Source organism: Mucilaginibacter sp. RCC_168, from assembly GCF_041355315.1.
In the GTDB taxonomy this organism is placed as follows: domain Bacteria; phylum Bacteroidota; class Bacteroidia; order Sphingobacteriales; family Sphingobacteriaceae; genus Mucilaginibacter.
In genome coordinates this window covers 1-46,584 of record NZ_JBFUPN010000035.1, presented here as the reverse complement: position 1 = coordinate 46,584, position 46,584 = coordinate 1, and the positions used below count along the sequence as shown (strand labels likewise).

Here is a 46,584-nt window from a genome sequence, read left to right as displayed (position 1 = left end):
GGGTACTCGCATATACCCCTAAAGTTAAGGTTATCCATTCGTCTTCCCAACACCTGTGGGCTGGAGCCGAGCGACTGTTTGACGATTTTTTAATGTGTACCCACCCGCCGCCGCTCGGCTCCAGCCGAGTGGCAACTATTACCCGGCCTCCGGCCGATATCAAAAAGCAACCAACATAAAAAAGCCCTGCATAAATAATATGCAGGGCCCATAGTAATATGATAATAGGTCAGTTACGACATTTTAAGTTTCTTTTGAATGTCGGCAACATAACCTTTAAATTTCTTATCGGTATCAATAAGGTCCTCAACGGTTTGGCAGGCGTATATTACGGTAGAGTGGTCGCGGCCGCCAAAGAAGTGACCGATTGATTTTAATGAACTTTTGGTGTGGGCTTTGGCCAGGTACATGGATATTTGACGGGCCTGTACAATTTCGCGTTTGCGGGTTTGTGATTTTACCATTTCAATAGGCACTTCAAAATACTCGCAAACCAGGCTTTGGATATACTCCATCGAAATTTCTTTAGATGAGTTTTTTACAAAGTTCTTGAGCATTTGCTTAGCCAGGTTCAGGTCGATCTCCTTGCGGTTCAGCGTTGACTGAGCCAATAGGGATACCATAGCGCCTTCCAGCTCACGCACATTGTTATCAATGTTATGCGCTACATACTCAATTACATCATTTGAAAGCTCAATGCCATCCTGATAGATCTTGTTTTTGAGGATAGCCATGCGGGTTTCCAGATCAGGGATCTGCAGATCGGCAGACAGGCCCCACTTAAATCTCGATAGCAAACGCTCCTCTAAACCTGCAAGGTCCTTCGGCGCTTTATCTGATGTAATGATCAGTTGCTTACCCGATTGATGTAAATGATTAAAGATGTGGAAGAAGAAATCCTGTGTTTTTTCTTTACCGGCAAAGTTGTGTACATCATCCATGATCAGTACATCAATAGCCTGGTAAAAATTCACAAAATCGTTAATGTTATTGTGTTTAAGCGCGTCAACAAATTGTTGGGTGAATTTTTCGCACGATACATAAAGTACCAGTTTATCGGGCAATGAGCGCTTTATTTCGTTACCAATGGCCTGGGCCAGGTGGGTTTTACCTAAACCAACACCGCCATATATCATTAAAGGATTAAAAGAAGTACCGCCTGGTTTTGCAGCAACGGCATAACCGGCAGAGCGGGCTAAACGGTTGCAATCACCTTCAACAAAGTTTTCAAAGGTGTAATTCCTGTTTAGCTGCGGATCAACATTTAATTTTTTCAAACCTGGGATCACAAAAGGGTTTTTAATGTCCTTATTGATCGAGATTGGGATCGGCATTGACTGATTTTTGGACTCGGCACCATTTCCGTTCGAAGGCATATTAGTGGTGTATGGTTTACTTGATGATTGCTCAACAACTATATTATACTCTAAACGCCCTTCGTCGCCTAATTGTTTTTTGATTGTTTTGCGCAGTAAACCTACATAGTGCTCCTCGAGCCACTCGTAAAAGAATAAACTTGGTACCTGTATCGTCAGAACGCTTCCTTCCATGCGTAAAGCTTTTATTGGCTCAAACCAAGTTTTAAAGCTTTGTGCTGGTATGTTATCTTTGATGATCTGGAGGCAGCTATTCCAAACAGTAGTACAGGTTTTTTCCATATAGATATTAGTAATATATTGATTTCCAACCCCCAGCGAAACAATTTTTGGGCCTGCTACGGAACATCGAATATTGCCAAAAAAAGCTTATAAAAAAATTAAATTTTCACTTTTTTGGCAAATAAATTTCTGGCATGATAATCAGCTTTTTAATGAAAAAAACTCATTAAATATTGATTTTAACAGCAAAAATTGCAATTATATTTCCGTTAGTCCCAATTAATATGAACCGATTAATTTAATAAAAAATCAGGATAATTACCAGGGGGATAATTATTTTTTATACGGTTGCACGCCACAATAGTTGAGCCAATTTAACATTAACGCTACAGTTAAAAAATAATGTTCTGGTATACTGCTAAATAAAATAAGGTACAGGATTTATTTATCAACATTGGGCTATATCGTGTGTCTGTAAAAATTTACACATTGTGTTAATATTCGCCAAAAACGTGGCGCAGAGTGTCAGCAATTTCCCCGAGTGTGGCATAACACTCTACAGCAGTGAGGATAAAGGGCATTAAATTTCCTCTGCCTTGGGCTGCTTCCTTCAATTCCTGTAAACTGGTAGCTACCGCCTGGTTATCTCTGCTGCTTTTTAATGTTGATAATTTTTCCGTTTGCATCTTACGGATACTGTCATCCACCCTGAAAACATTCAGCTCGGCGGCCTCCTGCTGGGTAAAGCGGTTTACACCAACCAATACTTTTTCGCCGCTTTCAATATCGTTTTGATACTGGTAGGCGGATGCGGCTATCTCCTGCTGGATATAATCCTGTTCAATAGCCTTTACAGCGCCGCCCATAGCATCTATCTTGTCAATGTATAATTGTGCAGCGGCTTCTACTTCGTTGGTCAGTGTCTCTATAAAATAAGAGCCAGCCAATGGGTCGACCGTATCGGTAACACCGCTTTCAAAAGCAATGATCTGCTGGGTACGCAACGCTATTTTGGCCGCAGCTTCTGTAGGTAAGGATAGGGCCTCATCGTATCCATTAGTATGTAAGGATTGGGTGCCGCCCAATACCGCAGCCAAAGCCTGGTTGCTAACTCTAATAATATTATTCAAGGGTTGCTGCGCGGTTAAGGTGGATCCGCCTGTTTGGGTGTGGAAGCGTAACTTTTGCGCGCCGGCATCTGTGGCGCCCAGTTGTTTGGTGATATGTGCCCACATACGCCGAGCTGCTCTGAACTTGGCTATCTCCTCAAAAAAATTATTGTGGCAATTAAAAAAGAAAGATAAACGTTTGGCAAATACATTAATATCTAATCCCTTGTCCAGGGCTGCTTTTAAATAGGCTTTGCCATTAGCCAGGGTAAAGGCCAGCTCCTGCACAGCAGTTGAACCGGCTTCGCGGATGTGATAGCCGGATATGGATATGGTGTTCCACTTAGGCACCTCTTTACTGCAGTATTCAAACACGTCGGTAATGAGTCGCATGGATGGCGCGGGTGGGTATATATAGGTACCGCGTGCGGCGTATTCCTTTAATATATCGTTTTGTATAGTTCCGGAGATCTGCTTTAGGTCGGCTCCCTGTTTTTTAGCCAGGGCTATGTACATGGCCAGTAAAATGGGTGCCGTGGCATTGATGGTCATGGAGGTGGTAATATCCTTGAGGGTTATACCATTAAACAGGATCTCAATGTCTTTTAAAGAATCAATGGCTACGCCTACCTTACCCACTTCGCCCTCGGCAAGTTCATGATCAGAGTCGTACCCAATCTGGGTGGGCAGGTCAAACGCTACGGAAAGCCCGGTTGTGCCCTGACCCAGCAGGTAGTGGTATCGTTTGTTTGATTCTTCGGCAGTAGAGAAGCCTGCGTATTGGCGCATGGTCCAGGCCTTGCCCCGATACATGTCTTTTTGTATGCCGCGGGTGAACGGAAACTCACCAGGCAGTTCATCCATTGTGGATGGCTGGGTATAAACTTCCTTAATTTCGATACCCGACGTGGTGGTGAACTTTTTTTCGGCCATGAGGTTAAAATAATTCTTCTATATCCTGCCGTACCAGGCCGGTGGCTATTTCATACGGATCCTGCTCCTGCTTACTTAAATGGATCAATATGGTTTTACTCATCTCGGTACCCGAAGCATCTGCAGGCAGGGCTTTCATGGTATTGTTCATCAGGGTCAGGGTGTCGTCTTTTACCCTTTTCACCACATTCCATACGCGTACGCTTACATAAATCTGTTGCGTAACATTATGCTGAAATTCATTCCTGATCTCAGTAACAACCATCATATGTAATTCGGCCGCCGACAGGCCAGAAGCATTAAGGCGGATAAGCATGCTGGCAGGGTTAATCCTTTCAATAAATAAAATGACACGCTCGTATGCCTGCAAACGCAAAGGCAGCGTTTGGCTGCTAACGGCCCTTTTTAATTCAAGCACCTGTATTTGTTCTGCTTTATCCAGATAAGGTTTAAACAAGTACAACGCCACCCACACTACCCCAATGCCGGCAACGGTATATTTTAAAATATCAAGTAAATAGGGTAGTGTTTGCATGTTTATAAAATGTTAAACTGAGGTCATAAAATACCGGTTGCAACAAAAATCTACATTTTACATTATATTTGTATAGTTAAATAAAAATAAGATGAGTACTGCTGTTGAAATTGCACCGGTAACCTTTACTCCGGGAGCCGTTAAAGAACTTTTTAAATTGAAAGATCAGCAAGAGATAGGCGACGATTTTGGCCTGCGTGTTGGTGTTGAAGGTGGTGGCTGCTCGGGCATGAACTATGTGCTGGGCTTTGATCAGAAAAAGGATGGCGACCAGGAATATGATATTGATGGTATAAGAGTATTTATGCATAAAGCCCATGGCTTGTATCTGGCAGGTATGCAAATTGATTTTCAGGACGGCTTAAATGCCCGCGGATTTACCTTTAATAATCCCAATGCGGCCAGCACCTGTGGCTGTGGTACTTCGTTTTCGGTATAAACTACAGGTTTAAGATATTATAATAAAAGGGCAGCTTATGAGCTGCCCTTTGTGTTTATAGCTTTTTCTTAATATTAAAACACGATTTTATTTATTATAACGGTTGTGTTTGCTGTAACAAAATGATGCGGTGCACAGTCAAACCGCAAAGTTTTTTTATTTTTATACCATGCCGGTAAAAACGTCCTACAAAGAAAATGTCTCTATTGCATTACAATCTATAGCCGGCAACAGGCTGCGTACCTCATTAACCTCGTTAATTATAGCTATAGGTATTATGGCCCTGGTAGGTATTTTAACCGCTATTGAGGGGATACGGCAGTTTACCAATGATGCTTTTGCCGATCTGGGCGCCAATTCATTCACCATCCAAAATCGTGGCCAGGGACTAAACTTTGGCAATGGCGGGAACCATAAAGCTTATCCGGCAGTTACTTACGACCAGGCCGAACGCTTTAAAAAAACGTTTAAATTACCGGTTTTAACCGCCATAAATCTGGATGTTACCGGTACGGCAGTGGCTAAGTATGGCAATCAAAAAACAAATCCTAATATTTCTATTTCAGGATCCAATGAAAATTATCTGATCACTGCTGGCAAAAAACTATCCTTTGGTCGTAATTTTTCATCATCCGAACTGGAGCACGGGGCTAATGTGGTGCTTATCGGGGATGAGATCAAATCAAAACTTTTTAAAAAAGAAGATCCTATTAATAAGTCGCTCTTTATAGGCAATAATAAGTACCGTATAGTTGGCGTAATTGCATCAAAAGGCTCCAGTTCATTTGGGGGCGATAAATTCTGTATTATACCGATATTGAAAGCTAAGCAGATAGATACGGCGCGTAACGTATCCTATACTATCACAATCAAGGTTGCCAGTCCAGGCGCGCTTGATGCATCCATAGGTGAAGCTACCTCGTTATTCCGGAACATCCGGGGGCTCAATATAGCCAATGATACTAATTTTGATATTACGCGGAGCGATTCTATTCAAAAGGAACTCTCAGGCCAGTTAATGGGTATTACTATAGCGGGTTTTGCCATAGGTATTATAACCCTGATTGGGGCGGCCATTGGGCTTATGAACATTATGCTGGTATCAGTTACCGAACGTACACGCGAAATAGGCGTACGTAAGGCTATCGGGGCAACACCTGCCGTTATCCGCAAACAATTTTTAATTGAAGCTATTGTGATATGCCTTATAGGCGGAGCGGTTGGTATATTATTAGGAATGGCAATAGGTAACCTGATAGCTGTTCAAATTAGTGGAACTTTTGTGGTGCCATGGGCATGGCTCTTTTTTGCTGTGCTGTTATGTACCTTTATTGGTTTGATATCGGGCTATTATCCGGCAAAAAAAGCATCCAGGCTTGATCCGGTAGAGGCGTTGAGATATGAATAGATTAATTATGGTTATGGTATCAAGTAGTTAGTATCAAGTATCAAGATTTTAAAAAAATCATGTCTTTGAAAAGTAGTCTCGATACTTGATACTAACTACTTGATACTCCCCTACATCAGCAAAGTATTTTTCAGCGGGTAATCAAAGAGTAGTTTCTCAATGTAAGTAGTATGCAGGGCATCCTTTAGTGCAGCGGCGTGTTTAGGGTGGTGCATGTCGCTTGATATGAAATCAATCAATTCATTATCTATCAGGCTTTCGGCCAATTTTTTTGATTCGCGGCCATAATACCCGGTTAGCGAAATTGTATTCAGCTGAAAATTACAGCCCCAGTCATGCAGGTTTTTAAACTGTTCCAGATCCATATAAGGATATCTTTCAGGGTGGGCCAGGATTGGCTTGTAGCCCCTGTCGTTCATTTTTTGAATAACCGATATGGCATTAGGTGGTTTATTAATGAACGAGAACTCAAATAAGGCATAATTATCGCCCATGGTAAGCAGTCTGTGTTCCTCAACACGGGCTTCAAAGGTTTCGTCAAAATAGTGCTCGGCTGCTGCTTCAACGGGTATATCAATGTTTTCCTTTGCCAGTTCGGTTTTTAATATATGGAGCGCGTTATTAATGGTTTCGGGGGTATTCCTGTAAAAATCAACCATAATATGCGGGGTAGCAATAATTTTTTTTATCCCCAGCTCCATCATCTTACGGACCAGGACAATGGAGTCTTCCGGCGTTTTAGCACCATCATCAATTCCGGGTAATACATGCGAGTGCATATCAACCATGATCGAGTCATAGTTAAAGTTCGTATGTCTCTTTTCTTTTTCCGGCTTCTTTTTAAATAACCCAAACATAATTATGCGCAGTTAATTATTTTTTTGGTGACTATGCGTACGGTATGGTTAGCGATTGGCATATTGTTCGCTATAATATTGCTGATAATGGCCCGATGTAACGTTTTCCAACCACTCTTCATTAGCCAGGTACCAGTCGACAGTTTTTTCCAATCCTTCTTCAAAGGTTATTCCGGGTACCCATCCTAATTCATCTTTAAGTTTGGAGGCATCTATGGCATATCTTAGATCGTGACCGGCCCTGTCTGTTACAAAAGTGATCAGTTTGGCCGATTCTCCTTCAGGCCTGTTCAGCTTTTTGTCGAGTATGGTACATAACAAATTGATCAGGTCAATGTTCTTCCATTCGTTATGGCCGCCAATGTTATAGGTTGATCCGGCTTTTGCTTTATGGAAAATCAAGTCGATGGCGCGGGCATGGTCTTCTACCCAAAGCCAGTCGCGTATGTTTTCGCCTTTGCCGTATACCGGTACAGGTTTACTTTGTTTAATATTATTAATGGCCAGAGGGATCAATTTTTCGGGAAAGTGATAGGATCCATAGTTGTTAGAGCAATTGGATAGTACGGTGTTCATGCCATAAGTATCCTGGTAGGCACGTACAAAGTGATCTGAGCTGGCTTTTGATGCCGAATAAGGCGAATGCGGATCATATGCCGTTTCTTCGGTAAACATACCATCATCGCCCAGGGAGCCATAAACCTCATCGGTTGAAACATGGTAAAAACGGGTTTGGTCATAGCGTCCTTTCCAGTTTTCACGGGCCGCGTTAAGCAGGTTAACGGTACCCACTACATTGGTCATCACAAACTCCAGCGGACTAACAATTGAGCGGTCAACATGCGATTCGGCAGCCAGGTGTATCACTGCATCGGGTTGTTCGGTGGCAAATAACTCGTTAATAAAAGCTATGTCAACAATATCGCCTTTTACAAACCGGTAATTGGGTTCATTTTCAATATCTACCAGGTTAGCCAGGTTACCGGCATAAGTCAGTTTATCTAAATTGATAATGGTATAATCGGGGTAGTTTTTTACAAAACGGCGCACTACATGTGATCCTATAAAACCTGCACCACCTGTAATAATTATTTTTTTCATCGGTAGAATATTAATGGACACTAATTGCACGAATTTAATTGAATTTGACTAATTGGCGCATTTTAAGCAGACAATTTGATTGGCGAAATTCGATTAAATTCGTGCAATTAGTGTTTATTTTGTTTTTATAACGGATTTTGTGATATGTATTTTTCCCATTCCCAGGCCGACAGCATCATGGTATCAATACCCAGTTCGGCCTTCCAGCCCAGCTTATTTGTTGATTTGGTTACATCGCCCCAAACTTTTTCTACATCACCAGGGCGGCGCGGGCCAATCTGGTAATTTAATTTAACACCGGTAGCACGTTCAAACGCGTGTATCACCTCTAATACGGTACTGCCATTGCCGGTACCGATATTAAATACATCATACCCGGTAAAGCTTTCCTTTTCGGCCAGTTTCAAGGCTGCCACATGTGCTTTGGCCAAATCAACTACGTGGATATAATCGCGTACACAGCTGCCATCGGCAGTATCATAATCGTTGCCAAATACGGTTAGTTTTTCACGCTTACCAATAGCGGTTTGGGTAATAAAAGGCACCAGGTTTTGGGGTACGCCAATAGGTAATTCACCTATAAGCGCGGTTTCATGAGCGCCTACCGGGTTGAAATATCTTAATGATATTACTTTGTAGTTACTGCCGGAGGCTACCATGTCGGTCAATATCTCTTCGGCTATTTGCTTGGTGTTGCCATAAGGCGATTCTGCAGGTTTTACCGGCGCGTTCTCGGTAACAGGCAGTATATCCGGCTGCCCGTAAACTGTACAGCTTGATGAAAAAACAAAATTTAGCGGTTTACCGTAATAAGCTTCCAGTAAGTTGATGAGGGAGTAAAAATTATTACGGTAATACTTAAGCGGTTTTTGTACCGATTCGCCTACTGCCTTAAAAGCGGCAAAATGAATAATGCCATCAATATCGGGCTCGTTAACGGCCAGTTCCTTTACGCTTTGTTCATCGCTCAGGTCAAGCTTGTGGAAAACAGGTTTATATCCTATTATCCGGGCTATCTGGTCCAGTATTTTAGGGTCGGAGTTTGATAGGTCGTCAACAATAACAGGTTCATAACCTGCATTTACCAATTCAACAACGGTATGCGATCCAATAAAACCCAAACCGCCGGTTACTAATATCTTCATTTTAATTAGTGTATATTAACGTTTATTATAGTACGCAAAATCCTTGTGGTTTATTTCTTTTTCGGGCAGGGATTTAAAATAATCCAGGGTGATCTTTAAGCCCTCGCTCCGGGATACTTTGGGCTCCCATCCTAAAATAGCTTTAGCCTTGGTAATATCCGGCCGGCGTTGTTTAGGATCATCAACCGGTAAAGGCAGACTGATGAGCTTTTGATCGGTTCCGGTTAGCTTGATGATCTCTTCGCCAAATTGTTTAATGGTGATCTCATCCGGGTTACCAATGTTTACCGGTTGTGCGTAATTACTGTGCAGCAGGCGGTAAATGCCTTCAACCAGGTCGTCTACATAACAAAACGAGCGGGTTTGTGAACCATCGCCAAACATGGTTAATGATTCGCCTCTTAGCGCCTGCCCAATAAAGGCGGGTAATACACGCCCGTCATTTAAGCGCATCCTGGGGCCATAAGTATTAAAGATCCGTACAATGCGGGTCTCCAGGCCATGAAAAGTATGATAAGCCATGGTAATGGCCTCCTGGAAACGTTTGGCCTCGTCATAAACACCTCTTGGACCTACCGGGTTTACATTACCCCAGTATTCTTCGGGTTGGGGGTTTACGTTCGGGTCGCCATAAACTTCCGAGGTTGAAGCGATCAGCATCCGGGAACCTTTGGCCAATGCCAGCCCCAGCAAGTTATGTGTACCCAATGAACCTACCTTTAAGGTCTGGATCGGGATCTTTAAATAATCAATAGGACTTGCCGGTGAAGCAAAGTGCAGTATGTAATGCAGCTCGCCGGGAACATGTACAAATTTGGATACATCATGGTTATAAAACTCAAAATTCTCCAGTTTAAACAAGTGTTCAATATTACGCAGATCGCCGGTGATCAGGTTATCCATGCCAATTACATGGTAGTCTTCTTTGATGAACCTGTCGCACAGGTGCGAACCCAGAAAGCCGGCTGCTCCGGTTATTAATATCCGTTTACGAGTTGACATATTTTATTGTTTGGTTCACTGGTTCATTAGTTCACAGGTTCATTGGTGAACGCGGCAACAGACCATCGATATAAGGCAGGTACCAATAAACTAATGAACCAGTGAGCCAATGAACATTAAACTATTGTTATTACTTTTATGCCCGGCTAAGATAATCATTCATACTTAAATTGATGTTTTTATATAACATTGGGATCAAATTATATTACTTCACTGTATGGTTCGCCTCGTTTTTTAACACCAAAGCCAACTTGTGGATAAATGGGCGCCGGCAACAAAAAATACAGCCATTGAACGGGAGTATCTGGTTCCATTTTGCCTCCCTTGGCGAATTTGAACAAGGTCGGCCAATTCTGGAAGCTATGCGTGAGCAGTATCCCGGCAAAAGTATTGTGGTTACTTTTTTTTCTCCATCGGGCTATGAGATCAGGAAGAATACCCCCCTTGCCAATGCCGTTTACTATCTGCCTTTGGATACCAAAAAAAATGCCCGTCATTTTATTGATACTATAAAGCCGGCTATGGCCATATTTACCAAGTATGAGTACTGGTATCATTATTTTAAGGAGCTAAACAGGCAGAATATTCCGTTATATATTGTCTCTGGTATATTCAGACCTGGACAAGTGTTTTTTAAATGGTATGGCGGTTTGCACCGTAAAATGTTGAGCTTTGTTACGCATTTTTTTTTGCAGGACGAAAGCTCCAAACAACTGCTTAATAACATAGGGATTACTAACGTAACCGTGAGCGGTGATACCCGTTTTGACCGTGTGTGGGCCAATGCGCAAAACCCAAAAGAGATAGCCGGAATAAGTGAATTTAAGAACGGGCAAAAGCTTTTTATAGCTGGCAGCACCTGGCCCGAAGATGAAAAACTACTGGCTACCCTGCCTGTACTATACCCCGACTGGAAATTTATTTTTGCCCCGCACGAAATTGGAGAGGAAAAAATAAACAACCTGATGAACTTATTACCAAAGGGTTCGGCAATAAGATATTCTCAATTAAAAGATACCCAATCGAATCTCAAATCTCAAATCTCAAATCTCAAATCTCTTGTTATAGATAACATCGGTATGCTGTCATCTTTATATGCCTATGGCGATATCGCTTATATTGGTGGTGGGTTTGGGGCAGGTATTCATAATACTCTGGAAGCCGCGGCTTTTGGCCTGCCTGTTATTTTTGGCCCGCATTATTTAAAGTTTAATGAAGCACGGGAGCTGATAGCGCTGAAAGCAGGTTTTAGTATCAGCGATGAAACACAACTAAAGGGTATTGTAGATACTTTGATCACCGACGAAGCTTTTTACAGCACAACCAGCAAAAAGATATACAGTTATGTACAAGAGCATACCGGTGCTACCCAAATGATCATGAGCCCCCTAACCCCTAAAGGGGGAACTTTCTGAAATGCTTCAGGTAATAAAAACATTTGCATATTTGCAGATCAAAGAATTCCCCCTTTAGGGGGTTAGGGGGTTAAATGGGTTTTTTATATCTGCCCGGTTTGGGTAAAGCGCATTTTCATGAATACGGTACCGGCGAAAAACCGCTGCTGGCTTTTCATGGCTATGGCATGACGGGTAAGCAGTTCCATGTGCTCGAGCGCTCTATCCTGCCCAAATACCATATTTACGGATTCGATCATTTTTTTCATGGGGGCAGTAAGCTGGAAGGCTGGACAGAAGAGCAGATCACCGCCGGTATGCCCAAAAATATGGTGTGTATATATATGCAGGAATGGTTTAAAGCCTATGGCGAGCAGCGGTTTTCGGTGATGGGTTACTCCATTGGCGCCAACCTGGCCTTGATACTGTTGGAAGAATATGCTCATTTAATTGACGATGTGATATTAATGGCTCCGGATGGGCTGTCGGTATATAAAGGGTTTCATTTTTTGCTGCACAACCCGATGGGTAAGTTCCTGTTTCGGCGAGTAACCAAAAGCAAGTGGCTGGCTCCCTTTGTACTAAAAACTGTAAAACGGATGGGTTTGATAGATCATAACCTGTACCAGATAGCCTATAATGAAATTGATAGCGAACAAAAGCGACTGGATACTTATTATACCTTAAATTTGATCCGTTTATTGAAACCCGATGTGGAAAAAATAGCCACTCAGATCAATCAGTATAAAATAAATTGCCAGCTGATATTTGGTAAGGACGATAAACTGTTCCCCAAATCTGCAGCGATGCCTTTTATTGAAAAGCTGGATAACGCCGAGGTGCACGAACTGGCCCTGGGTCATTGGTTGGTTATTAAGGCATTGGACGAATATTTAGTACGATAAATTATGTTGCCATCGCGCCAGAATGATACTTTAAGCCGAATGTTTTACCGCTTTATGCGCTGGTGGATGAGCCGTAATTTTAAGGAGATCAACATACAGCCGTTTGAGCCGCGCCCGGGGCACTCCATATTGCTGCTTACTAATCACTTTAGCTGGTGGGATGGTTTTTTTGCCAACTATGCCGCCTTTAATAATTTAAAGCGCCGCCTTTATATCATGATGCAGCATGATCATTTTTTGAAGCACTGGTATTTTAAATACCTGGGCGCTTTTTCTATGAAAAAAGGCTCGCGCGAAATGCTGGAGTCGCTTACCTATTCGGCCGGACTGTTGAACAATCCGGAAAACCTGGTCACTATTTTTCCGCAGGGGGCATTGTACTCCAATCATGAAACCTATATTCATGTAGAAAATGGTATTGAGCGATTGATCAAACAGATCAAAGGTCCCTGCCAGGTAGTTTATCAATGTACATTGATTGATTATTTTGAGGGCCTGAAACCACGGGCCTATATACATCATTTTGACTGTGGTGTTGCCAGCGAGGTGCCGTTTGAGGAGTTGAAACAACGCGTCAATAATTTTCATCAGCAGGCCTTAAAAAAACAGGCCAATATGGAGCACTGATTAAATTTAGGATTTCGGATGTTCGATTTCGGATTTAATTTTGATTTTGAACATGAACTAAACAAAAGTCCGAGTACATTTAAATATATAAATCCAAAATCGGACATCCGAATTCCGAAATCAAAAAAATGGTCTACAACAAGAAGAACATATTTTTTAACCGTGTCATTCATTACTATGTGAAGTGGGCCGTAGGTCGGCATTTTCATGAAATGTTGTTCAATGTTATTGAAGTGGATAAAAGCAAATCGATATTACTGATAGCAAACCACTTTAGTTTTTGGGATGGATTGATTTTGTATTGTTTAAATGAAAAACTGCTGAAAAAAAAGTATCATGTAATGGTGGAGAAAGAAACGGTTCATAAACTCAACTATTTAAAGTTTGTAGGGGCATTTTCTATCACTAAAAAATCAAAAGATATTATTGAGTCGCTTAATTATGCCGCTGAACTTTTAAATGATCCGCAAAATCTGGTACTTATCTTCCCACAGGGGAAACTGTTTTCCAATTATGTGGAGGATGTTCATTTTGATAAAGGCGTATTGCGAATCATGCAAAAAGCGGTTGGCAAGTTCCAGCTGGTTTTTTCTTCAATATTTATTCAATACTTTAAACACAAAAGACCAACTGCTACCGTTTATTTAAAAAGCGAAACCGGAAATTTTACTGATAAAACAATAGTTGAATTAAAAGAAGCATATCAGCAACATTACAGCAATTCAAAACTTCTTCAAACTAAATTTGATATATAAAAGTGATCATTGCCATATCAATAACCTTCTTTTTTATTATTCTGCGTTTTACAGTAACCCTGTTTAATTTTATATCCAATCCCAAACTGCACCGGGTAGCTAAGGCCTATCCGGATAGAGTATCTATCCTCATACCGGCCCGTAATGAGGCAGATAATATCCTTTTGTTGCTACAGTCTATCCATGAGCAGGAGTATCAAAATTATGAAGTGGTTATACTGGATGATGAATCAACGGATAATACTTATGCGGTTTGTGAAGCTTTCGCCGAAAACCATTCGCGTTTCCGGGTAATCAAAGGGAGCAAATTGCCCGATGGCTGGATAGGTAAAAACTACGCCTGCCATCAGTTGGCTCAGCAAGCCGATGGCAAGTATCTGCTTTTCCTTGATGCCGATGAAGAGGTAAAAGAAGGTTTGATCAATAGCGCGGTACACCGGATGCACCTGCATCAGTTAGGCCTATTGAGCCTGTTCACCAATCAGCAAATGGAAAGCCCCGGCGAAAGGGCCGTAGTGCCGCTCATGCATTTTATATTATTAAACTTGTTGCCTGTACGACTCATATACCTGGTGAAAAATGCTTCGGTTGCAGCGGCAAGCGGGCAGTTTATGTTGTTTGATGCTTTTACATATCACCAGCACCAATGGCACAAAGCGGTAAAAAATAAAGTGGTAGAAGATGTTGAGATAATGCGCTTAATTAAGGCCAACGCCTATAACGGCGAGGCCCTGCTGGCCAACGGCATGATCAGATGCCGCATGTATAAAAGTTATAACGAGGCCATAAAGGGCTTTAGTAAAAATTTTCTGGCTGCTTTTAATTACAGCATCATCGGCTTTTTAATTTATATCATACTCATCATCGGTGGACCGATGATCGTGATCATGACACTGAATTTACCCCTGCTGTTGTTTATGCTGGGCTTAATAGCCCTAAGCCGCATCATGATCTCGCTGTTATCAGATCAAAACCCGGTAAGCAATATTATTATGCACCCTGTACAAATGTTCAATATGCTTGTTATAGCAGTTCTATCCATACAAAAATATCTCACCAAAACAACGGTATGGAAAGGGCGCCGGATTTGAAAAATCCACTAAAAGGAGCCACTTCGCGGCCACAGCGCATATCTATTATCATCATTATATTATTTCATGCTGTGGGTTTAATAGGCTGCTCATTGCCGGCAACAGATATATTATTTTTAAAACTGGTGCCCTGGCATTTGCTGTTGATGACCGTTATAATTATATACAACCATGATCAGTTAAGGGGTCGGTTTTTTGTTTTTGGCTTGCTCATCTTCGTTATTGCTTTTGTGGCAGAGCTGATTGGTGTGCATACAGGTTGGCTGTTTGGCAACTATGCTTATGGCGAAACGCTGGGTACCCAACTATTCCGTGTACCGCTCATGATCGGTGTAAACTGGTTCTTGCTCACCTACTCAACCGGGGTACTGTTGCAAAGAAGTCGTATCAAGAGCCGCATTATTCGGATTTTAGTTGGCGCTCTTATCCTGGTGCTGCTTGATGCATCGATAGAACCCATGGCCATGCATTTTGATTACTGGCATTGGACCGATAACCATATCCCCCTAAAAAATTATGTTTGCTGGTTTGGGTTAAGCGCATTGCTGCTTTTTGTTTTTGATCAGTTTAAGTTTAAGCCGCAAAGTAAAGTAGCTTCTGTGTTGCTTATTATGCAGTTTATCTTTTTTATGGGCTTGGAATTGCTGAACTGAGGGCTGCACAAGACTTGCGCTAAAAGCGTATCGTTTTAACAAAAATTAACGAAATCACATAATCATTACCATCAACGTTTTTTTTGCTGTAAATTTGCAACACCATGGGAGAGTATCAGTTAAAGGTTACTATTGATCAGGATTCGGGCTTTTGTTTCGGGGTGGTATATGCTATTGATATGGCTGAGGAAATATTGGCCGAAGATGGCTATCTGTATTGCCTGGGCGATATTGTGCATAACGACGAAGAAGTTGAACGCTTAAAAGCGCTGGGTTTGCGGATTATTGAACATAGTGAACTGGCAAACCTGCGTAACGAAAAGGTACTTATCCGTGCACATGGCGAAGCTCCTGATACATACCGCATCGCTTTAGAAAATAATATTACGCTGATAGATGCCTCCTGCCCCGTGGTTTTAAAACTCCAAAACCGTATCAAAACATCGTACGATGCTAATGAGAAGATCCTGATATTTGGTAAGCACGGACATGCCGAAGTTATTGGCCTGGAAGGGCAAACCAATAATGAGGCCATCGTTTTTCAGGATATTGCAGAATTGGACAATGTAGAGCTTCCTGAAAATATTACCCTGTATACCCAGACCACCAAAAGCATGGAAAAGTTTTATGGTATAAAAGATGAGTTGATTGCCCGGGGATACAACCTTAAAGCCAATGATACTATTTGTCGCCAGGTATCCAACCGGGATAAGGATCTGCCCAAATTTGCCAGCAAGTTTGATAAGATCGTTTTTGTATCGGGCCGTAAATCATCAAACGGAAAGGTATTGTTTGAAGTATGCCGCAAGCATAATCCCAATACATACTTCATATCATCAGCAAGCGAATTGGATAAAACCACCTTTTCGCCAAATGAGACCATTGGTATTGCCGGTGCCACATCAACCCCCATGTGGCTGATGCAGGATGTAAAGGCCGCGCTCGAACAATTTTAACAGCACGCTTTTTGCTGTTGTATAACCATCATGCCAAAAAGCCCTTCAAATACAGGTTTATTTATTGCCATGCTCGTTATTGGCAGCTGGGTGGTCAGCATTATTTTATTAATGCGCTGGCATTTCAGCTTTGCTAATCCCCTGGTTTACCTGTTTGTGCTTATTCAAATGCACCTGTACACGGGTTTGTTCATCACCGCGCATGACGCCATGCATGGAACCGTGTCACCTAATCGGACATTGAATAACCTTACAGGGTACATTTGTACTTTTTTATACGCCTCGTTCTGGTACCCCCAGTTATATACTAAACATCACCAACACCATAACCACGTGCATACCGCCGATGATCCGGATTATCATGAGGGCGGTTTCTGGAGCTGGTATGTAAGGTTTATCCGCAATTATTTATCCGTATGGCAAGTTGTGGTGATGGCTCTTTTGTTCAATATTTTAAAGTTCTGGGTACCGCAGCCAAACCTGATTCTGTTTTGGGTAGTGCCATCGCTGTTAAGCACATTGCAGCTATTTTATTTTGGGACCTATCAGCCACACAAAGGCGAACATAATAATCAATATTTTGCCAGGAGCCAGCGGCGCAATCATGTGCTGGCTTTTTTGAGTTGTTATTTTTTCGGGTATCATTATGAGCACCACGATTCACCGGGGATACCCTGGTGGAAATTATGGAGAGCCGCTCAGTCCTCCGAAAGAGGAGACTTTTGATTAACGGGAAAGGGTCAAAAGCAACGTCAATTACGCATCGGTTTGGCTGTCGTGAATAGCTTGTCGAACTATGATGGGCAAGCCTCTGCGCCCGATCCTTCGAGAAGTTCAGACTGACAGGCCCTTTATCAGTGAAACTAAAGTTTCGCCTTTTTAATGTGCAAGTGAAGTCAAAAATAGCTCTTCTTTTATTGCCGGGATGGTTTGATTGGCCAGCGCGGTATCAAAAAGCAGATTGATGGCTTTCCGGCCTTCTTCGCCCAGGTCAATAGAGTATTTGTTTACGTAAAGCTCGATGTGTTTGTACATTACCTCTTCGCTCATTTCCTGTGCGTGCGAGCGGATAAACTCCAGTCCGGATTTTGGATTGGCGAAAGCAAACTCTACCGATTTGCGCAATACCCGGTTTAATTTATGCTGAACATCAAGGGGTAAGTTGCGATTGGCTACAATGCCGCCTAAAGGTATGGCACACCCGGTTTGTTTTTCCCAGTAATCGCCCAGGTCCAGGATCTTTTTTAGTCCTTTGTCCTGATACGTGAACCGGTTTTCGTGTATGATCAAACCCACATCAACACGACCTTCCAGCACCGCATTTTCAATATCCGAAAACACTAATTCCACCTTATTGGTAGCATTGGGAAATGCGTAGCCTAACAAAAAATTGGCGGTAGTGTATTTGCCAGGAATGCCGATAGTGAGTGGTGAGTGGCGAGTGGTGAGTTGTAAATGGAGCTTTTCAGGATTTTTGTTGCATATCAGCATGGGGCCTACACCGTAACCGAGGGCGCTGCCGGCATCGAGCAATACATATTTATCGGCCACGTAGGCAAAAGCATGATAGCTTAGTTTGGTTACATCCAGTTCACCGCGAAAGGCTTTTTGATTCAGGGTTTCCACATCGTCGTAAAACACCTCAAAGTCAAGGCCTTCGGTATCAATTTTATGATGTATCAGGGCGTCGAAAATAAAAGTATCGTTAGGGCAGGGCGAAAAGCCGAGAGTTAGTTTCATAGTAGGTGTGTTGCGTGGTTCGTGTTGCGTGGTTCGTGTTGCCAGATTAATATGCCCCCGCAACACGTGTCCCGCAACACGAACCTCAATTAATTATTAATGATCCGGGTAACCAGCTCAATGGCAAAGTTATTCAGATTTTTAATGGCAAGCTGTATGTCCCAGTTGTCGCGGTTACGTTTTTCTACATAATTTGACACTGATCTGATCTGCAGGCAAGGTGTGTTGAACTGGCGGCAGGCATAAAAAAATGCGGCGCCTTCCATCGTCTCTATCTGCGGGTTTAATCTCCGTTGTATTTTTTGGATAGATTCTTCGTTGCCATGCACGGTATTCACCGTAATGGCTTTTGCCTTAGCCAGGTAAAGGCTGCTGCAAACCTGCTCCAAAGTGGTAGTAGGTTTAAACATATTTTCGCCAAAGCCCAGTGTGGTAATGGGGATAAATTCCTGGTCATCCTCGGCTCCGGTTTCGGCAAAAGTATCTTCGGTAATTTCAACAACGTAACCCGGGGTAATGCTGCGGTCGAAGCTGCCAGCAATACCCAGATTGATCACCAGATCGTACTTGTGCATATTAAACTGGCGGCCAAGGGCAAAGGCGGTGGGTACCATGCCTGCGCCGGTTATCAACACATCCAGTTTATTTCCAAAACAATTTACTAAAGGTTCAACCTCGAAAGAGGTGGCTGCTACAATTAATATGAGCATATTGGTTTTTTTTATAATACAGGCCTCACCTAAATCCTCTCCAGGGGAGAGGCCTTTAACTTTATTTTTTTGAACCCTCTCCATTGGAGAGGGCAGGGTGAGGCTAAGTATTGGTTTTTTTTGACCGCTAAGATAAAACAACTCAGCTATTTTTGTTTTGTATATTTGCACCCACAAATATTATGATGATACATATTACGCGCAAAGAACATTTTAATGCCGCTCACCGGATGTACCGTGAGGAATGGAGCGCTGAAAAAAACTTTGAGGTATTTGGCAAGTGTGCCAACCCCAACTGGCATGGACATAACTACAACCTGTTTGTAACCGTTAAAGGCGAAGTTACGCACGCTACAGGTTACCTGATAGACCTGAAAGAGCTGAAAACCATCATTAACGATTACGTGATCGAAAAACTTGATCATAAGAACATCAATAAGGATGTGCCTTTTATGGAAGGCAAAATGGCATCGACAGAATTATTATGTATTGAGATATTTAACCAGCTTAAAGAGCCTATTGAAGCTTACGAGGGTGTTTTTTTACACTCGGTTAAATTGTATGAAACCGAAAACAATTCTGCCGAATACTTTGGTGGATAATTTGACAAGATGATAGATAAAGAGCACCTCCCTCATCGCGATGATGATGACGATCTGGATGGATATACCAAGGTTGACCGTTATAACCCTACGCTTATCCAAAACCTATCCAGGAATTACCTCGACGTTTTAAAGCAAATTGGCGAAAACCCTGAGCGCGAAGGTTTGTTAAAAACGCCCGAGCGCATGGCTAAGGCCATGCTGTACCTTACTCATGGCTATGACCTGGATGCTAAGGAAATCCTGAACTCGGCTATGTTTAAAGAAGATTACAGCCAGATGGTGATTGTAAAGGACATTGAAGTATACTCTATGTGCGAACACCATATGCTGCCTTTTTTTGGTAAAGCCCATATTGCTTATATCCCTAACGGATATGTGGTGGGCCTAAGCAAAATACCGCGTATTGTTGATGTTTTTGCCCGTCGCCTGCAGGTACAGGAACGTTTAACTAATGAAATACGCGATTGTATACAGGAAACTCTGAACCCTATTGGTGTAGGGGTTGTTATTGAATGCCGCCATTTGTGCATGAGCATGCGTGGGGTACAAAAACAAAATTCGGTAACTACCACATCGGCATTTACCGGTGAGTTTTTAAAAGAGAAAACCCGTACAGAATTTTTAAATTTGATATCGGCTAAGTTGGGTTAAGCCCGGGATGAGAAGCAAGAGATAAGAATCAAGAACCAAGAGAAAAAAAAACAGGAGATCGGGGACTGGATAAAATAAATCCGAAACGGCGTAGCCCTTTTTAACACCATTATAAACTAACAATAGTTAAAAATCGAACATCCGAAATCCGAAATAAAAAATGAAAGCATATATTTTTCCGGGGCAAGGCTCCCAGTTTCCAGGCATGGGTAAAGATCTGTATGACCAATCAGATAAAGCCCGTGAATTATTTGAAAAAGCTAATGAGATACTGGGTTTCCGTATCACCGAAGTGATGTTTAATGGCACAGCCGAAGACCTGGTGCAAACCAACGTTACCCAGCCGGCCATATTTCTACACTCGGTTATTTTAGCTGCTGTTTTGGGCGATGAATTTAAACCGGAAATGGTTGCGGGTCATTCACTGGGCGAGTTCTCTGCTTTGGTAGCTGCCGGTGCATTATCATTTGAAGATGGATTACGTTTAGTGGCCGCACGTGCCAATGCTATGCAAAAAGCCTGCGAACTGCAGCCATCAACAATGGCGGCTATTTTAGGCCTGGACGATTTTACGGTAGAAGATGTTTGCCAACGTGCAGCTGCTGTAGTGGTGACCGCTAATTATAATTGTCCCGGTCAGTTGGTAATATCAGGAAGTATAGAAGGGATTGACGAGGCCTGCGAAAAGTTGCTGGCAGCGGGCGCCAAAAGGGCGTTGAAACTTAAAGTTGGCGGCGCATTCCACTCCCCGCTGATGGAATCGGCAAGAGTTGAGCTCGAAGCAGCCATTGTTGCTACCGAGATCAAAGAACCTGTTTGCCCGGTATACCAAAACATTGATGCCAAACCTTACACGGATACGGCGTCCATAAAACAAAATTTAATAGCCCAACTTACCGGACCGGTGAGATGGACACAAACTGTAAAACATATGCTGGAAGATGGGGCAACATCATTTACCGAAGTAGGGCCGGGCAAAGTACTGCAAGGACTGGTAAAAAAGGTGGATATGGCGGTGCCCACCAGCAGCGCAATTTTACCACAATAACAGTGCGGAGATAGAGGTGCGGGTGCGGGGATCGAGGTACGCGGATCGGGTTACAAACGCCCGAACCTCGCAACCCGATCCCTGAACCACTATTTAAAACTTTACATATACAGGAAATTTGACTATCTCAGGAAAAATACGCTTGTTGCTTACCTTAATAGGCCTTAGTTTATTAATTACGGCCATTATTGTTCAAAAAGAGTACTCACCTGTAAACAACCTCGTAAAAGCCGGCACTATGCTAGAACATAACCTGCATAAAAAGGAGGCTTATGTAAATGAGCTGATCAATAACAGGCTGAATTTCAGATTACTAAAATATCTGCCAGATAATGAGCAGGATGCCCTTAACGATATTAATGATGTCACGGTTAATAACCGTATATTGTTTATAACACTGAAAAATAATAATTTGCGGTTTTGGAGTGGTATAAGGGCTATTCCGGATAATCCGGGAGCTATAAAAGAGGGCTATTCCTTTATCAGGCAACCCAACGGCTACTACGAAGCCATCAGAAAAACCAAAGGCGATTTTTCGGTTATCTTTTTTATTCCTATAAAGATCAACTACGCGTTTGAAAATCAGTATCTGCAAAACACATTTGATAAGGATCTGGTTAAATATAACAATATTGAAATAGCTGATTATACCGACAGTAACATCTATGAGGTACATAGCAGCAACCATCGTTATTTATTCTCCATAAAACTAAAGGCTAACAGCGTTAATTATGCTTTTGTTTATTATGAGCTGGCGTTTTGGATATTAACCGTGATGGTGTTGTGTGTTCTGATGCACAAAATATGTAGTTATATTGCTTTAAAAGGTTATGCGGTATTATCCATTATATTGCTGGCGGCATTTATCGTATTGTTCAGGTATATTAACCTGCATTATAATCTGCCCGATTTTGCTTATACACTATCGGTATTTAACCCAATATATTATGCTTCCAGTGTAGTATATCCCTCCCTTGGCGATTTTTGTATCAACATTCTGTGTATGTGCTGGTGGATTACTTTTATCTATCTGCAACGGCGGAGGCTATTTACGGTTGTACCCACCAAAACGGTTGGCTATTTTATTGTAATAGCCAGCATATTAATACTTATTGCCAGCTCAACACTGCTGCTAAATTTGTTTTATGGACTCATCATCAATTCAAAAATAAGTTTTAATGTAAATAATGTACTCAGTCTTTCGGGCTTCAGTTTACTTGGCGTAATAATGCTCTGTTTCAGTTTCCTGATATTTTATATTGTTGATGAGATCATCCTTTCTATTTGTCTCCGCCTATTAGTATCCAGGTCACATCAGCTATTCCTGCTGTTGCTGGGGGTAGTTGCAACAACCATGGTTTTCGCCTTGTACCGGGAATATACATCGTTCTATCTTTTGTGGAGCATCATCGTTATTATCCGGGCTTACGGACATTTATTTCACAAGGGGCGGCTTAATGGTACAACACTCCTGGCTATTATACTGATATGCGCCCTTATTTCGGCCATTAAACTTAACCAGTTTGAAAGTGTGAAGGAACGGGAAACACGTAAAGCGCTTGTTCAGAAACTGGAGGTGCCGGATGATGCGACAGCCGATTATATTTTCAAAAAAATAGAAGGACAGATCATTACCGATACCGCTATTATGGCATACTTTACCCCGAATGCTGTACATAATAAGGATTTCCTGAAAACCCGTTTCCAGAAGCTATATTTTGATGGCTATTTGTCGAAATATGAATTTAAAGTACACGAGTATAATGAGCTGGAGCAACCCTTAACAGATGATAATTATGCTTTAAATGTATTTAAGGATCTTGTTTTATATAGTTCATTTAAGGTATCAGATTATTTTTACCGGGAGAATGAATCGTTCGGATTTCAAAATTACTTTGCCATTTTACCCGTTAATTACAGCGGCAAGCAATTAGGTACCCTGGTAATTGAATTAAAATCAAAGCCATTGCAGCCATCTGGCACCTTTCCGGAGCTGCTGGTTGATGGGCATATAAAACCGGAGGATGAGTTTAAGGATTATTCGTACGCGTTTTATATTGATAATAAACTGCTGAGCCAAAAGGGTAATTATGTTTATACATTGGATAATACCGAGTTCAAGGGCGTTATTAAAAAGTATATTATTAAAACCACCCGTAGTAACAACGCCGAGTGGTATGATAGCTTTACAAGCTACAGCCATTTAATATATAAGCCCAGCAAACGTAATTTAATTGTGGTAAGTAAAGAGGAAAATCCATTGTATAACGGGATCACCTCTGTTACCTTCTTTTTTGTAGTACTGTTGGTTTTTAGCACTATTATTTTAACCATCAGGTGGTTAAGAATGCGCACAAGGATCTGGAGCATCCATGATCATAAACTAAAATGGGGCTTTAAAATAAACTTCGACAGGATATTATATCGAACGCGGATCCAGTTCTCAATGGTATTTGCTGTAATGATCACCCTCCTGATGGTTGGTTTTATCACCTTTGTGTCCATCAGCACGCAATACCATACACAGCAGGATAAAATGATCCGCGATAAGATAACCCGTATAGTTACAGCTTTTGAAAGCGGCGCGTTCAACAAATATATATATAATGTTAACGAAGAAAGCCAGGTAAGCTTTAATGAGCTGGCCAATAATTACTCAACCGATCTTACCTTATTTGATACCAACGGGGTGCCGCTGGTAACCACCCAGCCTAAAATTTATGAGTATGGGTTAACTGCCAAAAGAATGAATGCCAAAGCCTTTATTTATCTGAGCAGGCTACAAAAATCTGAGTTTGTAAATGAAGAAAAAATAGGAGGCTTAAGTTATAAGGCGGCCTATGCGCCTATTATCAGTTCAAATAAAACCATAGCGTATATTCAGCTGCCTTATTTTTCGAACGAGGCTGATTACCGGGAGCGTATCAGTTCCTTGCTCAATGTAATGATCAATGTGTATGCGGTGGTGTTTTTGGCTATCGGGTTGTTCGCGGTTATTATAGCCCGGCAAATTACTGCGCCACTAAACTTTATACAGGAAAGTTTAAGTAAAACCATATACGGGAAAAAGAACGAACACATTAAATGGGCACGTAATGACGAGATTGGGGCGTTGATATCTGAGTATAACAAAATGATATCGGCACTGGAGAACAGCGCACACCGCCTGGCCCAGTCCGAGCGGGAGAGCGCCTGGCGCGAAATGGCCAAACAGGTGGCCCATGAAATTAAAAATCCGCTAACACCCTTAAAATTGGGCTTACAGCTACTGGACAAATCATGGAAGGATAAAGATCCTAAGTTTGATCAGAAATTTGAGCGTTTTAGCCGGTCGTTTGTAGAGCAGATCGAAAGCCTTTCGTCCATTGCATCGGAGTTTTCGGCCTTTGCCAAAATGCCCGATACCCGCATTGAACAGATCAATATTTTTGAAATGCTGGGGCAGGCGGTTACTATTTTTAAACAAATGGATAATATTCTGATAGCCTATCAGCCTCCCGAAACCCCATTTATGATCAATGCCGACCGCGATCAGCTACTGCGTTGTTTTAATAACCTGCTCAAAAATGCTATTGAAGCAACCCCGCCGGACAGGCAAGGGGTTATCGATATTAACTACCTGGTCACCAGCAAAAACGTACTGCTCACTATTAAGGATAATGGGAATGGTATCCCCGAAAACATGCGTGAAAAAATATTTGAGCCTAACTTCACCACCAAAAGCTCTGGCACCGGTTTGGGACTTGCCTTTGTTAAAAACTCCATTGAAAACGCTAACGGCAAAATCTGGTTCGAAACAACCATAGGCAGTGGCACCTCTTTTTACCTGAGCTTTCCGGCCGCCATTTAAGCTAAAAGCCTAAGGCAAAAAGCCCAAAACAAAGAACATGGTGATTTTTAATAAACAATTATAAAAGGCTTTCGGCTTTGAGCCTTTCGCTTTCAGCTTTTTGCTTTAAGCCTTCAGCTTTTCGCTTTCAGCTTTCTTCTTGAATTTTTTTACTGTTTCAGTAACATGGGCCAGATGGTGATTGCTGTGCCAGGCATAAAGTCCAAGCCCCTTGATGAGCGAAACCGTATCGCCGGATGCCGGGTGAACAAAGGTGCGCGACCATTCATTTTCTGTAAAACTTTCAAACAGGGCAACAAAATGCTGATGGATACCTTCCAGCATTTTTAAGGATGGTTCAACCGGCAGGCGGTAATCTGGCAGCAGGGCCCAGTCGGCCTCTTCATAGGGCTTTATTACCGGGTTGTTTTCGGTTAAAGCAAGCTTAAAGCGGGTAATAGAGTTCATGTGGCTATCAGCCAGGTGGTGTATCACCTGGCGAAGTGTCCAGCCTCCGGTACGGTAAGGCGTATCCAGTTCCTGGTAGTTTAAGCCGGCAATGGCATGTCTTAATTTACCGGGCAGGGTCCGTATATCCTCTATCCATTCGCGTATATCCTCGTTGGTATATGATGCCGGCGGCGTAAATTTCCCGATCGGGAATTTCATTTGTTCGTCTGTCATGTGCTGTAAAAAAATTTAATTTAGGCATAATTTAAAACTACCACAAGCTTTTGCTATAAATTAGCGTTCTGTACCTATTTAATAAACCGATGGTTAAAAAAATATTATTAGTACTCCTGCTTTTAAATGCCTCATTTTTATATGCACAAACCATCAAAACCGATATACTGGTGATAGGTGGCGGGGCTGCCGGAACCGCGGCCGCTATACAGGGTGCACGCAGTAAACTAAAAACCATATTGGTTGAACCCGGACCATGGCTGGGTGGCAGCATGACCGCCGCCGGCATGTGTGTAGTGGAAGGCAACAGGAACCTGCCAACGGGTATCTGGGGCGAATTCCGCAGGCATGTGCGCGATTTTTATAAGAACAGGCTGGGTTATGATACCACCTATAACGCCACCCTGCGTTTTGAACCATACACTGGTGCGGCTATCCTCAAAAAAATGACCGATACCGTTAAAAATCTCACAGTAAAATTAAATACCCCGTTTACCGACATTGAAAAAGATGGCACGGGCTGGCAGGTAAGTATTACCGAAAATAACCGAACCACCACTATAAAAGCCAGGGTAGTAATTGATGCTACTGAAACCGGCGATGTAGCAGCCAAAGCAGGTGAGGTGCTCCTATCGGGTTTTGACAGTTCGAAGGATACCGGCGAAAGTTTAGCCCCGGCCACAGCTTTGCCACGCATACAGGATATTACCTGGATAGCTATTGTAAAAGACTTTGGGAAAACAGCCGATAAAACGATGCCCAAACCACAGGGTTATGATGCTGCGGAGTACGCCTGTCTGAAAGGAAAAAATATCAGCAAAATGCTGGCTGAGGGCAGATTGCCCAATGATAAATACATGATCAAATGGGCAGGATGCGGTAACCAATACCCAACCACTGCCGATGATCTGAAACCCGCCAACCGGGATGCCTTTTATGCTAAGGCTCGTTTGCACACCCTGGGTCTGATATATTACCTGCAAACGGAACTGAGTTTTAAAAACCTGGGATTGGATGATGAATATCCAACGCCTGATCACCTGCCTTACCTTCCCTACATCAGGGAGGCCGGCCGTGCCAAAGGCTTGGTCCGTATGACACTGGACGATCTGTACCAGCCTTATGATCGCCCGGTAAAACTGTACCGTACGGCTATAGCAGTTGGCGATGCTTCGCCGGGACAACATTATGGAGAAGGCACCGCGCCAAAAACAAACTATCCGCCATTTATGGCTTACAGCATCCCGCTGGGTTCTGTCGTGCTTAAAGATCTGGATAATTTACTGGTTACAGAAAAAGCGCTGTCGGTATCGCATCTGGTGAATGCCAGCACTATGTACCCTTCGGTTCAAATGGCTGTGGGGCAGGGTGCGGGGGCAACGGCTGCTTTTTGCGCTTTCTTTAAAACCACTACCAAAAAATTAAATGTGCGCATAATACAAGGCGAACTGCTTGATTTTAAAGCCTGGCTATTGCCTTTTTCGGATATCAAACCAAACGACCCTTATTTGAGGTCGATGCAGCAGATAGGCGCTACGGGTTTACTTAAAGGGGTACCAAAAATAAACGGCAACAGCGCACAGCTGCTATTTATGCCCGATTCTGTAGTGAGTACTGCGGAAGTGGAACCTTTTTTTAAGGAGATATACGCCCGTGCTTTTTTATGGTTTAATAAAGAAAAACCAGGCGAAAAATTTACACAGGGTAACCTCCTGTCGTTCATTAGCGAGATCACGTTGACCGAGCCTAAAACCCTGCAGATAAGCTTGCAGAAAGCCTGGAAAACACAGTATAAATTCAACTCTGATTTTGATTTGAACCGACCGGTTACCCGGCGGGAATTTGCCGTTTTGGCTAACAAGTTTTTAAACCCCTTCGCCCGTACAGTTGATCTTTCCGGGAGGATGGTGAATTGAAAAAACAGTATGCATCTCTTTTCGCCGCAGGCGAAAAGAGATGCATACTGTTTTTGGGAATTCAGGAAGACGATCTGGTTATTCGGATTTCAAAATGGCGTATAGATGCTTATCCATCACTTCCCCTTTTTTGATCAGCGCATTGCGCATAATACCCTCTTTAATATAGCCTGCCTTTTCCAGTACCCGCATAGATGCGGTATTTTTGCTGAACACACCGGCCTGCACACGGATGATACCTAAATTTTCAAAGGCATAACGGGTAAGCAACTGTACCGCTTCGGTGATAATGCCGCGGCCCCAGTAAGGTTCGGCCAGCCAATAACCTATTTCGGCTTCATTATGGTTGGCATCAACCTTTAAATCCAAGGCAATACCGCCGCAAACCTGGCCGTCAATAGCTATCGCGAAATTGGTTAGCAGCTCTTGTTTCTTCATAAAGGCCACCCAGGTAAAGGCATCATTCAGCGTGTATGGGTACGGAAAGCGATCCAATAAAAAAGCAGATACATTTGGGTTGTCCGCATGTTTTTGCAATGATGCCTCATCGCCATCAAACCATCCCCTTAAAATAAACGCTGAACCCCGAATTTCCATTTTGTAACAATAAAATGCCTAAAATTAACAATGATAACCGAAACTGTTAAATTGCAGACATTTTAAGGCGTTTTGCCATATTGATTTACATGAAAAGACTGATCACTTTACTACTTATAGTTAATACCGCCGCCACGTTCGCTCAGAAACTGGATACCCTAACCATCGAAAAGATCATGCGCGACCCAAAATGGATAGGCGTATCGCCATCCAATATCCGCTGGAGCGACGACAGTAAAAAGATCTATTTTAAATGGAACCCCGGTCATGATGATGCGGATGCCCTGTATGCCATCACTATCGGTAACACAAATCCGCAAAAAGTAAGTATAGCGGAGCAGCGCGGTTTAACGACTGATGGCGAGTGGAATAAAAGCCGTATGCAAAAGGTTTTTGAAAAAAACGGCGATCTGTTTCTGGCTGATATTAAAAGTGGTAAGGTTATTCAACTAACCAATACCGAGCAGCGAGAGGATGACCCCATTTTCAGCGGTGATGAACATGAGATCATATTTAAACAAAACAATAATCTTTTTGCCCTGAAACTTAACGGTGGGCAGTTAAAACAGTTGACCAACTTTGTACGCTCCCCCGAAAAGAAGAAAGATGCCGAAAAGCTGAACGATCAGCAGGCATGGCTCAAAAAGCAACAGTTGGAACTTTTTGATATCATCAAAAAAGAGGCGAAAGAAGATAAATTGGATTCAATCCAAACCGCAGCCCTGGAACCTCAGCAATTAAAAGAACTGGTTACCGGCGGCGATCGTGTGGGCTTGGTAAAAATAAGTCCTGATGGTAAATACATCACCTATCGGTTAACCAAAGCTGCCGATGGCGTAAAAAATGCAATCGTTCCTAATTATGTCACAGCTTCGGGCTTTACAGAGGATATCCCAAACCGCTCTAAGGTTGGCAGGCCATCATCTACCTCAAAAATGCTGGTGTTTGATACCCGTCGCCAGTCCTTTTACCCGGTGCTTACCCAGGATATCCCCGGCATTAAAGATCTGCCCGATTATCTGAAGGATTATCCAACTGAACTGGCAGAGCGTAAAAAAGCGAATGCAGACAGACAGGTAGATATAGAAGGTCCATTCTGGAGTGTGGATGGTAAAAATGCTGTTGTGGTGGCCAGCGCGCAGGATAATAAGGACAGATGGATTATGCGCCTCGACCCGGTAACAGGGAAGCTAAGCCTGCTTGACCGTCAGCATGATGAAGCCTGGATCGGTGGGCCGGGTATTGAAACCGGCGCCGCAGGTAATGTTGGTTTTACCGACAATACTCACTTTTATTTCCAGAGCGAGGCCAGCGGCTATTCGCATATTTACCTGGTTGATGTGTTAAGCGGCGCGAAAAAGCAGCTGACCAGCGGTAAATGGGAGGTACAAACCCTGCAATTATCAAACGATAAAAAAACATTTTACTTTACTGCGAATATAGAACATCCGGGTATTACCCATTTTTACAGCATGCCCGTAAGCGGCGGCAATCCGGTTAAAATAACCGGATTGAAAGGCGGTAATGAGGTAACTCTCTCGCCCGACGAAAAATGGCTGGCTATCCGTTATTCCTACTCCAACAAACCCTGGGAACTGTATCTACAACCCAACAAACCGGGGGCAAAGGCAATACAGGTAACACATTCGGTTTCGGCCGAATTTAATTCGTATCCATGGCGCGATCCGGAGATCATCACCTTTAAAAACCGGTATGGCAATGATGTTTACGCACGCCAGTATCTGCCCAAAAAAGCCGATCCGGCTAAACCCGCAGTTTTATTTGTACATGGCGCCGGTTATTTGCAAGAAGTAACTTATTCCTGGAGCTATTACTTCCGCGAGTTTATGTTCAATAATATGCTGGCTGATAATGGCTATACGGTACTGGATATTGATTATACCGCCAGTGCAGGTTATGGCCGTGATTGGCGCACAGGCATCTATCGCCACATGGGTGGTAAGGATCTGACTGATCAGGTTGACGGGGTAAAATACCTGGTTGAAAAATTTGGTGTTAACCCTAAACATGTGGGTTTGTACGGCGGTTCCTACGGTGGCTTTATAACCCTGATGGGTATGTTTACCGAGCCTGATGTTTTTGCAGCCGGTGGAGCTATCAGATCGGTGACCGATTGGGCGCATTATAACCATGGGTACACCTCCAATATTTTAAATGAGCCCTTTACCGATGAGCAGGCTTATCGTAAAAGTTCGCCTATTTATTTTGCCAATGGCTTAAAAGGCAACCTGCTAATGCTGCATGGTATGATAGACCAGAATGTGAATTACCAGGATATCATCCGTCTTACCCAAAAATTGATTGAGCTGCATAAGGAGAACTGGGAACTGGCATCATACCCGGTAGAAGATCATGGCTTTGAACAAGCCAGCAGTTGGACGGATGAGTACAAGCGCATATTTAAACTATTTGAACAAACGCTAAAAAAGTGACTTAAGGTAAAAGGATCCGGAATTCATCGGTTCCTTCTACTCTTTCCAACTCAGTTCCATAAGGAAGGTTTAGATATGGAATAATAGCTTTATCATAATTTGCGATGGTATTTACGTTGTAGATCATTGTATTGTCCGGATCATCGACATAACCCTGGTCTTCGGTGCCCGAAAAAAAGCGCCAACCGCTATCTTTCTCAAAGTCTGATTTTTCTCGGTACATGTATATCACTTTAAGACCATCAACAGTGATCTTGTCGGTGGCCATACATCCGCCTATTGGAGGGATAAGATTTAAAATCTGATCGGCCCTGAGTTTAAAATTCTTCATGTGTTGTCGTCATAAGTGAGATGATTGACCTATGTTTTTCGCATTTGTGATAGTTTAATTAAAAGGTTTGCTGTAGGATAGCTTCTCCCAATTTCTGTTTAATTTTACAAATTATCAAATCATGTCAAAAAACATTTCCATAAATAAATTATCGATATTGCTCGTTTTTTCCTGCATAAGTTGTAGCAATACGTCCAAGTCGCCCGTAATTCATATCGATAAGATTGATCAGGAACGTTCTATCAAAATAAGTGGTTTAGATGTGGCCGTTATCCAGGACATCGCCCGTGATTCTGCGAGAGCGAACTGGCAGGGCTTGATGCCTGTATATAAAATGCCGGGCGATACGGATATGAAAAATTATCAGCCTATGCAGCCCGGTACATACCATATAGCCGATGGCGCCGTTATTTTTACACCGGATACCCCCTTTGTAAGCCATCGAACCTATTTTGTAAGGTATTATAAATTGGATAGCGATAATCAACTGACAGATTTTATCAGAGGACGCAACCGGCCGGGTAGTTTACACTACATTGATTTAACATTTTAAGTAATAAACCGCCGTGAATTGCTTGAAAATCAAATAATATTATGTATATTTGCACCTAATTAATAAAAGAGGGGGCGATTTGTCCCCTCTTTTATTTTATCAATCAAATTATCAATCATAATACCGGAGGGTAATGAATATTGAAAAAAGAGTAAGAGAGCTGGTTGAAGAGAAGATAGCCGATAAGCCAAATTTGTTTATAGTGGACATCAAAATGCACTCAAACGGAAAGCTGATTGTGCTGGTAGATGGTGATAACGGCCTGGGGATTGATGATTGTGTGCAGATAAGCAGGCACGTTGGCTTCCACCTGGAAGAAGAGAATGTGATAGAAACCGCATACAACCTGGAAGTATCATCGCCGGGGATTGATTTCCCGCTATCGTCAACCAGGCAATACGCCAAAAACATAGGGCGTAACTTAGGCATCAAAATGGCCGACGGGAGCAAAAGAGAAGGCAAGCTGACGGCCATAACAGAAGATGCCGTTATCATTGAAGAAAAAGTAAAAGAAAAAGGGAAAAAAGCCGAAACTGTTGAAAGCGTGATCCCTATTGATAAAATAACAGAGACAAAAGTTTTAATATCATTCAAGTAGAAAATGAGCAATATTAATTTAATTGATTCTTTTCAGGAATTTAAAGATTTCAAGAACATTGACCGCCCAACCATGATGAGCGTTCTGGAAGACGTTTTCAGAAGCATGATCAGGAAAAAGTATGGCACCGATGAAAATTGCGACGTAATTGTAAACACGGACAACGGTGACTTGGAGATCTGGCGCACCCGTAAGGTGATGGAAGATGGCTTTAGTGAGGATGATGACCTGGAAATAGAATTAGCCGAAGCACAATTGATTGATGCTGACCTGGAAGTAGGGGATGATTACATTGAGCAGATCACGTTGGAAAGCTTTGGCCGCCGTGCTATTTTGGCCGCCCGCCAAACACTGGTTTCAAAAATTCTGGAACTGGAAAAAGACGAGATCTTTAAAAAATATAAAGACCGTGTTGGCGAAATTGTTACCGGCGAGGTTTACCAGGTTTGGAAAAAAGAAACCCTGGTACTTGACGATGAAGGCAATGAGTTACTGCTGCCAAAAACCGAGCAAATTCCGGCGGACTACTTTAAAAAGGGCGACAGCGTAAAAGCGGTTGTGCATAAGGTAGACATGCTGAACAGTAACCCTAAGATCATCATTTCACGTACAGCTCCTGAGTTTTTACAGCGTTTGTTTGAGTTGGAAGTACCAGAGATATTCGATGGACTGATCACGATCAAGAAAATTGTACGTGAACCAGGCGAAAGAGCTAAGGTAGCTGTTGAGTCATATGATGATCGTATTGATCCGGTAGGCGCCTGCGTGGGTATGAAAGGATCACGTATACACGGTATCGTTCGCGAATTAAAAAATGAGAATATTGACGTGATCAATTTCACCAATAATGTTCAATTATATATTCAGCGTGCCTTATCACCAGCTAAAATAACTTCTATTAAGCTGGATGATGATAAAAAAACTGCGGCGGTATATTTAAAGCCCGATCAGGTATCACTGGCTATTGGCCGTGGCGGTCATAATATTAAACTTGCTGGTAAGTTAACCGGCTATGAAATAGATGTTTACCGCGAAGCAGATGAGCATGACGAGGATGTGGACATCGAAGAGTTTTCAGATGAAATTGACAGCTGGATCATCGATGAGTTTAAACGTATAGGTTTAGACACCGCGAAATCGGTACTTGCTTTAACAGTAGGCGAATTGGTAAAACGTACGGATCTGGAAGAAGAAACTGTAAAAGAAGTGTTATCAATATTGAGTGCTGAGTTTGAATAAGCATAGAAACCAAAATTAAAATCGTATTTTTGCGATAATAAGCAGAGAAATTATAATAAATGTCAGAAGACAAATCAATAAAATTAATTAAAGCAGTAAAAGAACTCAACATTGGTATGGGTACCATTGTCGATTTTTTGGCTACAAAAGGCTATAAGGTTGAAAAACAACCTATGGCGAAGCTGGATAGCGACATGTACTCCGCATTGTTGAAGGAGTTTGCTGTTGACAAAAGTATTAAGGAGGAAGCCAAGCAGATCAGTATCGGAAAGATCAGAAAAGAAGAGCCTGCTGGGTTTCCGGAAAAGCCGGTTGAGAATCGCCGTTCACGGGATTTTGAGAACGAAGAGATCCTGATCAAGAACGCGGGCAACTATACTTCGCCGCAGGCAGAAAAACCAAAGCCGGTTGAACCTGCCGCTGACAAGTCTGACGAACGTAATGATGTTTTGCCGGGCGTTAAAGTAGTAGGTAAAATTGACCTTAATAATCTGAACGCAAAACCGCAGCCAGCGGCCGAAAAACCTGCAGAGGTAGCAAAACCTGTAGAGGTTGCTAAACAACCGGAAGTTGTGGCTCCTGCGCCCAAGCCGGAACCAAAGGCCGAAGCCCCGGTAGAAAAAGCTCCTGAAGCTCCAAAAACAGAGGAGCCAAAGCAACAGCCTGTTGTTGAAACTCCAAAAGCGGAGGTTCCGAAAGCTCCGGTAACACCACCGGCTATTCCAGCTGTGCAAGCACCGGTTACCGAGGCAACTGCCGATGAAAGCCAGGAACCTGATGTGATCAGGGCAAAAGCCGAAAGACTTACAGGGCCAAATGTGATCGGTAAAATACAATTACCGGTTAACACGCCAAAACGTAATCCGGTGGCATCATCATCAAATGCCAACAGTGCCGATCATAAACGTAAAAGAAAACGTAAGGATAACCAGGGTAACCCGCAACATGGCGGTGGACAACACGGTGGCAATCACCAGCAGCCACAGCAAGGCCAAGGGCATAACAACCCACCTGCTGCAGGCGGAACCATTAATCCAAATCGTCCTGATTTCAGGAACCGTGGTAACGGTGCTCCCGGAAACGGTGGGCCAAGCCAGGGTGGCGGTAATCGTCCTGATTTCAGGAACAGCCGTAACAATCCGCCTCAAAATAGCGGTCCAAAAGAAGAACCATCTGAAAAAGATATACAAGACCAGATCAAGGCTACACTGGCCCGTTTAAGCGGGGCTGGTAAGTCGGGTAAATTTGCACAGAGAGCTAAATTCCGTCGTCAGAAACGTGACGATGTGGCCTCAAGTGCAGAAGAGCTGGCATTGGAGCAGGAATTACAATCCAAAGTATTAAAGGTTACCGAGTTTGTAACAGCAAATGAGCTGGCTTTAATGATGGATGTTTCTGTAACACAGATCATATCTACCTGTATGAGCCTTGGCTTGTTTGTGTCTATTAACCAACGGCTTGATGCCGAAACCCTAAGCATTGTTGCCGATGAGTTTGGTTACCAGATAGAGTTTGTAAAACCACAGGATGAGGAAGCCAATCTGGAACAGGAGGATGATCCTGCTGATCTGGTACCGCGTGCGCCGATAGTGACCATCATGGGCCACGTTGACCACGGTAAGACATCCCTGCTCGACTTTATACGTAAAACAAATGTAATAGGCGGCGAAGCTGGTGGTATTACCCAGCACATTGGTGCTTATGAGGTAACCCTGCCAGGCGATAAAGGGAAAATAACATTCCTGGATACTCCGGGTCACGAGGCGTTTACCGCCATGCGTGCAAGGGGTGCACAGGTAACGGATATTGTAATTATAGTAATTGCCGCAGACGATAGCGTGATGCCGCAAACCCGCGAGGCTATAAACCACGCGCAGGCAGCAGGAGCGCCTATCATTTTCGCTTTCAACAAAATTGATAAGCCAGGCGCTAATGCCGATAAGGTACGTGAACAACTTTCGGCCATGAACATTTTGGTTGAGGAGTGGGGCGGTAAATACCAAACCCAGGAAATATCAGCTAAAACAGGTTTAAATGTTGAGCTGCTTTTAGAAAAAGTATTGCTTGAGGCCGAATTGCTTGAACTGAAAGCCAACCCGAATAAACGTGCCGTAGGTACTGTTATTGAAGCAGCCCTTGATAAAGGCCGTGGTATTGTTACCACCATTCTGGTACAAGCTGGTCGCTTAAAAGTGGGCGATCCGATACTGGCAGGTTGTTACAGCGGTCGTGTTAAAGCATTAACCAACGAGCGTGGCCAAAGGGTTGAATCTGCAGGGCCATCAACACCGGTACAGGTGTTGGGTATGCAGGGTGCGCCTACAGCCGGTGATAAGTTTAACGTATTGGAAAGTGAAGTTGAAGCCCGTGAAATTGCTAATAAGCGCTTGCAACTGCAACGTGAGCAAGGTTTACGTACGCAGAAACACATCACCCTTGATGAGATCGGCCGTCGTTTGGCAGTTGGTAACTTTAAGGAGCTTAACATTATTGTTAAAGGTGACGTGGATGGATCAATCGAAGCGTTATCCGATTCATTACTGAAACTATCAACCGAACAGATACAGGTTAATATCATATCTAAAGCAGTTGGTCAGATCTCTGAATCTGATGTATTGCTGGCTTCCGCGTCTGACGCGATCATTATCGGTTTCCAGGTTCGTCCGTCAGGAAGTGCCCGCAAACTGGCTGAAGCTGAGCAGATCGATATCAGGTTGTACTCTATCATCTACGATGCGATCAATGAGATCAAAGCTGCGATGGAAGGTATGCTTGCACCAACATTTGAAGAGAAGATCGTGGCCAATGTGGAAATACGTGAAACCTTTAAGATCAGCAAAGTAGGTACTATAGCAGGTTGTATGGTATTAGATGGTAAAATTAACCGTAACAGCAAGATCCGTATCATACGCGATGGTGTAGTAATTTACACAGGTGAATTGGCTTCGTTAAAACGCTTTAAAGATGATGTTAAGGAAGTAAACGCCGGTTATGAGTGCGGTTTGAATATCCAAAACTTTAATAACATTGAAGTAGGCGACATCGTTGAAGCTTATGAAAATGTAGAAGTGAAACGTAAGCTGTAATAACAGTTTTCATATATTAAAAATAAAAGGGCCCTTATAAAGGGCCCTTTTATTTTTAAGTGTGTTTTAGTAGAGCAGATAGTATTCTACATAGTGTTGATTGGTCACTATACATGCAAATGTTCTAATTTGGGGATAAAAGCTGTTCTCCGCAGCGCTCAAGAGCATGTTAGCCAAGCAGCATGTATAAGATAAACAGATATATTTATTGTAACATGATTAATACAATAAGTAGGTAGATTTGATTATTCCTCATAACCTTTTGATTTTTAAATAAAAGAAATGTAAATTCCATTTTTATATAACCTTAAATGATAAAAAAACATTTCCTAAGTCTTGTTATAGTCATTTTCATTCTTCTTGCCGAACAAGTTCGTGCTCAGACCGCAACTGCTGATAATACCGGTGAGGACCAGATCAGTATCACCCGACTGGCCGATGCTTACAATAGCGCTATAGGGCAGCAATCCCGTTTATATAACGGACCCGAATACGAACTATATAATCCAGCTATAAAAGGGACCGCGTATTTTCAGGATATCAATAAATTTACTCCAGGTACAGTTACCTATGATGGCTTATTTTTTAAGGATGTGCCGATGATGTACGATCTGAATAAAGACGTTGTAGTAGTGCTCTTATATAATAAATTTTCCATGTATACCCTACTAAATGAGCGGGTTGAGCGTTTTGACCTGCTCAATCATCATTTTGTAAACACCTTATCAGACTCATTACATACCAATAACGGTATCGACCCTGGTTTTTATGATGAGTTATACCATGGTCATGTTGTTGTGCTGGCCAAGTATTCAAAATCAATCCAAACAAACTCTGGTTCAAATGCTATCGAAACCTATTTTTCACAACGTAAAAGTTTTTACCTGAAGAAAGGGAACAATTATTATAGTATTAGCGGGCAGGGAGCCTTACTTGATATTTTAAAAGATAAAAAGAAAGAGCTACAACAATACATTAAAACCAAGAAGATTAAATATAGGAAGGCCCCGGAAGAAGCTATGGTTGCTATAGCCGGCCGGTATGATGAGTTATCCAGGTAGGATGTCTTAAACTTAAGCGGCAAAAATAGTACCCTGGTGATAATGGCGTCATATAATATTTTACCGGTACGGGTAAAAAATAAAATTATAGATGAAAAAAATTTACTTTCTGAGTTTCTGTTTCCTGGTACTTGTTAAGTTGTGTTTTGCTCAGCAAAATACAGCAGTATCAATAAGTGTAAACTTTCATCAGGCTACCATCGGCCAATTTGTTACGGAACTGGAAGCGAAAACCGGATATCACTTTTACTATAATCCCATCCAATTCGATAGTTTAAAAATTTCTGTTGAGGTAAATAATAAGCCCATTGAAACGGTGCTGGATCTGGCTTTTAAGAATACCGATTTTCATTATGCTATTACCTCCCAACACCAGATATTTCTTACCCGCGGGCGCGAGATACAAATCAGATTGCCTGCTGGGTTTTTCGAAAATAAGCCAGGAACAACACCGTCAATAACCAATCAGTCTAAAAGTGTTTCTACTAATGCTGCAGTTGCCGATTTTACTGATGAAAAAGAAAAAAAAGTTCCTGAAGCCACCACAGAAAACAAATTGTATGAAATAGGAATTAAAACAAACACTATTCAACCGGGTAAAGCCACACTATCTGGCTATGTACGTGATGGCAAATCGGGCGAATCGGTGGTAGGCGCCAGTATTTATGTTACCAATACAAAAACGGGTGTAGCCACAGATCAGTTTGGATACTTTACTATTGTGTTGCCAAAAGGGAGGCAAATTTTAAGTGTAAGAGGTATTGGCATGCGTGATACCCGCCGCCAGATAATATTATACTCTGACGGTAAACTGATCATTGAAATGCAGGAGCAGGTGACCAGCTTAAAGGAGGTGAAAATATCTGCCGAAAAGGTGGCCAATGTTCGTAATGTACAATTAGGGGTAAACCGGTTGGATATAAAAAGCATCAAACAGGTACCAACCGTATTTGGCGAAGCTGATGTATTAAGGGTGGTATTAACGTTACCCGGCGTGCAGTCGGTAGGTGAGGCTACAACCGGGTTTAATGTTCGCGGGGGCTCTGCCGATCAGAACCTGATATTGCTTAACGATGCCACCATTTATAACCCGGCACACTTTTTTGGATTCTTCTCTGCATTTAACCCCGACATTGTTAAAGATATTGAACTATACAAAAGCAGTATTCCTGAAAAATTTGGCGGTCGTTTGTCGTCGGTATTGGATATAACAGATCGGGAAGGCAACAAAAAGAAGTTCACAGGCTCGGCGGGTATTGGTTTAATAACCAGCAGGCTCAATGTGGAAGGGCCGATTATTAAGGATAAAACCTCATTTATATTTGGTGGGCGCATTACTTATTCCGATTGGTTGCTCAAACTGTTGCCCGAAGAATATAAACATAGCCAGGCTTCATTCTACGATCTTAATCTGGATATAAGTCACCAGATAGATGATAAAAACAATCTTTACTTAACCAGTTACCTGAGCCACGACCAGTTTAAGCTCAACAGCGACACAGCTTATAGTTACAGCAACAGAAATATCAACATTAAGTGGAAACATAATTTTAATGATAAGCTATTTAGCCTGATAACAACCGGCATCGACAGGTATCAATATAATATTGCAAGTTTTGATAATCCGGTAAATGCCTACAAACTTAATTTTGATATCAATCAAACTAATCTTAAAGCCGATTTTACTTATTACCTCAATCGGAAAAATACGGTTGACTTTGGAGTAAGTACTATTTATTATAAGTTACACCCTGGTAATTTTCAGCCTAATGATGTAAAATCATTAGTAGCGCCAGATGTTGTTCCGGCGCAACAGGCTTTAGAAAGCGCTGCCTATCTTGGTGATAAATATGATATTACAGATGATCTTTCATTAAGCGCGGGTATCAGGTATTCGCTCTACAATTACCTGGGACCACAAACAGTTTATAACTATGCGCCCAATTTGCCAAAAACAAGTTCAAATTTTTTAGATAGTACCACCTATTCCAAAAATAAAGTGATCAAAACCTATTCGGGACCAGAGTTCAGGCTTTCGGCGCGTTACAATTTGGGAGATAATACTTCTGTAAAGGCTGGATATAATACCTTGAGGCAATATATACACCTGCTTTCAAATACTACAGCAATAGCTCCAACGGATGTATGGCAGTTGAGCGATCCTAATATTAAACCACAATATGGCGATCAGGTATCATTAGGCTTGTATCGTAATTTTAAAGAAAATACCATTGAAACCTCGGTTGAGGTTTATTATAAACGATTAAGGGACTACCTGGATTACAGAAGTGGTGCCAATCTGGTGCTCAACCATCACATTGAAAATGATGTACTGGGTACCCAGGGTAAAGCTTATGGTATTGAATTTTTGATCAAAAAAACTACAGGTAAAGCCAATGGATGGATAAGCTATACCTATTCCCGTACGTTTTTGAGGCAGGATAATATCAACGAAGGTGAATTAATTAACGGAGGAGCTTATTATCCGGCTAACTTTGATAAGCCGCATGATTTTAATTTTATTGGCAATTACCGGTTTTCGCACCGGTTTAGCGTGTCGTTAAATGTAACTTATAGTACGGGAAGGCCAATCACGCTGCCAATAGCCAAATATGAATACGGCGGTTCTGAAAGGGTGCTTTATTCTGACAGGAATACTTATCGTATACCAGACTATTTCAGATCAGATTTTTCGATGAATATTGAAGGTAATCATAAAATACATCAACGAACACATAATTCGTTCACTTTAGGGGTTTATAATCTTACAGGAAGGCAAAATGCTTATTCCGCATATTTTACCCAGCAAGCAGGGATAATTAGCGGGTTTAAACTATCCATATTTGCCAAACCAATACCATTTATTAATTATAACATCAGGTTTTAGCAATATAAGGGTTCCGATATCAATATGAATTATGCATATAAAGTTTTGCAAAAATCGAACAAAAACCTATGGGTAGTAAAATGAAAAGCAACATGAGCAAAAGTAAATACATATGGTACTTATTTGTGGTAATAGGGGTTGCAATAAGCTGTAAGAAGCCATATAACCCAGCCATTGTTAGTAGCGATAACCATTACCTGGTTGTGGAAGGGGTGATCAATAGTGGCAATGACTCTACTATAATTAACCTAAGCAGAACGGTAAAGTTGTCAGAAGATGTAAGTACCCAGATAGTAACTAATTACACGGTGGTTATTGAGGGAGAGCAAGGCGGCAATTACGCTTTACAATCCGAAGGGAACGGCCGATATGATATTGGCCCAATGCATCTTGATGCTTCAAAGAAGTATCGCTTGCATATCACAACACCCGAAGGTAAGCAGTACGTGTCAGATTATGTGGAAGTAAAGCAAACACCACCTATAGACAGTATTGGTTTTACTCCTAAAAATAACTACCTGCAGATATATGCAAATACGCACGACGCAACTAACAATACCCGCTACTATAGGTGGGATTATTCGGAGGCTTGGCGCTTCCATACTAAATTTCAATCTAGCTTTATTGTTGATGGTGGTGCGGTAAGAGGCAGACGTGCAGATGAATCAATATATTATTGCTATGCGAGTGACAAATCCAGCAATATAGTGTTAGGCTCATCAGAAAAACTTACCCAGGATGTAATATTTCAGACACCGATTAATACTATTGCCAGTAATTCCGAAAAATTGGAATTGAGATATTCCATTTTACTTAAACAATATGCACTAACTAAGGATGGCTACCAGTTTTGGGAAAATATGAAGAAAAATACCGAACAACTGGGAAGTATATTTGATGCCCAGCCTACTCAACTACAAGGAAATATTCACAATATGAGTGACCCTACAGAACCTGTTATTGGATATGTAAGTGTTACAAATGTGCAATCAAAAAGAATATATATCAATAAAGGGCAATTACCAAATGACTGGATAGAAAAATATCCTTATGACTGTGGTATGGCCGATTCGGCCTTCTTTTCTCATCCGAAAACAGGATCCAATGATGTACTATATTACATTATTCAGGGCGGGGGAATAGCCGTAGATGCAATATATGGCCCTTTTGGCATCCTTGGATACACCTATTCATCCTCCGGGTGCACAGATTGTACCATACGAGGCAAGGTAAAAAAGCCTTCGTTTTGGATAGATAATTAACAGATAAATATATTGCTATATAAAAGTAGAACTAAATACCTGTACCGGTTATGAAAAAAATTAAGGCGATTGCTAAAACTATAGCTTTATTGATTGGAGGATTATTGCAATTGCACACGAATTGCTCGGCACAGGTATTAGATCAAATTAAAAATAGCTTTAATCAGTATGAGCAGGAATCTGTACAGGAAAAAATATTTGTTCATACCGATAAGAGTGCTTATTTGCCTGGTGAGATCATCTGGTTTAAGATTTATAATGTTGATGCCAGCCTCCATAAGCCCATCAACCTAAGTAAAGTTGTGTATATTGATGTGCTTGATCATGAGCAAAATGCCGTACTACAAGCAAAAATTGCCATGAAAAATGGTGCTGGGAGTGGTTCTTTGTATATTCCGGTGTCGTTAAACAGCGGCAATTATAAATTAAGAGGCTACACTAACTGGATGAAAAACTTCAGTGCTGATTATTATTTTGATAAAACCATTCTTATCGTAAATCCACTAAAAACACCAGAGGCGGTAAGTCGGCAGGCACAGGCAGGCTATGATGTTCAGTTTTTTCCGGAAGGAGGAAATTTGATCAGCGGTATTACCAGTAAAATAGCTTTTAAGGTAACAACGCCTAATGGTACAGGGCTCGACGCTTATAAGGGTTTTATTGTTGATGGATATAATGACACAGTAGCCCGGTTTGAGCCGTTGAAATTTGGTATGGGGAGCTTTATATTTACCCCGGGGGCCAACGCTTCTTACAAGGCCGTTATTAAGCCAACCTCAGGAGATGTGATCACAAAAGAGTTACCAACTATCAATAGCCAGGGTTATACCATGCAGTTGAAAGATAATGGAGGATCGCAATTGGAGGTCATTGTAAATGGTGCCGGCATTGGTAGCGGAGAAGTATATCTTTTTGCACATACCAGGCAAATAGTTAAAATAGCTCAAAGTGCCAGTCTTAATTCAGGGACTGCCAGTTTTATAATTGATAAAATAAAACTTGGTGAAGGCGTATCGCACATCACCATCTTTAACAACGCTAAGCAGGCTGTTTGTGAGCGACTTTATTTTAAACGTCCTAAACAAGAATTGCTGATTGATGCATCTTCGGATCAACCGCAATATGGCATACGTAAAAAGGTTAATATAAATATTTCGGCTAAAAACCCCGCAGGTGATCCTTTGTCAGCCAATTTATCCTTGTCGGTCTTCCGGGTGGATACCTTGGAGCACGTAGATAGGGATGATATTATGAGTTACCTATGGCTGAAATCCGATCTGCACGGAAATATCGAATCGCCATCTTACTACTTTAAAAATGTTAATACAGAAACGGATACAGCACTTGATAACTTGATGCTTACACAGGGTTGGAGGAGGTTTCGGTGGAGCAATGTGCTGAGCGATAAACCCGTAACACTCAACTTTTTGCCTGAGTATAATGATCATTTGATTACCGCAAAAGTAGTAAATACAGTTACCGGCCATCCCGCAGAGAACGTATTGGTATACTTAAGCGTTCCTGGAAAAAGAGTTCAGTTGTATACCTCAAAAAGTGATTCATTAGGGCGTTTGGTATTTAATACCAAACAACTGTTTGGCTCCGGCGAGATCATCGCTCAAACAAACTCCGAGCGGGATACAACCTACCGCATAGATGTTTTGAGCCCCTTTTCCGAACAGTATGCGAAGTATAACCTGCCAGGTCTAAATCTGACACCTGGTATACAAAAAACACTGGAAGAACATAGCCTGGCCATGCAGGCACAAAATATATATGCAGGTAATAAAATAAAACAGTTTTATGACCCGGGGGTTGATAGCTCTGGTTTTTTTGGGAAGCCGTATAAAACGTATCTTTTAGATAATTATACCCGTTTTACAACAATGGAAGAGGTTTTACGCGAATATATAAGAGAAGTGAATGTTGTACAGTCGCATAAAAGATATCATATAAAAGTATTAAATGATCGGGGCTTTTTAGATGGCGATCCCCTTGTTATGCTTGATGATGTACCGGTGTTTAATATCGATAAGGTAATAGCTATCGACCCATTGAAAGTGAAAAAACTGGAAGTAATAAGAGAAAGATATTATTATGGACCGTCGGTGCAGGAGGGTATATTAAGTTATACAACCTATAAAGGCGATTTGGGTGGAGCCGAAATGGACCCACATGCGGTAGTGCTTGATTATGAAGGTTTGCAGTTACAGCGGGAATTTTATTCACCTGTTTATGATACGGATGAGGCAATTAAAAGCCGGGTCCCCGATTTTCGCAATCTTTTATTTTGGCAGCCAAATGTTAGTATTAACACAGCTGGCAAAAACCAATTGGCGTTTTATACTTCAGATCAAACCGGGAAATTTATAGGATTAATACAAGGGGTGACCCCAAATGGGGATGCTGGCAGCAGGTATTTTACCTTTGAAGTAAAATAAATTAAAAAATATTTAAAGAGGACCGGAGCAAAAATATCGAAGGTGTTATGGCTGGTTTTGTTTGATAGTGAGTTGGTTATAAAGAGGGGGGATTGTATCTGACTATACTAAATAAGCCATATAAGGAATACTGTATCCACAATAAATAAGTTTTTTTTCAAAACCATTTGCGTAATACAAAAAGCTGCGTATATTTGCAGACCCAAAAACGGAGTGGTAGTTCAGCTGGTTAGAATACATGCCTGTCACGCATGGGGTCGCGGGTTCGAGTCCCGTCCATTCCGCTAAAAAGGTATCAAAACCGTTTATAACCGCTTAAATCATTGATTTAAGCGGTTTTTTTATGTCAATCCCGCTCATTTCATACCACCATTTATGACTCATTCGGTGACCTATTCGGTGACCTGTTTTGATTTGCTAATTTGGTCACCGAATTAGCTTGTAATAAGTTGATTTTAAAGTACTTGTATTGATTTTTTTGAGCTTAAAACAGCTCATATGAACTCAAAATTAATGCGATTAAGTAACTTAAAAATTAATGTGTTATGAAAACAACCCAAAGGTTCTCAGTTCTTATCTGGGCTGACAAACGAAAAACAGATGCAGCAGGCCTGGTGCCGCTCTATGCAAGAATCACTTATTTAGGAAAACGTGCGGAAATTTCGCTTAAAAGAAAAGTGCATCTTGCAAAATGGGATGCCCAAACCGGCTTTCTCAAAGGGACAAGTCCTGAAGTCAGGAGGATCAATGCCGATATTAATGATGCCCTCGATGAAATCGACAAAGCTTTTAAATTCTTAAAACGGACAGACGAATTTATTACCGCTGAAAAAATCAAGTTGCAGTATTCGGGTGAGGAGCCGGACAGAAAAATGCTGCTCGAAGTTTTCGACCAGCATAATGCAGACCTTGCGAAACTGGTAGGGAAAGACTTTGTAAAAGCAACGCTGACAAAGTACAATACAGTCAGAAGCCGTGTTTCAGGATTTATAAAACATAGATTTCAAAAAGAAGATGTGTATCTCGACCAGATAGACTTTGCCTTTGTCTCAGGCTTTGAAATGTATCTGAAGACAGAATGCGAAATTGAGCATAACACTGCCATGCGCTACATCAAAAACCTGAAAAAGATCATTAACCTGGCAGTAAATAACAAATGGTTAATTCACAACCCGTTTAATGCCTTCAAATGTACTTACAGGAAAGTTAATCGGGAGGTACTCGAATGGGAGGAAATTGAATTATTGGCTTCACATGAATTTAAAGTGAAGCGGCTGGACGAGGTAAGAGATACTTTTCTTTTCTGCTGTTTTACAGGGTATGCTTTTGTTGATGTAGAAAAGTTAACACCACAAAACGTCGTAAGCGGTAAGGATGAAGTCTTATGGATAAAGACCACTCGCACAAAAACTGAGATCGAAGCGAATGTCCCCCTTATTCCCCAAGCGATTGAGATCCTAAATAAGTATGAAGGCCATTCATGCCGAGATGTAGAAAACAGGTTGTTGCCTGTTAAGAGCAATCAAAAGATGAATGCCTATTTGAAAGAAATAGCAGACCTTGCTGGCATCGACAAGAACCTTACCACTCACATTGCGAGACACACTTTTGCAACGACGGTAACACTTGATAACGATGTGCCGCTGGAATCTGTCAGCAAAATGCTGGGGCATACCAAACTTACCACAACTCAGATCTATGCGAAAACTAAAGACAGGAAGGTAAACCGTGATATGACCGCGTTAACGAACCGGCTCAAAGAACAAAAAACAATAGCGGAAGGAGAATTGGTATGAACTTAAATGAATCAATTATAACCGATATTCAATCGATAATTAATAATTCAAGGGATCAAGCCGTCCGCGCCGTTGATCAAGAAAGAGTGCTGATGTATTGGCAGATCGGAAAAAGAATTTTTGAAGAGGAACAGGGTGGTGAAGAACGAGCCGAATATGGCTCCCAGCTTCTGAAATTCCTATCAGAAAAGCTTCAGCCAAAATTTGGTACAGGTTTTTCAGCAAGAAACTTGGCTTGGTTCAGGCAATTTTATAAGAGCTTCCCAATTGTGTCCGCACTGCGGACACAATTGAGTTGGTCTCATTACAAGTCTTTACTGAGTTTAAATAGCGACGATAAAGTATCGTTTTACCGAGAAGAAACGATTAAAAACAATTGGACGGCAAGGCAGATGGACAGGCAGATTAGCAGCAATCTCTATGAACGGTTATTGCTTAGTACAGATAAAGATAGTGTTCTGTCAGTAGCAAGAAATGAGAAGCCGCCAACAAGTGCAAAAGATATCATTAAAGTGGGTATACCGCTGAAATTGACCATGTATTCCGGGGCAATGTTGCAATGTGTTCCGCCGATATTTGACCAGGGCGT

General features: G+C 41.9%; 38 protein-coding genes and 1 tRNA gene. 27 read left to right on the top strand and 12 right to left on the bottom strand.

The window, feature by feature from the left end; translation table 11 throughout:
* Positions 1-233 precede the first annotated feature (233 nt).
* From dnaA to AB6735_RS25985, 3 genes are all read right to left on the bottom strand, one after another.
* Entirely contained in the window at positions 234-1,658 is a 1,425-nt protein-coding gene (gene dnaA / locus AB6735_RS25995; RefSeq protein WP_076371801.1) for a chromosomal replication initiator protein DnaA, read from the bottom strand.
* A 434-nt stretch (positions 1,659-2,092) separates the two neighbouring features.
* Positions 2,093-3,640 carry a methylmalonyl-CoA mutase gene (locus tag AB6735_RS25990; RefSeq protein WP_370999114.1) on the bottom strand — a complete coding sequence of 516 codons (1,548 nt, stop codon included), beginning with the start codon at positions 3,638-3,640 and terminating at the stop codon, positions 2,093-2,095.
* 4 nt (positions 3,641-3,644) lie between these two features.
* Complete coding sequence (locus AB6735_RS25985; RefSeq protein WP_370999113.1) at positions 3,645-4,175, bottom strand: hypothetical protein; 531 nt, start codon at positions 4,173-4,175, stop codon at positions 3,645-3,647.
* Between the two features lie 91 nt (positions 4,176-4,266).
* Between AB6735_RS25985 and AB6735_RS25980 the strand changes: the two genes are divergently transcribed.
* Entirely contained in the window at positions 4,267-4,614 is a 348-nt protein-coding gene (locus AB6735_RS25980) for an iron-sulfur cluster assembly accessory protein (protein WP_166092793.1), read from the top strand.
* 169 nt (positions 4,615-4,783) lie between these two features.
* Complete coding sequence (locus AB6735_RS25975; RefSeq protein ID WP_370999112.1) at positions 4,784-6,022, top strand: ABC transporter permease; 1,239 nt, start codon at positions 4,784-4,786, stop codon at positions 6,020-6,022.
* Between the two features lie 110 nt (positions 6,023-6,132).
* On the opposite strand, the gene AB6735_RS25970 is transcribed toward AB6735_RS25975, so the two are convergent.
* From AB6735_RS25970 to AB6735_RS25955, 4 genes are all read right to left on the bottom strand, one after another.
* Positions 6,133-6,879, bottom strand: a complete 747-nt coding sequence (locus tag AB6735_RS25970; protein ID WP_370999111.1) for a tyrosine-protein phosphatase — start codon at positions 6,877-6,879, stop codon at positions 6,133-6,135.
* A 48-nt stretch (positions 6,880-6,927) separates the two neighbouring features.
* Positions 6,928-7,980, bottom strand: coding sequence for a dTDP-glucose 4,6-dehydratase (rfbB, locus tag AB6735_RS25965; RefSeq protein WP_370999110.1), 1,053 nt, complete (start codon positions 7,978-7,980; stop codon positions 6,928-6,930).
* A gap of 125 nt (positions 7,981-8,105) precedes the next feature.
* Positions 8,106-9,125: a UDP-glucose 4-epimerase GalE gene (gene galE / locus AB6735_RS25960; RefSeq protein WP_370999109.1), complete on the bottom strand. Its 1,020-nt coding sequence runs from the start codon at positions 9,123-9,125 to the stop codon at positions 8,106-8,108.
* A 15-nt stretch (positions 9,126-9,140) separates the two neighbouring features.
* On the bottom strand, positions 9,141-10,127 hold the full coding sequence (locus AB6735_RS25955) for a UDP-glucuronic acid decarboxylase family protein (RefSeq protein WP_370999108.1): 987 nt from the start codon (positions 10,125-10,127) through the stop codon (positions 9,141-9,143).
* Positions 10,128-10,300: 173 nt separating this feature from the next.
* On the opposite strand from AB6735_RS25955, the gene AB6735_RS25950 reads away from it, so the two are divergent.
* The 8 genes from AB6735_RS25950 to AB6735_RS25915 all read left to right on the top strand — a co-directional run bounded on the left by AB6735_RS25950 (position 10,301) and on the right by AB6735_RS25915 (position 17,234).
* A complete protein-coding gene (locus AB6735_RS25950; RefSeq protein ID WP_370999107.1) occupies positions 10,301-11,542 on the top strand; it encodes a 3-deoxy-D-manno-octulosonic acid transferase in 1,242 nt (413 codons plus the stop codon).
* A 74-nt stretch (positions 11,543-11,616) separates the two neighbouring features.
* A complete protein-coding gene (locus AB6735_RS25945; RefSeq protein WP_370999106.1) occupies positions 11,617-12,426 on the top strand; it encodes an alpha/beta fold hydrolase in 810 nt (269 codons plus the stop codon).
* A 3-nt stretch (positions 12,427-12,429) separates the two neighbouring features.
* A complete protein-coding gene (locus AB6735_RS25940; protein ID WP_370999105.1) occupies positions 12,430-13,053 on the top strand; it encodes a lysophospholipid acyltransferase family protein in 624 nt (207 codons plus the stop codon).
* A gap of 128 nt (positions 13,054-13,181) precedes the next feature.
* Positions 13,182-13,808, top strand: coding sequence for a 1-acyl-sn-glycerol-3-phosphate acyltransferase (locus AB6735_RS25935; protein ID WP_370999104.1), 627 nt, complete (start codon positions 13,182-13,184; stop codon positions 13,806-13,808).
* A 2-nt stretch (positions 13,809-13,810) separates the two neighbouring features.
* Positions 13,811-14,899 carry a glycosyltransferase family 2 protein gene (locus AB6735_RS25930; protein ID WP_370999103.1) on the top strand — a complete coding sequence of 363 codons (1,089 nt, stop codon included), beginning with the start codon at positions 13,811-13,813 and terminating at the stop codon, positions 14,897-14,899.
* Positions 14,878-15,552 carry a carotenoid biosynthesis protein gene (locus tag AB6735_RS25925; protein WP_370999102.1) on the top strand — a complete coding sequence of 225 codons (675 nt, stop codon included), beginning with the start codon at positions 14,878-14,880 and terminating at the stop codon, positions 15,550-15,552. The genes AB6735_RS25930 and AB6735_RS25925 overlap by 22 nt, the downstream gene beginning before the upstream one ends.
* Before the next feature lie 104 nt (positions 15,553-15,656).
* Positions 15,657-16,508, top strand: coding sequence for a 4-hydroxy-3-methylbut-2-enyl diphosphate reductase (locus AB6735_RS25920; protein WP_370999101.1), 852 nt, complete (start codon positions 15,657-15,659; stop codon positions 16,506-16,508).
* Positions 16,509-16,538: 30 nt separating this feature from the next.
* Positions 16,539-17,234, top strand: coding sequence for a fatty acid desaturase (locus AB6735_RS25915; RefSeq protein WP_370999100.1), 696 nt, complete (start codon positions 16,539-16,541; stop codon positions 17,232-17,234).
* Positions 17,235-17,387: 153 nt separating this feature from the next.
* Here the strand turns inward: AB6735_RS25915 and AB6735_RS25910 are convergent, their stop codons facing one another.
* Positions 17,388-18,248 (bottom strand): menaquinone biosynthesis family protein, encoded by an 861-nt coding sequence (locus AB6735_RS25910; RefSeq protein ID WP_370999099.1) that lies wholly within the window; start codon positions 18,246-18,248, stop codon positions 17,388-17,390.
* An 89-nt stretch (positions 18,249-18,337) separates the two neighbouring features.
* Entirely contained in the window at positions 18,338-18,958 is a 621-nt protein-coding gene (gene mqnB, locus AB6735_RS25905; RefSeq protein ID WP_370999098.1) for a futalosine hydrolase, read from the bottom strand.
* A 185-nt stretch (positions 18,959-19,143) separates the two neighbouring features.
* Between mqnB and AB6735_RS25900 the strand changes: the two genes are divergently transcribed.
* From AB6735_RS25900 to AB6735_RS25885, 4 genes are all read left to right on the top strand, one after another.
* On the top strand, positions 19,144-19,560 hold the full coding sequence (locus AB6735_RS25900; RefSeq protein WP_370999115.1) for a 6-pyruvoyl tetrahydropterin synthase family protein: 417 nt from the start codon (positions 19,144-19,146) through the stop codon (positions 19,558-19,560).
* 9 nt (positions 19,561-19,569) lie between these two features.
* Positions 19,570-20,214, top strand: a complete 645-nt coding sequence (gene folE / locus AB6735_RS25895) for a GTP cyclohydrolase I FolE (protein WP_370999097.1) — start codon at positions 19,570-19,572, stop codon at positions 20,212-20,214.
* Between the two features lie 160 nt (positions 20,215-20,374).
* On the top strand, positions 20,375-21,262 hold the full coding sequence (gene fabD, locus AB6735_RS25890) for an ACP S-malonyltransferase (RefSeq protein WP_370999096.1): 888 nt from the start codon (positions 20,375-20,377) through the stop codon (positions 21,260-21,262).
* Between the two features lie 238 nt (positions 21,263-21,500).
* On the top strand, positions 21,501-25,112 hold the full coding sequence (locus tag AB6735_RS25885) for an ATP-binding protein (protein ID WP_370999095.1): 3,612 nt from the start codon (positions 21,501-21,503) through the stop codon (positions 25,110-25,112).
* A 105-nt stretch (positions 25,113-25,217) separates the two neighbouring features.
* On the opposite strand, the gene AB6735_RS25880 is transcribed toward AB6735_RS25885, so the two are convergent.
* Entirely contained in the window at positions 25,218-25,775 is a 558-nt protein-coding gene (locus AB6735_RS25880) for a YfiT family bacillithiol transferase (protein WP_370999094.1), read from the bottom strand.
* Positions 25,776-25,864: 89 nt separating this feature from the next.
* On the opposite strand from AB6735_RS25880, the gene AB6735_RS25875 reads away from it, so the two are divergent.
* Complete coding sequence (locus tag AB6735_RS25875; RefSeq protein WP_370999093.1) at positions 25,865-27,691, top strand: FAD-dependent oxidoreductase; 1,827 nt, start codon at positions 25,865-25,867, stop codon at positions 27,689-27,691.
* 78 nt (positions 27,692-27,769) lie between these two features.
* Here AB6735_RS25875 and AB6735_RS25870 read toward each other — a convergent pair whose 3' ends face one another.
* Positions 27,770-28,288: a GNAT family N-acetyltransferase gene (locus AB6735_RS25870; protein ID WP_370999092.1), complete on the bottom strand. Its 519-nt coding sequence runs from the start codon at positions 28,286-28,288 to the stop codon at positions 27,770-27,772.
* Positions 28,289-28,377: 89 nt separating this feature from the next.
* Between AB6735_RS25870 and AB6735_RS25865 the strand changes: the two genes are divergently transcribed.
* Positions 28,378-30,741, top strand: a complete 2,364-nt coding sequence (locus AB6735_RS25865; RefSeq protein ID WP_370999091.1) for a prolyl oligopeptidase family serine peptidase — start codon at positions 28,378-28,380, stop codon at positions 30,739-30,741.
* Between the two features lies 1 nt (position 30,742).
* Here AB6735_RS25865 and AB6735_RS25860 read toward each other — a convergent pair whose 3' ends face one another.
* Positions 30,743-31,072, bottom strand: coding sequence for a DUF2185 domain-containing protein (locus AB6735_RS25860; RefSeq protein WP_370999090.1), 330 nt, complete (start codon positions 31,070-31,072; stop codon positions 30,743-30,745).
* Between the two features lie 121 nt (positions 31,073-31,193).
* On the opposite strand from AB6735_RS25860, the gene AB6735_RS25855 reads away from it, so the two are divergent.
* The 11 genes from AB6735_RS25855 to AB6735_RS25805 form a co-directional block, all read left to right on the top strand.
* Positions 31,194-31,625: a hypothetical protein gene (locus AB6735_RS25855; protein ID WP_370999089.1), complete on the top strand. Its 432-nt coding sequence runs from the start codon at positions 31,194-31,196 to the stop codon at positions 31,623-31,625.
* Between the two features lie 133 nt (positions 31,626-31,758).
* Positions 31,759-32,223, top strand: coding sequence for a ribosome assembly cofactor RimP (rimP, locus tag AB6735_RS25850; protein WP_370999088.1), 465 nt, complete (start codon positions 31,759-31,761; stop codon positions 32,221-32,223).
* A gap of 3 nt (positions 32,224-32,226) precedes the next feature.
* Complete coding sequence (gene nusA / locus AB6735_RS25845) at positions 32,227-33,462, top strand: transcription termination factor NusA (protein WP_370999087.1); 1,236 nt, start codon at positions 32,227-32,229, stop codon at positions 33,460-33,462.
* Positions 33,463-33,521: 59 nt separating this feature from the next.
* Positions 33,522-36,548: a translation initiation factor IF-2 gene (infB, locus tag AB6735_RS25840; protein ID WP_370999086.1), complete on the top strand. Its 3,027-nt coding sequence runs from the start codon at positions 33,522-33,524 to the stop codon at positions 36,546-36,548.
* Positions 36,549-36,859: 311 nt separating this feature from the next.
* Positions 36,860-37,609: a hypothetical protein gene (locus AB6735_RS25835; RefSeq protein ID WP_370999085.1), complete on the top strand. Its 750-nt coding sequence runs from the start codon at positions 36,860-36,862 to the stop codon at positions 37,607-37,609.
* 91 nt (positions 37,610-37,700) lie between these two features.
* Entirely contained in the window at positions 37,701-40,496 is a 2,796-nt protein-coding gene (locus AB6735_RS25830) for a carboxypeptidase-like regulatory domain-containing protein (protein WP_370999084.1), read from the top strand.
* A 92-nt stretch (positions 40,497-40,588) separates the two neighbouring features.
* Positions 40,589-41,758: a DUF4249 domain-containing protein gene (locus tag AB6735_RS25825; protein WP_370999083.1), complete on the top strand. Its 1,170-nt coding sequence runs from the start codon at positions 40,589-40,591 to the stop codon at positions 41,756-41,758.
* A 50-nt stretch (positions 41,759-41,808) separates the two neighbouring features.
* Positions 41,809-44,199 (top strand): hypothetical protein, encoded by a 2,391-nt coding sequence (locus tag AB6735_RS25820; protein WP_370999082.1) that lies wholly within the window; start codon positions 41,809-41,811, stop codon positions 44,197-44,199.
* Positions 44,200-44,409: 210 nt separating this feature from the next.
* Positions 44,410-44,483, top strand: a tRNA-Asp gene (locus tag AB6735_RS25815).
* Between the two features lie 261 nt (positions 44,484-44,744).
* Positions 44,745-45,995: a site-specific integrase gene (locus tag AB6735_RS25810; protein WP_370999081.1), complete on the top strand. Its 1,251-nt coding sequence runs from the start codon at positions 44,745-44,747 to the stop codon at positions 45,993-45,995.
* Positions 45,992-46,584: DUF1016 N-terminal domain-containing protein (locus AB6735_RS25805; protein WP_370999080.1), on the top strand; the 593-nt coding region annotated here is incomplete at its 3' end. The genes AB6735_RS25810 and AB6735_RS25805, both read left to right, overlap by 4 nt.

Bases quoted from the DNA above. Each gene is read 5' to 3' on its own strand.
- dnaA (WP_076371801.1), bottom strand. From the start codon at position 1,658: ATGGAAAAAACCTGTACTACTGTTTGGAATAGCTGCCTCCAGATCATC.
- AB6735_RS25990 (WP_370999114.1), bottom strand. From the start codon at position 3,640: ATGGCCGAAAAAAAGTTCACCACCACGTCGGGTATCGAAATTAAGGAA.
- AB6735_RS25985 (WP_370999113.1), bottom strand. From the start codon at position 4,175: ATGCAAACACTACCCTATTTACTTGATATTTTAAAATATACCGTTGCC.
- AB6735_RS25980 (WP_166092793.1), top strand. From the start codon at position 4,267: ATGAGTACTGCTGTTGAAATTGCACCGGTAACCTTTACTCCGGGAGCC.
- AB6735_RS25975 (WP_370999112.1), top strand. From the start codon at position 4,784: ATGCCGGTAAAAACGTCCTACAAAGAAAATGTCTCTATTGCATTACAA.
- AB6735_RS25970 (WP_370999111.1), bottom strand. From the start codon at position 6,879: ATGTTTGGGTTATTTAAAAAGAAGCCGGAAAAAGAAAAGAGACATACG.
- rfbB (WP_370999110.1), bottom strand. From the start codon at position 7,980: ATGAAAAAAATAATTATTACAGGTGGTGCAGGTTTTATAGGATCACAT.
- galE (WP_370999109.1), bottom strand. From the start codon at position 9,125: ATGAAGATATTAGTAACCGGCGGTTTGGGTTTTATTGGATCGCATACC.
- AB6735_RS25955 (WP_370999108.1), bottom strand. From the start codon at position 10,127: ATGTCAACTCGTAAACGGATATTAATAACCGGAGCAGCCGGCTTTCTG.
- AB6735_RS25950 (WP_370999107.1), top strand. From the start codon at position 10,301: ATGTTTTTATATAACATTGGGATCAAATTATATTACTTCACTGTATGG.
- AB6735_RS25945 (WP_370999106.1), top strand. From the start codon at position 11,617: ATGGGTTTTTTATATCTGCCCGGTTTGGGTAAAGCGCATTTTCATGAA.
- AB6735_RS25940 (WP_370999105.1), top strand. From the start codon at position 12,430: ATGTTGCCATCGCGCCAGAATGATACTTTAAGCCGAATGTTTTACCGC.
- AB6735_RS25935 (WP_370999104.1), top strand. From the start codon at position 13,182: ATGGTCTACAACAAGAAGAACATATTTTTTAACCGTGTCATTCATTAC.
- AB6735_RS25925 (WP_370999102.1), top strand. From the start codon at position 14,878: ATGGAAAGGGCGCCGGATTTGAAAAATCCACTAAAAGGAGCCACTTCG.
- AB6735_RS25920 (WP_370999101.1), top strand. From the start codon at position 15,657: ATGGGAGAGTATCAGTTAAAGGTTACTATTGATCAGGATTCGGGCTTT.
- AB6735_RS25915 (WP_370999100.1), top strand. From the start codon at position 16,539: ATGCCAAAAAGCCCTTCAAATACAGGTTTATTTATTGCCATGCTCGTT.
- AB6735_RS25910 (WP_370999099.1), bottom strand. From the start codon at position 18,248: ATGAAACTAACTCTCGGCTTTTCGCCCTGCCCTAACGATACTTTTATT.
- mqnB (WP_370999098.1), bottom strand. From the start codon at position 18,958: ATGCTCATATTAATTGTAGCAGCCACCTCTTTCGAGGTTGAACCTTTA.
- AB6735_RS25900 (WP_370999115.1), top strand. From the start codon at position 19,144: ATGATACATATTACGCGCAAAGAACATTTTAATGCCGCTCACCGGATG.
- folE (WP_370999097.1), top strand. From the start codon at position 19,570: ATGATAGATAAAGAGCACCTCCCTCATCGCGATGATGATGACGATCTG.
- fabD (WP_370999096.1), top strand. From the start codon at position 20,375: ATGAAAGCATATATTTTTCCGGGGCAAGGCTCCCAGTTTCCAGGCATG.
- AB6735_RS25885 (WP_370999095.1), top strand. From the start codon at position 21,501: ATGCTAGAACATAACCTGCATAAAAAGGAGGCTTATGTAAATGAGCTG.
- AB6735_RS25880 (WP_370999094.1), bottom strand. From the start codon at position 25,775: ATGACAGACGAACAAATGAAATTCCCGATCGGGAAATTTACGCCGCCG.
- AB6735_RS25875 (WP_370999093.1), top strand. From the start codon at position 25,865: ATGGTTAAAAAAATATTATTAGTACTCCTGCTTTTAAATGCCTCATTT.
- AB6735_RS25870 (WP_370999092.1), bottom strand. From the start codon at position 28,288: ATGGAAATTCGGGGTTCAGCGTTTATTTTAAGGGGATGGTTTGATGGC.
- AB6735_RS25865 (WP_370999091.1), top strand. From the start codon at position 28,378: ATGAAAAGACTGATCACTTTACTACTTATAGTTAATACCGCCGCCACG.
- AB6735_RS25860 (WP_370999090.1), bottom strand. From the start codon at position 31,072: ATGAAGAATTTTAAACTCAGGGCCGATCAGATTTTAAATCTTATCCCT.
- AB6735_RS25855 (WP_370999089.1), top strand. From the start codon at position 31,194: ATGTCAAAAAACATTTCCATAAATAAATTATCGATATTGCTCGTTTTT.
- rimP (WP_370999088.1), top strand. From the start codon at position 31,759: ATGAATATTGAAAAAAGAGTAAGAGAGCTGGTTGAAGAGAAGATAGCC.
- nusA (WP_370999087.1), top strand. From the start codon at position 32,227: ATGAGCAATATTAATTTAATTGATTCTTTTCAGGAATTTAAAGATTTC.
- infB (WP_370999086.1), top strand. From the start codon at position 33,522: ATGTCAGAAGACAAATCAATAAAATTAATTAAAGCAGTAAAAGAACTC.
- AB6735_RS25835 (WP_370999085.1), top strand. From the start codon at position 36,860: ATGATAAAAAAACATTTCCTAAGTCTTGTTATAGTCATTTTCATTCTT.
- AB6735_RS25830 (WP_370999084.1), top strand. From the start codon at position 37,701: ATGAAAAAAATTTACTTTCTGAGTTTCTGTTTCCTGGTACTTGTTAAG.
- AB6735_RS25825 (WP_370999083.1), top strand. From the start codon at position 40,589: ATGAGCAAAAGTAAATACATATGGTACTTATTTGTGGTAATAGGGGTT.
- AB6735_RS25820 (WP_370999082.1), top strand. From the start codon at position 41,809: ATGAAAAAAATTAAGGCGATTGCTAAAACTATAGCTTTATTGATTGGA.
- AB6735_RS25810 (WP_370999081.1), top strand. From the start codon at position 44,745: ATGAAAACAACCCAAAGGTTCTCAGTTCTTATCTGGGCTGACAAACGA.